Origin of the sequence: Polymorphobacter multimanifer, from assembly GCF_014205635.1 — a bacterium.
Lineage (GTDB): Bacteria > Pseudomonadota > Alphaproteobacteria > Sphingomonadales > Sphingomonadaceae > Sandarakinorhabdus > Sandarakinorhabdus multimanifer.
This window is the reverse complement of the sequence record NZ_JACIIV010000027.1, coordinates 1-47,732: the sequence shown is the minus strand read 5'-3', so window position 1 is coordinate 47,732 and position 47,732 is coordinate 1. Positions and strand designations below refer to the sequence as shown.

Genomic DNA, 47,732 nt, shown 5'->3' with positions numbered 1-47,732 from the left:
TGCATCCGGTGCCGGCCTGAACGACACCGCCCGCGCTCGCACCGCTCACATCGCCCTATCGGCCCGCGAACAACGCTGACTTCTTCAACACAATCCACCCCCTTGCAGACATTCGAGCCGATCACAGCGGACGCTAAGCGGGCTGACCGCTATCGCCCACTTGCGGACATTCCGATCAGGCGCAACCATGGCAAAATGAACGACGTTTCCGCTCTCTCACAGCCGCACGTGCGCCACGAATTGCAGATCTTCCTTTCAGAGCTTCAAGCCGCCGACCCGCGAGCGACATGGCGAGCTGAGCGCGTTAGCGGTTTGGCATCCGGCATCGATCAGGTCTTCCACTTCTTCTTCGATGACAACGACTTCGACGAAGGCGCGGTCGGTGTCAGCCTTCTCAGCGAAGTAGAGGTGCGCGGTGTAGCGGGTGTGAAGCAGGCGCTTGAGCAGGTGTTGGCCGCCGTGGGCGATGCTGACGATGATGCGTTCGTAGGACACCCGCTTTGGGCTGGGGTGAGGCAGGCGGTAGAGGCGGCGGAGCTTCGAACAGTAACCGACCCGAACGTCCGCTAACCATCAGTTCGAGCCATTCGCGCTCTATGGGTTCACGGCCTAGTCCATCTCCGGATCGAGGACGCTGGCGAGGACCTTGTCGACCTTGCGGCCGTCCATGTCGACGATCTCGAACTGCCAGCCGCCGCAGCGGAACAGCTCGCCGGTTTCGGGGATGTGCTGGAGCTGGGCGAGCACGAAGCCGGCGAGGGTTTCGTAGTCGCGGTCGTCATCGAGGTTGAGGCCGAGCCTGTCGGCCATCTCGTCGGCGGGAAGCGAGCCAGCGAGGAGAAGCGAGCCATCCTCGCGCTCGAAAATGGAGGGCTCGTCGGTTGCGTCGGCATCGAAGGCGAAGGCGCCGGCGATGGCGGCGAGCAGATCGGCCGGGGTGACGATGCCTTCGAAATGGCCGTATTCATCATGCACCAGCGCCATGGGGATGGTGGCGGAGCGCAGGCTGCCAAGGGCATCGACAGCATCGATGACATCGGGGATGACCGGGGCGGGGCGCGCCAGGGCGGCAATATCGAGCGGCCGGCCTTCGATGAGCGCCTGTACGATATCGCGCGCCTGCACGACGCCGATGATATCGTCCACCGTGCCGCGCGCCACCGGCAGGCGAGTGTGGGGGGTGTGACGGAGCTTTTCGCGAATCTCGGCCTCGGGGGCATCGGCATCGAGCCAATCGACATCGCCGCGCGGAGTCATGACGCCGCGCACCCGGCGATCGGCGAGGCGCATGATGCCGCTGATCATGGCGCGCTCGTCGGCCTCGATGACGCCGGCGGTTTCGGCATCTTCCATCACCGAGCGCAATTCGGCTTCGGTTACGCGGTTGTCCTCATCGTTGGCGGGGCCGAACAGCCGAAGCACCGCACCGGTGCTGTTCTCCAGCGCCCAGACCGCTGGCGTGGCGAGGCGGGCGACGAAGACCATGATCGGGGCTGCGAGGCAGGCGATCTTCTCGGGTGCGCGCAAGGCGAACTGCTTGGGGACCAACTCGCCGATGATGAGCGAGAGATAGGTGATGAGGACGATGACGACGCCGAAACCGATTTCGTCAGCCAGTATTTCGGGCACGCCGAACCACTGGGTTATGCGCTCACCGACCGGCAGGGCGAGCGTGGCGCCCGAATAGGCGCCGTTGACGACGCCGACGAGCGTGATGCCGATCTGCACGGCCGAGAGGAAGCGGCCGGGGTTTTCGCCAAGGCTGAGGGCAGCATGGGCGCCGCGATAGCCGGTTTCGGCCAGCGCCCGCAGCCGTGGCTTGCGGGCGGACACGATGGCCAGCTCGGACATGGCAAAGAAGCCGTTGAGCAGCACAAGCGCCGCGATGATCGCGACGTCGAACCAGGGAAAGGGCTGCATTGGCTCCGAATGGTGGCGCGACCCTCTGGGAATCGCGCATATTCCCTATGCGATATCGGGCCACGTGCGAAGGGGGCTGTTCATCTTGCATCCAAGTCGTTCGGTGCATGTGCCGCTCCACAACAGGAGATACTCATGATCAAGACCAGATTGATGTTCGCGACAGCTGCTGCCAGCCTTGTGCTTGCCGGCTGTACCACCAACCCCGATACCGGCCAGCGCACCATTGCTCGGCCGGCCGCGACGGCTGCCGCAGGTGCCGGTGCCGGCGCGCTGCTGGGCGCACTGCTCGGCGGCCGCAACAACCGCGCTGAAGTGCTGATCGGCGCCGGCATCGGTGCCATCGCCGGTGGCGCGGTGGGCGGATACATGGACCGGCAGGAGCGCGAGCTGCGCCAGCGGACCGCCGGATCGGGCATCGAGGTGGAGCGCGAGGGTGACGAGATCAACCTCAAGATGCCTGCGGGCGTGACCTTCGACTTCAACTCGTCGACGGTCAAGCCGCAGTTCCGCCCGGCGCTCGACCAGGTGGCGCAGACGCTGGCGAGCTACAACAGCACCTTCATCGATGTGTCGGGACATACCGATTCGGTGGGCACCGATGCCGTCAACCAGCGGCTTTCGGAACAGCGTGCCAATGCGGTGGCGGACTATCTGAGCTACCAGGGCGTGGCGCGGCCACGGATCGCGACGCGTGGCTATGGCAAGCAGTTCCCGATCGCTTCGAACAGCACCGAGGATGGTCGGGGGCAAAACCGCCGCGTGGAGATCAAGCTCTCGCCGGTGACCGAGCAGGACTATCAGAGCGCGCGGCCCGGTCGGACGATGTAAGGAGCGTCAACCGCGAAGCTCGGCTCCGAGCTTCGCGGCGGCGGCGATGACCTTGGCCGAAAGGGCGGCGATGTCCGCATCGGTGAGGGTGCGCTCGGTGGGTTGCAGCACGACTTCGACGGCGAGGCTGACCTTGCCTTCGGAGAGGCTTCCGCCGGCGAAGCAATCGAACAGCCGGACCTGGGTGATGAGGGCCTTGTCGGCGCCAGTGATGGCGCGGACGAGGCTTTCGGCTGCCATCGTCTCATCGACGACGAAGGCGAAATCGCGGGTCAGCGGGTTGAGGGCAGCAGGCGCCCAGGCGCCGGTCTTGCGCTTCGGTGCGGGCGGCAGTGCATCGAGATAGAGTTCGAACGCCGCGACGGGGCCGCGCACATCGAGCGTGGTGAGCGTCGCGGGGTAGAGCAGGCCGAAATCGGCAAGCACCTGCTTGCCCAGCGCGAGGCGGCCGGCGCGGCCGGGGTGCCACCAGCCGTCGGCGGGGGATTGGACGCTCAGCCGATCGGTGGGGACGCCGAGCGCGGCGAGGGCTGCCAGGGCGGCGGCCTTGGCATCGAAGGCATCGAATTTGGTGGACGCGCCGGTGCGCCAGTCCCGCGCGCGGGCATCGCCGGCCATGAGGGCGGCGGCGGTGGGGTGTTCGCCCGATGCGAGATAGCGCTGGCCGAGCTCGAACAGGCGCACGCTCGGCTGGGCGCGATCGAAATTGCGCGCAGCGGCCGCGAGCAGGCCGGGGAGCAAGGACGGACGCATGGCGGCCATGTCGGTGCTGATGGGGTTGCTCAAGCTATGCGCGGCACCGCCGAAGGCTGCTGCATGGGCAGGCGGCAGGAAGCTCCAGGTGATGGCTTCGTTGAACCCGGCGGCGGCCAGCGCGCGGCGCAGGCGGCGCTCGCGCTTCTGCGCAGGCGTGGCGGTGGGGAGGGCAACGCCTTCGCGGCGCGGCAGCGGGGTGGAGGGGACGCGGTCGAGGCCGTGGAGGCGGACGACTTCTTCCACGAGATCGGCTTCGCCGTCGACATCGCGGCGCCAGCTTGGGACGGTGACCGCCCAGCGCTCGCCGAGCGACACGGTGAAGCCGAGGCGGGTGAGGATAGCGGCCTGCTCGTCTTCGGCGACATCGATTCCGGCGAGGCCGGCGACGCGGGCGGGATCGTAGTGGACGACCTTGGGGGTGAGTGGCAGCGTGCCGGCCTGGGTGACGTCCGACGCCTCGCCGCCACAGAGGTCCTGCACCATGCGGGTGGCGAGTTCGAGGCCGGGAGCGACGAAGCCGGGATCGACGCCGCGCTCGAAGCGGGCGCGGGCATCGGAGTTGATTCCCAGCGCGCGGCCGGTGGCGCCGATGCGCTCGGGGGTGAACCAGGCGGCTTCGATGAGGACGGTGGTGGTGGCCGCGGACACGCCCGATTCGATGCCGCCCATGATGCCGCCGATGTCGTGGGCGTGCACATCATCGGCGATGACGGTCATGGTGTCGTCGAGGGTGTAGGTCTTGCCGTTGAGGGCGTTGACCTGCTCGCCGGCGCGGGCGCGGCGGGCGGTGAGGCCGCCGGTGAGCGTGGCGACATCATAGACGTGGAGCGGCCGGCCGTGCGCGATGCTCATGTAGCTGGTGATGTCCACCAGCGCCGAGATGGGGCGCAGGCCGACGGCGGTGAGCCAGCGTTGCAGCCAGGCGGGGCTGGCGCCGTTCTTCACGCCGCGGACGGTGCGGGCGTGGAAGGCGGGGCAGCCTTGCGCGTCGTGGGTGGCGATGGCGACGGGGTTGGGGAAGGTGCCGGGCACCGGCGTGGTGTCGGGCTCGATGAGCGATCCCAAGCCGGCGGCAGCGAGATCGCGGGCGATGCCGTGGATGCCGAGGCACTCCTGCCGGTTGGGGGTGATGGCGATGTCGATGACGGGATCGGAGAGGCCGGCCCATTCGGCATAGGCGGTGCCGACAGGAGCCGAGGGATCGAGTTCGATGATGCCGTCGTGATCGCTGCCCAGCTCGAGCTCGCGGGTGGAGCACATCATGCCGTTCGATTCGACGCCGCGGATGGCGGCGACCTTCAGCGTGATTCCCGCACCCGGGACATGGGCGCCGGGCGGGCCGAAAACGCCCTTCATGCCGGCGCGGGCGTTGGGGGCGCCGCAGACGACCTGGAGCGGGCCGTTGCCTGCATCGATGCTGAGGACCTGCAGCTTGTCGGCTTGCGGGTGGCGCTCGGCCGTCAGCACTTCGGCGATGACGAAGGGGGCGAGCTTGGACGCGGGGTCTTCGACGCCTTCGACTTCGAGGCCGAGGCTGGTGAGCGCTTGCGTGATCTCGGTCAGCGACGCGGACGTGTCGAGGTGCGCCTTGAGCCAGGACAGGGTGAACTTCATGCGGAAACGCCTGCGGAAAGGGTGGGCACGTCGAGGAAGGCGAAGCCGTGTTGGCGGAGCCAGCGCAGATCGCCATCGAAGAAGGCGCGCAGATCGGTGAGGCCGTATTTGAGCATCGCCAGCCGATCGACGCCGGTGCCGAAGGCGAAGCCCTGCCACTCCTGCGGATCGAGCCCGCAGGCGGCGATGACGCGCGGGTGGACCATTCCCGAGCCGAGCACTTCGAGCCATTTGTCGACGTCTGCGGCGGCTGCGGGTTTGCCGGTCTTGGAGGAATAGCCGACATCCACTTCGACCGAAGGCTCGGTGAAGGGGAAGTAGCTGGGGCGGAAGCGCAAGGTTACGTCATCGACTTCGAAAAAGGCCTTGATGAAGGTTTCCAGCGTCCAGCGCAGATGGGCGAGGGTGATGCCCTTGTCGATGACGAGGCCTTCGATCTGGTGGAACATCGGGGTGTGCGTGGCGTCCGAATCCGACCGATAGACGCGGCCGGGGGCGATGATGCGGATAGGGGGCTTGCTCGCCATCATCGTGCGGATCTGCACGGGCGAGGTGTGGGTGCGGAGCACGCGCTTGCGGCCCTCGGCGTCGAGGCCATCGACGTAGAAGGTATCGTGCATGGCGCGCGCCGGGTGGTGTTCGGGGATGTTGAGGGCGGTGAAATTGTGCCAGTCGTCCTCGATCTCGGGGCCTGTTGCCACCGCGAAGCCCATGTCGGCGAAGATTTCCGCCAGTTCGTCCATGACCTGGGAGACGGGGTGGATGCTGCCCTGCGGGGGCAGGCCGACCGGGAGCGTCATGTCCTGGCGTTCGGCCTTGAGCCGGGCATCGAGGGCTGCGGCTTCGAGTTCGGTCTTGCGGGCGGCTAGGGCAGCGGTGACGGCTTCGCGCAGGCCATTGAGGCGCGGCCCTTCGGTCTGGCGTTGCTCGGGGGTCATGCCGCCCAACGACTTCATCAGCGTGGTGACACTGCCCGCCTTGCCCATCGACGCGACGCGCACGGCTTCGAGCGCCTCGGGCGAGGCGGCGGCGGCGATGTGCCCGAGAACTTCGGACTGGAGCTGGTCGGGATCGGTCATGCTGTGCGCCTAGCGAATGGGCCCGCGACAGGCAAAGAAGAAAAAGCAAAGGGCGCGACACCTTAGCGGTGCCGCGCCCTGATGCTGTTCGGTCTTGGCGTAAAGGTTTACGCGGCAACCTTGGCGTCGAGCGCCGACTGCACCTGGGCGACGATGGCCCGGAAGGTGTCAGGCTCGTGCATGGCGATATCGGCCAGCACCTTGCGATCGAGCTCGATGCTGGTGAGCGTCAGGCCGTGCATGAACACGCCATAGGTGAGGCCCTGTTCGCGCACCGCAGCGTTGATGCGCTGGATCCAGATGGCGCGGAACGAGCGCTTGCGGACCTTGCGATCGCGATAAGCGTACTGGCCGGCCTTTTCGACGGCCTGGCGAGCAATGCGGATGGTGTTCTTGCGACGGCCGAAATAGCCCTTGGCGGCTTCGAGAATCCGCTTGTGCTTGGCCTTGGTGGTGACACCGCGTTTGATGCGCATGACTTATGCTCCCTTACTTCAGACCGTACGGCGCCCAGGCGTGAACCCGGGGCGTATCGGCATGGGAAAGCACTTTCGTGCCGCGATTCTGGCGGATGTACTTGGCATTGTGGCTGATCAAACGGTGGCGCTTGCCAACGACGCCGTGCTTGATCTTGCCGGTGGCGGTGATCTTGAAGCGCTTCTTCACACCGCTCTTGGTCTTGAGCTTGGGCATTTTCGTCTCCTGATGGACGCATCATTGAACAGCCACGGCAGCCCATTCAGCCGGGCCGATCGGTCATGCGAGGGACGCGCCATAGGGGAAGCGGGAGATTCGCGCAACCGCAATCGGTTCCCCCCCGATCGGTTCCCCCCCCGCCGGGTCCCCCATCGTTCCACGTCAGGCGCGCCCGGCCGTGGTGGAGAGCTGGCCGACGTTGACGCCGAGCCCGGCAAAGGCGGTGGCCCAGCGGCTGGCGAGCGGGGCCTCGAACAGGATCGCGGCATCACCGGGCGCCTGTTGCCAGCCGTGGCGCGCCATCTCGTCCTCGAGCTGGCCCGGCCCCCAGCCGGTATAGCCGAGCGTGGAGAGCCACCGGGCCGGCCCGCGACCGGCGGCGATGTCCTTCAGCACATCGAGCGTGGACGTGAGGCCCCACAGGTCCCCCACACCTGCTCCTGTCACCATGATCGTGCTCTGGCCTTCATAATCGGGCGAGTGCAGCACGAAGCCGCGCGACGGCTCGACGGGGCCGCCTTCGAGCACGGCGCGATCGGGGGTGTCTCCTGGATCGATCTCGAGCTGGCGCATCAGTTCGGGCACGGTGAGATCGGACAGCGCACGGTTGATGACGAGGCCGAGCGCGCCATTTTCGTCATGGACGCAGATGGCGATGACGACGCGTTCGAAGCGCGGATCGCCGATGCCGGGCATGGACAGCAGAAGCTGCCCGGAGAGGTAGGGCGGCTGGATCATGGCACCCTTTTGGCAGAGGCTTGAGCCGCATGCAAAGGGCTGCGGCCTTGCGGGGCCGGCGCTGGACGCTCTGCCGTGCGGCGGCTAGGGATGCGGACAGCATCTGCAAGGAGTATCTGACATGGCGATCAAGGTTGGTGACCGGGTTCCCGAAGGCACGCTCGTCAAGGCCACCGCCGATGGGCCGGGGCAGGTTTCTGCCGCCGAGCTGTTCAGCAATCGCACCGTGGCGCTGTTCTCGGTGCCGGGTGCCTTCACCCCCACCTGCTCGGCCAAGCATCTGCCGGGCTTCGTGACGCATTCGGCAGCACTCATGGAAAAGGGTGTCGACGAGATCGTCTGCCTGTCGGTGAACGATGCGTTCGTGATGGGCGCCTGGGCCAGGTCTGCCGATGCGATTGGCAAGGTGACGATGCTGGCGGATGGCAATGCCGACTTCACCAAGGCGCTGGGGCTGGAGATGGACGCGAGCAAATATGGCATGGGGGTGCGCGGCCAGCGCTTCTCGATGGTGGTGAAGGACGGCGTCGTTTCACAGCTGTTCGTCGAGGAACCGGGCGCCTTCGGCGTTTCGAGCGCCGAGCACATGCTCGCCCATCTGGGCTGAGCCGAATGGCACTCACCCGTCGGCGGCTGCTGATCGGCACGGGCGTCGGCGCCGGGCTGCTGGTCGGCTGGGCAGCCTGGCCGCGCCGCCACGCGATCAGCTGGGCGGCGGCCGATGACGAGGTGGTGCTCAACGCCTTTCTCAAAGTGGGGCTCGATGGCCGGGTTGTCGTGGCGGTGCCGCAGGCCGAGATGGGCCAGGGCATCTGGTCCGGACTGGCGCAGATCGCCGCCGATGAGCTTGGCGCCGACTGGAAGACGGTGAGCGTGGAGCCGGCGCCACTGGGGGCGGCCTATGCCAACCGCTTCGCGCTGGGCGAGATGACATCGGGACTGCCGGCACCGCTTCGGGGCCCGGCACGCTGGACCACCGACCGTGTGGTCGAATATTTCGAGATGCAGATGACCGGCGGCAGCACCTCGGTGCGGGGGTTCGAAGCGCCGCTGCGCGCAGCGGGGGCAGTGGCGCGCGAGATGCTGTGCCGGGCGGCGGCGAACCGGCTGAGCATCGAATGGACCGAGTGCGGCACCGACAATGGCTTTGTGACGCACAAGGCGAATCGCATCGCCTTTGCCGAGCTGGTGAAGGAAGCCGCGCTCCTCGACCCGCCGCGCACCGCGACGCTGCGCCCGATCCGCACCATTTCGGGCACCAGCGTGCCGAGGATCGACCTGCCGTCCAAGGTGGATGGCAGCGCGCAGTTCGGCGCCGATGTGCGGCTGCCGGGGATGCATTATGCCGCGATCGCGCAGGGGCCGATCGGCGCGAAGCGGACGCGGATCGACAAGGCGAAGCTTCCCGCCGGGTGCCAGCTGGTGGAGCAGCCGGGGTTTGTGGCGGTGGTGGCGCGCGGCTGGTGGCAGGCGAAACAGGGGCTCGATGCGCTGGTGATCAGCTACGATCGTGGCGAGACGCCGGCGGGGCCATGGATGGAAGCAGCCCTCGATGCCGCTCTCGATAGCCAGGACGGGCTGGAGACGGCGCTGGTGCGCGATGATGCCGATGCGGTGGAGCTGCTGGCAGGACCGGTCGAGGGCGTGATCGGCGCCGAATTTGCCCTGCCCTTTCTGGCGCACGCGTGCATGGAGACGATGACCGCGACGGCGCGGATCGAGGACGGCCGCTGCGAGCTGTGGACGCCGACGCAATCGCTCACCATCACCACCTGGGCGGTGGCGCGCGCGCTCGGGATCGCCGACGAGGCGGTGACCGTCTATCCGACCCTGCTGGGCGGCGGTTTCGGGCGCAAGATCGAGACCGATGCCGCGATGCAGGCGGCGCTCATCGCGCGGGCGGTGGGCAAGCCGGTGCAGCTGATCTGGAGCCGCGAGGAGGATTTTGCGCATGATTTCTGGCGCCCGGCGGTGGCGGCGCGGTTGCGTGGCCGGGTGACGGGCGAGGGCGCCGGTGCGCGGATCACCGCGCTTGCGGCTCGGGTGGCGGTGCCCGATGTCGGCGCATCCGCCATCGGGCGCAATCTGCCCAGGCTCGGCGGCAGCCCGAAGGCCGGCGCGCAGGCGCTGGAGGGGATGGTGCGCTTTCCCTATGACGTGCCTTCGGTGGCGCTGGAGCATGTGCTGGTGAATGTGGCGGTGCCGCTCGGCTTCTGGCGGTCGGTCGGCAACAGCTACACGGCGTTCATCACCGAGAGCTTCATCGACGAGCTGGCGGCGAGCGCCGGGGTCGATCCCGGCGGTTTCCGGCTGCAGCACCTGGGCGACAAGCCGCGCCATGCGGCGGTGGTGCGGGCGCTGACCAGTGCCACGGGAGCACTCGGGCGGGAGCGGAACGGCGATGGCAGCACCAGCGGCACCGGCATGGCGCTATGGGAAAGCTTCGGCAGCATCGTGGGCGTGGCGGCCGAGGTGGTGGTGCGCGGCGGCGAGCCGCCGCAGGTGGTGCGACTGATCATGGCGGCGGACTGCGGGCGGGTGATCAACCCCGATTCGGTGCGCGCGCAGCTGGAAGGAGCGGCGATCTTCGGGCTGTCTGCCGCTCTTTCGGGGCGGGCCAGCTTTGCCGATGGCGAGGTGCTGGAGACGAATTTCGATCGCCAGCCGCTCCTCGGGCTGGCTGCGACGCCGGTGATCGAGATCATCCTGATCGAATCGGAGGAGGCGCCGGGCGGCGTGGGCGAAGTGGGGACACCGCCGGTGGCGCCGGCGCTCGCCAATGCAATTTTTGCCGCGAGTGGCATCCGCATGCGGCGGTTGCCGCTCGGCGGGCCGCTGGGCGAACGGCCGCTGCGGACGGGGGCATCCACGGGGGCGATCGATGCGGCAAGCGGGGCAGCAACCGGTGCGGCCTTGGAGACCATCGACTCGGGCGCGGAAATGGCCGAAACGCCGCAGTGACATGTCGGCAACCGCGCCCCCTTCCCTCGCTCCTTCGCTGCTCGGCCGTGCCGACATGGCCGATGCCGACCCTGTGCTGCGGCCCGAAGTGCCGCTGGCCGCAGCCGGCATGACTGCGCCGGCGGTGGGCCCTGCAGCGATTCCGGGCAGTGCCTTGCCGCCCGAGCATCCACAGGTGCAGGTGGGCCGGGTGGGCGTGCTGCTCGTCAATCTCGGATCGCCCGACTCGGCCGAGCCTGGCGATGTGAAGCGTTTTCTGGGCGAGTTCTTGTCCGATCCGCGGGTGATCGAGATTCCGCAGGTCATCTGGCAGCCGATCCTGCGGCTGCTGGTGCTCAACTTGCGGCCGCGCACGACCGCGCAGAATTATGCCAAGATCTGGACGCCGGAAGGCTCGCCGATCACGGCCATCACGCGCGGCCAGGCCGAGGCGCTGAAGGGGCGGTTCGGACCGAAGGTCGTGGTCGATTGGGCGATGCGCTATGGCACGCGCTCGATTCCCGAGCAGCTCAAGGCGCTGATGGACGCCGGTTGCGACCGGATCCTCACCGTGCCGCTCTATCCGCAGTACAGCTCGGCGACGAACGGCACCGTGGTCGATGCGGCCAATGGGGCATTGGCCGGGTGGCGCTGGCAGCCGACGATGCGGACGTTGCCGCCCTATTACGACAACCCCGATCATATCGCCGCACTTGCGGCTTCGGTGCGCGAGGGGCTGGCGGGGCTGGACTTCACGCCGGACCTGATCGTCACCAGCTTCCATGGCATGCCGCAGCGCACGCTCGACAAGGGTGATCCCTATCATTGCCAGTGCCGCAAGACCGGGCGGCTGCTCGCCGAGGAACTGGGGCTGCCGGTGCGGGTGACCTTCCAGTCGCGCTTCGGGCGGGCGGAATGGCTCAAGCCCTATACCGATGCGACGCTCGAAGGGCTGGCGGGCGAGGGCATCAGGAAGATTGCGGTGGTGTGCCCGGGCTTTGCCGCCGATTGCCTCGAGACGCTCGAGGAAGTGGCGATGGAAGGCCGCGAGACTTTCATGGAGCATGGCGGCACGCACTTTGCGTATCTGCCGTGCCTCAACACCAGCGAAACCGGCATTGCTATGCTCGAACGGCTGATTGCGCGCGAGCTTGCCGGATGGGTTTAAGCTGCTAGTTTGACCCCAAGAATTGCTTGGGGAATGATCATGTCGAGAGTTGCAATCGTTACGGGCGGAACGCGCGGGATCGGCGAGGCCATTTCGCTCGCGTTGCAGGCTGCGGGCGTGAAGGTCGCCGCCAACTATGGCGGCGATGATGCCAAGGCTGCCGCCTTTACCGAGCGCACCGGGATTGCGGCGTACAAATGGGATGTGGGCGACCATCAGGCGTGCCTCGATGGCGTGGCCAAGGTGGAGGCCGAGCTGGGCCCGGTCGATATCGTCGTCAACAATGCCGGCATCACCCGCGATGGCACGCTGATGAAGATGAGCTACGCGCAGTGGGACGAAGTGATCCGCGTCAACCTCGGCGGCTGCTTCAACATGGCCAAGGCGACCTTTGCGGGCATGAAATCCCGCGGTTTCGGGCGGATCGTCAATATCGGCTCGATCAATGGCCAGGCCGGGCAATATGGCCAGGTGAACTATGCTGCTGCAAAGTCCGGCATCCATGGCTTCACCAAGGCGCTGGCGCAGGAGGGTGCGCGCTTCGGCATCACCGTCAATGCGATTGCGCCGGGCTATATCGATACCGACATGGTCGCGGCCGTGCCTGCGGATGTGCTCGAGAAGATCGTCGCCAAGATCCCGGCCGGGCGGTTGGGACAGGCGCAGGAGATCGCGCGCGGGGTGGCGTTCCTGTGTGCCGATGATGCCGGGTTCGTGACGGGCTCGACGCTCAGCATCAACGGCGGCCAGCACATGTACTGATGCGGAAACGCTCGGTCACCATCGCCGGCCACGCGACGTCGATCAGCCTCGAGCCGCCATTCTGGGACGCGCTCCACGAAGCTGCAACCGCCGAGGGCAAGCCGCTCGCGGCGCTGGTGGCGGAGATCGACGAGGCGCGCACCACCAACCTCTCCAGCGCGATCCGCGTCTGGCTCTTCCAACGTGCACGGAACCCCTCCCCATGAAGATCCTGCTCCTGGCTGCCCTGCTCGCGGCGCCTGCCCTGGCATCCGATGAAACCGATATCCGTGCCGCGCGCGCCGCTTATGGCGCTGCGATCGATGCGCATGCGCCCGAGCGCTTCGGTGCCGTGCTGCACCGCGACTTCGTGCAGATCGGCAGCGGTGGCAGCACCATCGCGGGTGCTGCAACGGTGGCGGCGAGCTATGCCGCGAACGAATTCAAGGACCCGGCGTTCATCACCTATGAGCGCGTGCCCGAGGCGATCGAAGTGAGCCCCGATGGCAAGCTGGCGATGGAGCGCGGCCATTGGCGCGCAAGGCTGCGCAACCCCGCCGGCGGGATCGAGGGCAATGCCGGCGCCTATCAGGCGGGCTGGGTGCGCGAGGACGGGCGCTGGCAGCTGCGCACCGAAGCCTATGTCAAGCTGACCTGCGCGGCGATCACGCCCTGCTGAACGCGTACCGCCGGCGCCGCAGCGTGGCGCCGACCAGGCCGAAGCCGGCGATGAGCATCGCCCAGGTGCCGGGCTCGGGCACGGTGATGCCGACGGTGCTGGCGACCTGGCGGGCAAGTGCCTCATGGACCTGCGCGGTGGGGTGGATGCCATCGAAGCTGAAATAGCCGGTGCAATCGATGGCGCCATCGATGACCGGGCGGTTGCCGATGCAGTTGCCGGTCTCGGTGAAGGGCTTGACGCCGAAGGCGCGGGGATCGGCGGCGAGGCCGGTGAAGAAATCCTGGTAGGAGAAGCGCAGCAGTTCGGTGGAGCCCAGAAGCGGCTCGACGCTGTCGAGGCGCGCCTGCAGCTGCGCTTCGAGGCCGAAGCCGGTGGCCGAGATATTGGGGATGCCGGTGACGAGGATGCGGCTGGCACCGGTGCCGGCGAGGGCGAACAGGCTGTTCTGCATCGTGTCGAGGAGCGAGCTGACATAAGCGGCGCTGTTCGCAAACGGCCCGATGTTGCCGCTCTCCAGCCCGAACACGTCGTTGCCGCCGAAATTGAGGATGTAGAGCGCGTCGGGATTGGCGACGCCGCCGGTGTTGGCGAAATAGGCGCCGAGTTGCAGGGCCAGATCGGGCACGGCGTCACCATGGTTGACGACACGGGCGCCGCCAAAGGCATAGTTGGTGCCGCCGAGCAGCGAGGGCGTGGTGAAGCTGCCGTAGATATGCTTGCTGATGAGATCGGTATAGTCTGGCCCATTGGTGAAGCGGCCGGGGAAATAGCCGGCGGCGACGGGATTGAAGACATCGCTGCCGAAGGCCGCATTGATGTTGCCGGCATCGACCAGACTGTCTCCGAAAATCACGAGCTGGCTTGGGCGCGGCATGGTGACGGCGGACGCGGATGTTGCCGCAACGGACGCGACCAGAACTGCCAACATTGCTCGTTGCATTGCGTTTCTCCCCAGAACACGCTGTTCATTTACCATATTGGCCGGCGCCGGCAAGAGCGGCAACAAGCAGCAGCAAAGTCTTCAGGCGGTCCGATCCTGCCGGTCCTTGGCGTTGGTGGCCTGGATGGCGCCCTTGATCATGTCCCAATCCGAACGGTCGAGCGCCGACAGGCTGTGGAAGTTGCCGTTGGAGGCCAGCCACTGCCCGCCATCGAGGGCGATGACCTCGCCAGTGAGATAGGCACAGCCGGGCGCCATCAGGAACACCGCGAGGTTGTCGAGCTCCTCATGCTCCCCCATCCGGCCCATCGGAATGCCGGCGGCCCCGGTGCCTGCACCGGTCTTTTCCATCAGCGGCGCCGGCATCAACCGCTCCCAGGCACCCTTGGTGGGGAAAGGCCCCGGCGCGATGGCATTGGCACGGATGCGCTTGGGCCCCCATTCCTGCGCCAGACTCTGCGTCATCGCCGCGACCCCGGCTTTGCTCATGGCGCTCGGCACGGTGAAAGGCCCGCCGGTCCAGACCCAGGTGGTGACGATCGAGAGGATGTTGCCGGGCAGCCCCGCTTCGATCCAGCGTTTGCCGGCCGCGACCGTGGTGTTGAAGGTGCCTGCCGCGACGATGCTGGCGATGGCGTTGAAGGCGTTGGGGCTGAGGTCTTCGGTGGGCGAGATGAAGTTGCCGGCAGCGTTGTTGACGAGGCCGGTGAGCGGGCCGGCATCGAAGATCGCCTGCATCGCCTCGTCGATGGCGCCGCCATTGCGGATGTCGACGGGCATGGCGGTGACGGTGCTGCCGCTGGCTTCGGCGAGTTCGGCCGCGGTGTCGTCGAGCACACCGCCGCGGCGGCCCCAGATGACGACCTCGGCACCCAGCCGGGCAAAGGCGCCGGCCATCGACTTGCCGAGGCCGGTGCCGCCCCCCGTCACAAGGATCTTCTGCCCGCGCATCAGCCCGTCTGCAAACATCGACCGTCTCCTTGCCTGAGGTGCCAGGGTGCGCGTGCGGGGCCGGACTGGCAACTGCCACAAATGCTGTCTAGGCTTGCGGGCCATGGCGCTGATCCTGACCGATATCCTCGCCCCGGACGCGCTTGCGGTGCTGCAATCGGCGCTTGCCGGGGCTGCATGGCAGAACGGCCGCGAGAGTGCGGGTGCCCAGTCCGCCGCGGTCAAGGCCAATGGCCAACTGGCCGGGGACGATCCGATGGCGCGGGAATGGAGCGGGGCTATTACCATTGCGCTGTCCCGGCACCAGGGCTTTCACACTGCAGCACTGCCGCGGCGGATCACCACGCCGCTGTTCAGCCGCTATGGCGTGGGTGAGCATTATGGCGCGCATATCGACAATGCGATCCGCGCCGAGGGGCGGGAGCGGATGCGCACCGACCTTGCCGCGACGTTGTTCCTGAGCCCGCCGGACGATTATGATGGCGGCGACCTTGCGGTGGAGACCAGCTTCGGCCGCCCGCGCTTCAAGCTGCCGGCGGGGCAGATGCTGCTCTATCCGGCCTCGAGCCGCCATGAGGTGCTGCCGGTGACACGCGGCACAAGGCTGGCTGCGGTTCTGTGGGTGCAATCGCTGGTTCGGGATGATGCCGACCGGATGCTGCTGCTCGATCTCGATCGCAGCGTGCAGGCGCTTGCCGCCGACCGGGGGCCGAACGACCCGCATATCCTGGCGCTGACGAGCACCTATCACAACCTGCTGCGGCGCTGGGTCGAAAGCTGAACCTCGGGCCTGGGAGGCCCGGTGGGGTCGTGTGAGCGCCCGTCGTCATCAGGCGCCCGGCTTCGGCATTTTCGCGCCTGCAAACGTGATGATTGAGCGTCAGGCTAATATACTTGAGCGCGCAGCGCGGAATCGGTGTAGAATTGTTGGTCGGGGACGAGTTTCGCGGCAGAAATGCTGTTCGGCGGCGGCTCGCCTGCGTGGACCGTTCCTCGCTGATCGGGAATGACGACATGCAAACGCAAACCGTGGCCGCACAGGTCTGGCCATCGGAGCACCTCAGGCTGGCGATCGATGCGGCGTGCGTTGCGCTCTGGTCGTGGAATGTCGACACCGACCGCTTCACCATGGACGCACGAGCGTTCGATCTGTGGGGCTTGCCATGGGCGGAGGAAGTGCGCTTCGAGGAGCTTTCCGCCCATATCCACCCTGCCGACCGGGACCGGGTGGGCGCCGCCTTCGAAGCCACCCGTGCAGCGGCCGGTGCGTTCGAAACCGATTTTCGCATCATGATCGACGACAATGTCCGCTGGATCTCGGCACGCGGCGAGGGTGCCGATGCCGAGATGGTGAACCGGCGCAAGTTCGGCATCTTCCTCGATGTGACGGGGCGCAAGCAGGCCGAGGAGGGGAATGAACTGCTGGCGGGCGAGATGAGCCACCGGGTGAAGAACCTGCTCGCCGTGGCGACCGGGCTCACCCAGATCACCTATCGCTCGGCGGCCTCGGCGCAGGAGATGGCGGAGGGCCTGACGCAGCGGCTGATGGCGCTGGGCCGTGCGCATGATCTCGTCCGACCGTTACCGGGCACCGAGGGCAAGGCGGCGCTGCTGGGCGATATCCTGTCGGTGCTGCTCTCCCCCTATGATGACAAGGGGGCGTTTGCAGGCCGGATCAGGGTTGCGGTCGTGCGGATCGGGGTGGGCCAGGCGACGGCGACGGCGCTGGCCATGCTCATCCATGAGATGGCCACCAACTCGGTCAAGCACGGGGCCCTGTCGTGCGAGGAGGGGCTGCTCAATGTGACAACGACGGTGGAGGATGATTCGCTGTCGCTGATCTGGGCGGAGAGTGGTGGTCCGCCGATCGAGACGGTGCCGGTTCTGGACGGGTTCGGCAGCCGGATGGTGGAGCGTTGCCTGCGGCAGCAACTTGCTGGCTCGATCGCCTATGAATGGCATGAGGGCGGGCTGGTGGCGACGATGACGATGCGGAAGAGCCGGCTGGCGCACTGAGGGGTTCGCTGCGGTCTAGACCCTATTGCGTTTTGATGTGATCAAAACGCGGGTCTAATTCTTGTTTTCGTGTGTTTTTGTCGCAAGAACCGGTGTCCACTTTTGCGAAACACACTCTAGCGGCGCCGCATTTCGACAAGCAGGAGGTTCGACTGCCAGCGCGGCCAGGGCAGTTCGAGACGCCAATGGTCGGGGCCCAGCGCGCGGAGGACGCCGAGGTGATCGCGATCGGGATCATCGCCATAGGCGCGTTGCCCCGGCTCGCCGGCCAGCGCCAGGGCGCCGAGAAACACCATGCGGTCACCATCGGGCCAAAGTCCGCCGGACAGCTGCTGCGCGCCCTCGCTCATGCCAAGTGCGAAGGGGGCATGCTTGTGGCTTGCACCCACGGCGCAGGCGCCCCAGTCGCCGACCTGCAGCGGCAGCACGCCATCGCGCGGCCAGCCATCGTCGCGGGTGCCCATGCGGATGGTGCGGCACTCATATTCCCCAGGCGGGGGCAGCGTATCGGAGGCCACGACGGTGCGGCGCCCGGGCAGCGGCTCGACGGGGGGAATGGCGACCGGGCCAAGGGCAGCCAGCGCCTCGCGGCCGCCGGCGGCATCGATATCGGCAAGGCTGCGGGTCCAGGCGCGCCAGAGGCCGGCCATGCGCGTGCGGTCCTCGGCCTGGATGCGCCCCTGCCAGCTGGTGGCGGCGGGTTGCGCTGCAACGGGGGATGCCGCTGAAGCTGCCATGAGCAGCAGCAGGGCCGGCAGCGCGCCCGAAAACGCGGAGCGCATCAGCCGCCCTCGCCGAGCATGGCGCGGACGAAATCGGCGAGCCCGAGCTGGCGCTTGCGGCGCAGCCGCTCGGCCTTGAGGATGGCGCGCAGCTCGGCGAGGCAGGTCTCGATGCTCTCGTTGAGGAGCACATAATCATACTCGCCCCAGTGGCGGATTTCGTCACAGGCGCGCGCCATGCGATCGGCGATCACTTCGGGGTGATCGGTATCGCGTGCGATCAGCCGGCGTTCGAGCTCGCCGAGATCGGGGGGCAGGATGAAGATGCGCACCAGGTCCGATGCCGCGTCGGTCTGCTGCAGCTGCTGGGTGCCCTGCCAGTCGATGTCGAACAGCACGTCGCTGCCGCTGGCCAGCGCGGCCTCGACGGGGGCGCGCGGCGTGCCGTAGCGATTGCCGAAGACGGTAGCCCATTCGAGCAGCTCATGATCCTTGACCATCGTCTGGAAGCGCTCGGGGCTGACGAAATAATAATCCTTGCCGTCGGTTTCGTCATGGCGCGGCGGCCGGGTGGTGGCCGAGACGGACAGGGTGATGCCGGGATCTTCGCGCAGAAGACGGCGGCTGAGCGTGGTCTTGCCTGCTCCCGAAGGCGAGGACATGACGAACATCAGCCCGCGCCGTGCCGGCGTGGCCGAGCCTGGGGTGGCGAAGGCGGTCACTTGCGGCGGAAGCGATCGAGCGCCACGACATTGCCACCGGGATCTTCGGTCGGCGGCTCCGGGCTGGGCTCGGGCGGCGGCGGCGCAGTGTCGGCGGGGGCCGCGAACTGCAGCGCGAAATTGACCGCGGGATCGACGAAGCCGGTGATGGCGCTGAACGGGATGTGGAGTTTTGCCGGCACCTGGTTGAAGCTGAGGCCGATCTCGAAACTGTCGTGATGGACCGCGAGCTCCCAATAGCGGTGCTGGATGACGATGGTCATTTCGTCGGGATAGCGTTCGATAAGGTGACGCGGAATGTTGACCCCGGCGGCGCGGGTGCGAAAGGCGATGTAGAAATGATGGCTGCCAGGGAGCCCGCCATCGGCATCGATGCGCATCAGCACGCGCTGCACCACGCCGCGCAGAGCATCCTGGACGATATCGTCGTAGGGGATCAGGCTGTCGGGCGGGGTTTCGGTCACGGCTGCTCCGGGTGGTCGGCCTCGCCTTTGGTGGCGAAGCCGTGCCGCTCGGTCAAGCACTCGCGGCGACGTGTCAACCCGCCAACGCGGCGAGCAGCACGATGAAAGCGGCAATGGCCGCCCATCCCTCGGGTCGCGCCGGCGTCCAGCCCCAGCCGATCCGCTTGGGTTTGAACCATGTGTTGACGGGAGCGATGCGCATGGAGCCTCTCCTCGAGCAAAGGTGGGGAGCTTCTGTTGCTCGGTGCTCCCCGTACCGCCGGTGTCCGATTCTGTTGCCCGGCTCGGCCCAGCCGCGCTTTCGGCCAGTGTAACTAAGTCCGTGAGGACCTTGTGTTACGCTGCGATTGCGAATGCCTCGTTGTCGTTGGCATTTATGGTGTTTTGAACGGTTTAACGGCGCATTCAGGCCGGGCAAAGATGATCGTCTTTGAACACACGTCGATCCTGGTTCGGCCCCAGACATCCCCGCGACAACCGGGGGGAATGATGGTGGAGCCGCCGGGTACTGCCCCCGGGTCCGCTGCGTCTATTTCACGCCATCCTGTATTGCCATAGCCCGGTTTCCCGAGCCCCCTCGATATAGGGATTGCGGCGACCAGGTGCAAGCAGGTGCCTATCCGGCGGCGGCAGGCGGTGCGTGCGCGGCGATGATTTCCAGATACCGGGCAAGCACGGCGCCGTTGATGGCATCCCAATCATAGGCCATGGCGGCTTCGAGTCCGGCGGCACCTGCCGCGTGGCGGGCATCATGATCGACAAGATAATGTTCGAGCGCATCGGCGAAGCCCGTCACATCGGCATGCGGCACCAGCCGGCCGGTGACGCCATCCTCGATGATGCAGCTGCTGCCCGAGGCGATGGCGGCGACGACGGGGATTCCGCTCGCCAGCGCCTCGATGTTGATGTTGCCGAAGGTCTCGGTGATCGAGGGGTTGATGAGCAGATCGGCACTGGCAAAGGCGGTGGCGAGCATCGTGCCATCAAGAAAGCCGGTGAAAATGGCATCGGGGACCTGCGCCTCGAACTTTGCGCGCGCGGGGCCTTCCCCCACCACCAGCAGCTTGTGCGGCACGCCGCGGCGCTTGAGCTCGGCCACCGCCGCGGCGACCATGTCGAGGCCCTTTTCCAGCACCAGGCGGCCGACGAAGCCGATGACGACATCGTCGTCGCAGATCCCAAGGCTGCGCCGCCACTCGGGCGCGCGCCGTGCCGGCGAGAAGCGCTCCTTGTCGACACCGCGGCTCCAGGTGGCGGCGTGCTCGATCAGCCCCTGGTCGCGCAGCATCTCGCCGAAGCCGGGCGAGGTGACGAACACCTCGTCGAGGCCATGGTAGAAGCGCTTGAGAATGGCTTCTCCGGCCGGGCGGGCCCAGCCGAAGCCGTAATATTCGAAATAGGTCTCGAAGCGGGTGTGCACCGAGGCGACGACGGGTGCCCCCAGGCTCTTGGCCAGCTTCTTGGCGCTGTGACCGAGCGGATCGGGTGCGGACAGGTGGAAGAGGTGCGGTTCCCACTCGGCGATCTCGCGGCGCAGCTTGCCCGGCAGCCCGCGCGCGATCCGATATTCGGCGCGGCCGGGGATGCTCACCGATGGCACCGACACCAGCGTGCCTGCCGGCTCGAATGCCGGGTGATCGCTGGTGGGGGAATAGATGCGGGCAGTGGCGCCCTTGCTTTCGAGATAGGCGACGAGGCGGTTGAGCGCCTGATTGGCGCCGTCCCGCACATAATTGTAGTTGCCCGAGAACAGCACGATGCGAAGGCCCTCGGCGGTCAGACCGCCAGGCCGGTTGGCGGGAGGCCCGCTGCCCGGATGAAACTCCTCGTACATCATGGACTGTATTACGCGCATATTATGGCGCGGTTGCGGCAGCGCGCCGCATCCATGAAAAAGCCCCGCCGGCTTGCACCGACGGGGCTCGTTTCAGGGCCGTGCCCGATCAGGCGTCGGCAGGTGCTTCCAGCGAGGCATCGGCCTTGGTGGCGTTGGCGGCACGGATGGCGGCGTCGCGGCTGTTCGCCGCCACGCGCAGCCGGGCCATGCCGGCACCGGTGCCGGCAGGGATGAGCCGGCCGACGATGACATTCTCCTTGAGCCCCTGGAGCGTATCGACCTTGCCCTGCACGGCAGCTTCGGTGAGCACCCGGGTCGTCTCCTGGAAGGAGGCGGCCGAGATGAAGCTCTTGGTCTGCAGCGAGGCCTTGGTGATGCCGAGCAGCACGGGCTTGCCCTGAGCAGGCGTGCCCTTCTTGTCGAGCTTGCTGTTCTCGGAATCCATTTCCTCGCGGTCGCACTGTTCCCCGACCAGCAGCGTGGTGTCGCCCGAGACGGTGATCTCGACCTTCTGCAGCATCTGACGGACAATCACTTCGATGTGCTTGTCGTTGATGCGCACACCCTGGAGGCGATAGACCTCCTGGATTTCGGTGCAGAGATATTCCGCCAGCTTCTCGACGCCGAGCACGTCGAGGATGTCGTGCGGGTTGGCGGGGCCATCGATGATGTAATCACCCTTGCGGACCATGTCGCCTTCCTGGACCGTGATGTGGCGGCCCTTGGCGAGAAGATAGACGATCGGCTCGCCGCCCTCCTCGGGGTGCAGTTCGACGCGGCGCTTGGCCTTGTAGTCCTTGCCGAACGCCACGCGCCCATCGACCTTGGCGATGACGCCATTGTCCTTGGGGATACGGGCTTCGAACAGCTCGGCCACGCGTGGCAGACCGCCGGTGATATCGCGCGTCTTGGCGGCTTCACGCGGGATGCGGGCGATGACGTCGCCGGCCGACACATCCTGGCCATCGGCGACCGAAAGCACGGCATCGACTGCCAGCATGTAGCGCGCCGCCTCGCCCGACTCATCGTCGAGCAGGGTGATGCGCGGCCGCAGATCGTCCTTCTTGCTGACCGACTTCCAGTCGGTGACGACCTTGTTGGCGATGCCGGTGGCCTCATCGACCTCCTCGCGCATCGAAACGCCCTCGACGAGATCCTGATACTTCACCTTGCCCGACTTTTCGGTGATGACCGGCAGGGTATAGGGATCCCATTCCGCCAGGCGATCGCCCTTCTTGACGCTGACGCCATCGAGCTGCGCCACATTGGCACCATAGGTGATGCGGTGCACCGAACGCTCGCGGCCATCGGGATCGCGCAGCACCAGCTCGCCGTTGCGAGTCATGGCGATGTGCCGCCCGCGGCTGTCGGTGATGGTGGTGAGGCCACGGAACTCGATGGTGCCATCGACCGGTGCATCGAGCGTGGACTGCTCGCTGACCTGTGCGGCACCACCGATGTGGAAGGTGCGCATGGTGAGCTGCGTGCCCGGCTCGCCGATCGACTGGGCGGCGATGACGCCCACGGCTTCGCCGGCATTGACCGGGGTGCCGCGCGCCAGATCGCGCCCGTAGCAGGAGCCGCACACACCACCCTTGGTTTCGCAGAGCAGCGGCGAGCGGATCTTCACTTCGGCCACGGCCGCCGCTTCGATCACGGTAATGTCCGACTCGGTGAGCAAGTGGCCCGCCGGAGCAATGACTTCACCGGTCTTGGCATCGACGATCGCCTCGAGGACGGTGCGACCGAGGATTCGTTCGCCAAGGGAGACGATGGTGTTGCCGCCATCGACGATGGCCTTCATCACCAAGCCCATCTCGGTGCCGCAATCCTGCTCGATGACAACGCAATCCTGGCTGACATCGACGAGACGGCGCGTCAGATAGCCCGAGTTGGCGGTCTTGAGCGCCGTATCGGCGAGGCCCTTGCGGGCGCCATGGGTCGAGTTGAAATACTCGAGGACGGTCAGGCCTTCCTTGAAGTTCGAGATGATCGGCGTCTCGATGATCTCGCCCGACGGCTTGGCCATGAGGCCGCGCATGCCGGCAAGCTGCTTCATCTGCGCCTGCGAACCACGGGCACCCGAGTGCGCCATCATGTAGATGGAGTTGATCTGGCGCTCGCGGCCGTCCTCGTCCTTCCGCTTGGCGCTGATCTCCTTCATCATCTCGTTGGCGACCTGGTCACCGCACTTGGCCCAGGCATCGACCACCTTGTTGTACTTCTCGCCCTGGGTGATGAGACCATCCTGATACTGCTGCTCGAAATCCTTCACTTCGAGCTTGGTCTTGTCGACGAGCACGGCCTTGGCGGCGGGGATGACCATGTCGTCCTTGCCGAAGCTGATGCCGGCCTGGAAGGCGTGGCGGAAGCCCAAGGTCATGATCGCATCGGCGAACAGCACGGTCTCCTTCTGCCCGGTGTGGCGATAGACGGTGTCGATGACGTCGCCGATCTCCTTCTTGGTGAGGAGGCGGTTGATCGTCTCGTAGGGCACCTTGTGGCTCTTGGGCAGGCACTCGCCGAGCAGCATGCGGCCCGGCGTCGTCTCCACGCGGCGCAGCACCTGCTCGCCGGCTTCGTTGGTCGTCGCCACGCGCGCACGGATCTTCGAGTGCAGCGTCACCACCTTGTTGTGGAGCGCCTGGTGCACTTCGGCCATGTCGACAAAGGCCATGCCTTCGCCGGGCTCGGCCTCGCGCTCCATCGACAGATAATAGAGCCCGAGCACCATGTCCTGCGACGGCACGATGATCGGCTTGCCGTTGGCGGGGCTGAGGATGTTGTTGGTCGACATCATCAGCACGCGCGCTTCCAGCTGGGCCTCGAGGCTCAGCGGAACGTGGACGGCCATCTGGTCACCATCGAAATCGGCGTTGAAGGCCGAGCAGACGAGCGGGTGCAGCTGAATGGCCTTGCCCTCGATCAGCACCGGCTCGAACGCCTGGATGCCGAGGCGGTGGAGCGTGGGCGCGCGGTTGAGGAGCACGGGATGCTCGCGAATGACCTCGTCGAGGATGTCCCAGACTTCCTTGCGCTCCTTCTCGACCCACTTCTTCGCCTGCTTGAGGGTCATCGACAGACCCTTGGCGTCGAGGCGCGAGTAGATGAACGGCTTGAAGAGCTCGAGCGCCATCTTCTTGGGCAGGCCGCACTGGTGCAGCTTCAATTCCGGACCCGTTACGATGACCGAGCGGCCCGAATAATCGACGCGCTTGCCGAGAAGGTTCTGGCGGAAGCGGCCCTGCTTGCCCTTGAGCATGTCGGACAGCGACTTCAAGGGACGCTTGTTGGCACCGGTGATGGTGCGGCCACGGCGGCCGTTGTCGAACAGCGCATCGACGGCTTCCTGCAGCATGCGCTTTTCGTTGCGGACGATGATGTCAGGTGCCCGCAGCTCGATGAGGCGCTTCAGGCGGTTGTTGCGGTTGATGACGCGGCGATAGAGATCGTTGAGATCCGACGTCGCGAAGCGGCCGCCATCGAGCGGCACCAGCGGGCGCAGCTCGGGCGGGATGACCGGAACGACGGTCATGATCATCCACTCGGGCTTGTTGCCGCTCTCGATGAAGGACTCGACGACCTTCATCCGCTTGATGATCTTCTTGGGCTTCAGCTCGGACTTGGTGGTGGCGAGCTCCTCGCGCAGCGTCTCCATTTCGCCGTGCAGGTCCATGTCCTGCAGCAGCGTGCGGATCGCTTCGGCGCCGATGCCGGCGGTGAAGCCGTCTTCGCCATATTCATCCTGTGCTGCGAGCAGCTCGTCCTCGGTGAGGAGGTCGAACTTCTTGAGTGGGGTCATTCCCGGCTCGATGACGACATACTGCTCGAAATACAGCACGCGCTCGAGGTTCTTGAGCTGCATGTCGAGCAGCATGCCGATGCGCGACGGCAGCGACTTCAGGAACCAGATGTGCGCCACCGGGGCGGCGAGCTCGATATGCCCCATGCGCTCGCGGCGGACCTTGGTGACGGTCACTTCCACGCCGCACTTTTCGCAAACGATGCCCTTGTACTTCATGCGCTTGTACTTGCCGCAGAGGCACTCGTAATCCTTGATCGGCCCGAAGATGCGCGCGCAGAACAGCCCATCACGCTCCGGCTTGAAGGTGCGGTAGTTGATCGTCTCGGGCTTCTTGATCTCGCCGAAGGACCAGCTGCGGATCTGATCGGGCGATGCCAGCGAGATCTGGATCTTGTCGAAGGTCTCGGGCTTGGCGGCCGGCGAGAAGAAATTCATCACTTCGGTGTTCATGGGGATTCCTTTCAGGACGAGAAGGGGAGAGCGCGGCGCAGGGCCGGTGCGCTATTCCACCTTGTCGTCGCTCTGCAGCTCGACATTGAGGCCGAGCGACCGCATTTCCTTGACGAGCACGTTGAAGCTTTCAGGGATGCCGGCCTCGAAGGTGTCGTCGCCCTTGACGATCGCCTCATAGACCTTGGTGCGGCCGACAACATCGTCGGACTTCACCGTGAGCATTTCCTGCAATGTGTAGGCGGCACCATAAGCCTGCAAGGCCCACACTTCCATTTCCCCGAAGCGCTGGCCACCGAACTGGGCCTTGCCGCCCAGCGGCTGCTGGGTGACGAGGCTGTACGGCCCGATCGAACGCGCGTGGATCTTGTCGTCCACGAGATGGTGCAGCTTGAGCATGTAGATATAGCCCACGGTCACCTTGCGGTCGAACATGTCCCCGGTGCGGCCATCGAACAGCTCGACCTGGCCCGAGGTGTCGAGGCCGGCCAATTCGAGCATGTGGCTCACATCGGCTTCGCGCGCACCATCGAACACCGGCGTTGCCATCGGCACGCCGCCGACGAGGTTGGAGGCCAGCTCCATGACATTCTCATCGGCCATGCCGGCGATGTCGCTGTCGTACTGGCCGCCGTAGATGGCCTTGAGCTTGGCGCGGACTTCGTCGGTGTCGCCGCTTGCCAGGTCACGCCCACGCGCGTGGATGTCTTCCAGCATCGCGCCGATCTGCTTGCCGAGGCCGCGTGCGGCCCAGCCCAGATGCGTCTCGAAGATCTGGCCGACGTTCATGCGCGACGGCACGCCGAGCGGGTTGAGCACGATATCGACCGGCGTCCCGTCGGCGAGGAACGGCATGTCCTCCTGCGGCAGGATGCGGCTGATGACGCCCTTGTTGCCATGGCGGCCGGCCATCTTGTCACCCGGCTGCAGCTTGCGCTTCACCGCGACGAACACCTTGACCATCTTGAGCACGCCCGGCGGCAGTTCATCGCCCGACTGGAGCTTGCCCTTCTTGTCCTCGAGGCGGGCGTTGATGCTCGCCTGGGCATCGTCCCACTGCTGCTTCAGCGCCTCGAGATCGGCCTGGGCGGCATCGTCGGCGACACCGAACTTCCACCATTCACGGCGCGGATGCTCTTCGAGCAGGTCGGCGTCGATGACGGCGCCCTTCCTCACGCCCTTGGGGGCGGCCGCGGCGGTCTGGCCGATCAGCGCATTGCTGAGGCGCGAGTAGGTGGCACGATCGAGGATGGCGCGCTCATCGTCGGCATCCTTGTCGAGCCGTTCGATCTCGTCGCGTTCAATCTGCAGCGCGCGCTCGTCCTTGTCGATGCCGTGGCGGTTGAACACCCGGACTTCGACGACGGTGCCCGCAACGCCCGGCGGCAGCTTGAGCGATGTGTCGCGCACATCGCTGGCCTTTTCACCGAAGATGGCGCGGAGCAGCTTTTCTTCCGGCGTCATCGGGCTCTCGCCCTTCGGCGTGATCTTGCCGACCAGGATATCGCCCGGCTCGACCTCGGCGCCGATGTAGACGATGCCGGCTTCGTCGAGGTTGCGCAGCGCTTCCTCGCCCACATTGGGAATGTCGCGGGTGATGTCTTCCGGCCCGAGCTTGGTGTCGCGCGCCATCACTTCGAATTCCTCGATGTGGATCGAGGTGAAGACGTCTTCCTTGACGATCTTCTCGTTGATGAGGATCGAATCCTCATAATTGTAGCCGTTCCAGGGCATGAACGCGACGAGGGCGTTGCGACCCAGCGCCAGTTCGCCATCCTCGGTGGAGGGACCATCGGCAATGATGTCGCCCTTCATCACCATGTCGCCTACCTTCACCAGCGGGCGCTGGTTGATGCAGGTGTTCTGGTTGGAGCGCTGGAACTTCATCAGCGTGTAGATGTCCACGCCCGACTTGCCGGGCTGGATATCCTCGGTGGCGCGGATGACGATACGCGTGGCATCGACCTGATCGATGATGCCCGAACGGCGGGCGCCGATGGCGGCCCCCGAATCGCGCGCAACAGTGCCTTCCATGCCGGTGCCGACGAACGGCGACTCGGCCTTGACGAGCGGCACCGCCTGGCGCTGCATGTTCGAGCCCATCAGTGCGCGGTTGGCGTCATCGTTTTCCAGGAAGGGAATGAGCGACGCGGCGACCGAGACCAGCTGCTTGGGGCTGACGTCCATCAGCGTGATCTGGTTGCGCGGCGCCATCAGGAATTCGCCGGCTTCACGCGCCGAAACGAGCTCCTCGGTGAAGGCACGATCGGCGCCGGTGTCGGCATTGGCCTGGGCGATGGTGTGGCGGGCTTCCTCCATGGCGGAGAGATAGACCACCTCATCGGTGAGCTTGTTGTCGATCACCTTGCGATACGGCGTCTCGATGAAGCCGTATTTGTTGATGCGGCTGAACGTGGCGAGGCTGTTGATCAGGCCGATGTTCGGGCCTTCCGGCGTCTCGATCGGGCAGATGCGGCCGTAATGCGTCGGGTGAACGTCGCGGACTTCGAAGCCCGCGCGCTCGCGGGTGAGACCACCTGGCCCGAGCGCCGAAACGCGGCGCTTGTGGGTGACTTCCGACAGCGGGTTGGTCTGATCCATGAACTGGCTGAGCTGCGACGAGCCGAAGAACTCGCGCACCGCGGCCACAGCCGGCTTGGCGTTGATCAGATCGTTGGGCATGACGGTGTCGATGTCGACCGAGCTCATCCGCTCCTTGACCGCACGCTCCATGCGCAGCAGCCCGACGCGATACTGGTTTTCCAGCAGCTCGCCGACCGACCGCACGCGGCGGTTGCCGAGGTTGTCGATGTCGTCGATCTCGCCCTTGCCGTCCTTGAGGTTGACCAGCGTCTTGATGACTTCGAAAATGTCTTCGCGGCGCAGCACGGTCATGTCGTCGGGCGCGTCGAGATCGAGGCGCATGTTCATCTTCACCCGGCCGACGGCCGAGAGATCGTAGCGATCGGCATCGAAGAACAGGCCGTAGAACAGTGCTTCGGCGGTCTCGCGGGTCGGCGGCTCGCCGGGGCGCATGACGCGATAGATTTCGGACAGCGCATGATCGCGCTCCTCCACCTTGTCGGCCATCAGCGTGTTGCGGATCCAGGGGCCGACCGACACATGATCGATGTCGAGCAGCTCGATCGAAGTCTGGCCGGACTTGTCGATCTTCTCGAGATTCTCGGCGGTCAGCTCGTCACCGGCCTCGATGTAGATTTCGCCGGTTTGCTCGTTGATGATGTCGAAGGCGCTGTAGCGGCCGAAGATTTCCTCGGTGGGGATCAGCAGCGTCTTCAAGCCGTCGCTCGCGGCCTTGCGGACGACGCGCGGCGTGATCTTGGTGCCGAGCGGGAAGACGACTTTGCCGGTCTCGGCGTTGACGATGTCGAAGCTCGGCTTGAGGTTCCGGTAGTTGGCCTCGACGAACGGCACGACCCATCCGGCCTCGTTCTTGGAGCCAAAACCGCGCTCCCAGATGACACGCTTGTAGAAGAGGTTGAGGATCTCTTCGGAATTCCAGTTGAGCGCATAGAGCAGCGAGGTGACCGGCAGCTTGCGCTTGCGATCGATGCGGACGTTGACGATGTCCTTGGCGTCGAACTCGAAATCGAGCCACGAACCGCGATAGGGGATGACGCGGGCGGCGAAGAGATACTTGCCGCTGGCGTGGGTCTTGCCGCGATCGTGATCGAAGAACACGCCGGGCGAACGGTGCATCTGGCTGACGATGACACGCTCGGTGCCATTGATGATGAAGGTGCCGTTGTGCGTCATGAGCGGCATGTCGCCCATGTAGACATCCTGCTCCTTGATATCGAGCACCGACCGGGTTTCGGTGTCGGCATCGACTTCGAACACGATCAGCCGCAGCGTGACGCGCATCGGAGCGGCATAGGTGATGTCGCGCTGGCGGCACTCGTCGATGTCGTACTTGGGATCCTCGAGCTCGTAATGCACGAAATCAAGCTCGGCGGTGCCGGCGAAATCGCGGATCGGGAACACCGAGCGCAGGGTCTTTTCCAGCCCCGAGATATAGCCATCGGCAGGGCGCGAGCGCAGGAAAAGCTCGTAGCTTTCGCGCTGCACCTCGATCAGGTTCGGCATCTGCACCACTTCGCCGATCTTGCCGAAATCCTTGCGGATGCGGCGGCGGGCGTTGAACGCCTTCGGGGCAGCGGGGGGCTTCATCTGGGTGGCCATGGAAATCGGTCGCCTCTCGTTGGTGTCCGGCGCCCTTGCAACCGCTGGGGGATTGCAAAGACAACAAAAGCCGCGGGGCCTCCATCGCAATGCTGCGACCGGATGCCACACGGCACTGGCGATTGATCCCTGTGTCCTCCCATGCGTCGCGGCCAAACTCGCTCGAAAAGGCCGTGTCCCGGAGAATTCAGGAAAGCGAGCCCCGAAAGGGCCGCCTTGTGGAACTCATATAGGGCCATGCAGTCCGCAGGGGAAGAGGGTTTCGCCGGCGGCGTCAGCGCGGACGGTGCTGCGTGTCCAGCCCCGGGGTGATGAAGATGGCGGCGGCCGGCCGGTCAAGGTCCGCCGTGTGCCAGCAGCCGCGCGGGTTGATGGCGTGGTCGCCGGCCTGCAGCACGATGCGCGCGGTGCGTCCATCGGCAAGCTCCTGCAGAAGGATCATCGAGCCCGAGGTGCAGATGACGACCTCATCGCCGACCGGATGCATCTCCCACATCGCCCAGCTTTCGGTGAACTCGAACATGCTGAGCAATCGGCCGTCGCTGCCATCGGCATCATGGCGCGCGGCATAATGCTCATACCAGTCCATTCCCGAAAACGGCGGCTGCTCGACCGCGCTGCCGGCAGGGCCGAGGTGGACGAAGGACCGGAGGAGTGAAACCGCCATGGCATCATGATAGGCGCGATGCCTTCCTGCACAAGCGGGAGTCGCACCAGATTGCACTGTAGCAAAAATGCAACAGTGCACAGACTTCGAAATCTGGCTGGAACCATGGCCAAGGGGGCCACTTGTGCACTCATGCCGCTTTAAAACAGCGGTAGTTCTCGTGGCTTTGCGTTAAGGATATGCAATGAAGATGCTTTTTTCGGCAGGCGCGCTTGCGCTCGCACTCGGTCTCTCCGCTCCCGTGGTGGCGCAGGATGCCGTTGGAACCACCGCAACCAGCCCCGATGGTTCGCGGCCGTTCGGCTTCGAGCCCTATTTCGGCATCATGGGCGGCTACCATCTCTATGATCGCAAGCCCGATTTCCAGAGCACGACCGGCGCACGCTACGATGGTGCAGTGATCGAAGGTGTTCTCGGCGCCAATGTGCCGCTCGGCCCCTTGTTCATCGGCGTGGAAGGTCATGGTGCCAAGGGCTTCGGCAACATCGATTGGGAGTATGGCGTTCGCGGCCGCGCCGGCTTTCGCGCAGGTGAAACCGGCATGATCTACGGCAGCGTCGGCCACATGTGGTACGAAGTGCAGTCGGACCAGAACTTCATCGCCCGGGGCGCAACCGGCCAGGGCTTCAACGATCGAAAGGGCTGGGTCTATGGTCTCGGCGTCGAAGTCGGCCCGCGCGAGATTGGCTTGGGTGGCCTGACCGGCCAGTCCGGCGCGCGCTTGCGCCTTTCGGTCGAGACCTTTGAAGGCAAGAGCATCCGGCCGATGGGCGGTCTGATCTTCCACTTCTAGGCTTTGCACTGAACTGCGTGGCCGGCCGCGGGCATTGCCCGCGAGTCCGGCTGGGCTTTCGAAGTTCAGAAAAAAGATAGAGCGCGGCAAAGCCGCGCCGTCGGACATGAAAAAAGGGCGGGGAGTGATCCCCGCCCTTTCTCATGCCGGCCGGCCTCCGGCGAGTCCGGTGGCTTCGCCCGATCGCTGCGCAATCGGCCTCCAGCCAACGGCCGCCGTTCGGGTGAGCGCGGCAAAGCCGCGCCGTCGGACACGAAAAAAGGGCGGGGAGTGCTCCCCGCCCTTTCTCATGCCGGCTGGCGTTCGGCGAGTTCGGCTTACTTCAGTTCGACAGTCGCACCAGCGGCTTCGAGCTGTGCCTTCATCTGCTCGGCGTCGGCCTTGGAGATGCCTTCCTTGATCGGCTTCGGCGCCGATTCAACGAGGGTCTTGGCTTCGGTCAGGCCCAGGCCGGTGATGGCGCGGACTTCCTTGATGACGTTGATCTTCTTGCCACCGTCGCCGGTGAGGATCACGTCGAACTCGGTCTGCTCTTCGACGACAGCGGCGGGTGCACCAGCGGCCGGGCCGGCAACGGCGACGGCAGCAGCGGCGGACACGCCCCACTTTTCTTCGAGCATCTTGGCGAGGTCAGCGGCTTCCAGCACGGTGAGGGCGGAAAGCTGTTCAACGATTGCGTTCAGGTCAGCCATGGGTAATCTCCAATTCTAAAGGGTTGAAAAGCTTATGCCGCATCCTTGTCGGCATAGGCCTGGAACACGCGGGCGAGCTTGGCGGCCGGTGCGGTCGAAAGCTGGGCGATCTTCGTGGCCGGTGCGAGCACCAGGCCAATCAGCTTCGCGCGCAACTCATCGAGCGACGGCAGTTCTGCGAGCGCCTTTACGCCGTTCACATCGAGCAGCTGCGCGCCGATGGCGCCGCCGACGATCTCGAACTTGTCGGTGGTCTTGGCAAAGTCCACCGCGGCCTTGGCAGCGGCCACCGGATCGGTGGACGTGGCGAAGCCGGTCGGGCCGGTGAGCAGATCGCCCAACGGCTGGTACGGCGTGCCCTCGATGGCGATCCGCGCGAGGCGGTTCTTCGTCACCTTGAAGCTGGCACCGGCCTTGCGCATCCGGTTGCGAAGGTCATTGACCTGCGCAACGGTGAGCCCGTGGTTGCGGGTGACCACAACCACCGAGGTTTCGGCCAGCGTCGAAGCGAGGCCTGAAATGGTATCGGCTTTCTGGGTGCGATCCATGGTCTCTCCTTCATGTCGCTCCGGATCGCTCCGGAGCAGGCTGGGTATGATGCAGGCATGCGCCTGCACCGGCGGAGCCAGGGCTGCCCGGTGGAGACCCCCACGAAAAGGGGCATCAACGGGCTGCCATGGCCCGTCCAACGATGAACGAAAGTGGCCGCACGGCGTGCGCACGGCTGAAATCGGTCAATCGTCTCATGCAGGCTCACCGGGTTTCCGGCAATTTAGGAGGCGAACCTCACCGACAGTCTCGGACGGTTGGGTGCAGACGAAGCTGCAACCGAGCGGCGGCTATAGACGAAATGGCGCAAAGATCAAGCCAGTCAGACGCAAGAAGGGCCGGGGGGATTTCGCCCCCGGCCCTTCATGGTTTCAACGGATCGAAACTCAGATGCTGTGGCCGACCGTGTCGGTGTTGACGCGCACACCGGCACCCATCGACGACGACAGCGCCACCTTCTGCAGATACTTGCCCTTGGCGCCCGACGGCTTGGCGCGGACGACCGCGTTCAGCAGCGCGTCGAAGTTGGCGCGCAGGTCTTCCTGGGCGAAGCTCGCCTTGCCGAGCAGGCCATGGATGATCCCGGCCTTTTCGACGCGATATTCGACCTGGCCGCCCTTGGCTGCCTTCACGGCTTCACCGACGTTCATCGTCACGGTGCCGAGCTTGGGGTTGGGCATCAGGCCCTTGGGGCCCAGCACCTTGCCGAGACGGCCGACGAGACCCATCATGTCGGGCGTGGCGATGCAGCGATCGAAATCGATGGTGCCGCCCTGGACGAGCTCGAGCAGGTCTTCCGCACCGACGACTTCGGCGCCGGCTGCCCGGGCTTCATCGGCCTTGGCGCCGCGGGCGAACACGCCAACGCGGACCGACTTGCCAGTGCCCTTGGGCAGGGTGACAACGCCGCGGACCATCTGGTCGGCGTGGCGCGGATCTACATTGAGGTTGATGGCGACTTCGATCGTCTCGTCGAACTTGGCGGTGGCGTTGGCCTTCACCATCGCGAGCGCGGTATCGAGATCGTAAAGCGTGTCGCGATCGACAGCGGCGGCGAGCGCCTTGGCTTTCTTGCTCTGTGCCATGATATCAGCCCTCCACCACTTCGAGGCCCATCGAACGGGCACTGCCCTCGATGGTCCGCATGGCCATTTCAACGGTGTTTGCATTGAGATCGGCCATCTTGGTCTCGGCGATCTCGCGGATCTGCGACTGCTTCACCGCGCCGGCGAAGGCGCCCTTGCCGGTGGTTGCACCACCCGACTTGAGGCCGGCGGCCTGCTTGAGCAGATAGGATGCCGGCGGCGTCTTGGTCTCGAAGCTGAACGAGCGATCGGCGAACACGGTGATGACGGTGGGGATGGGGGTGCCCTTCTCCAGCTTCTCCGTGCGCGCGTTGAACGCCTTGCAGAATTCCATGATGTTGACACCGCGCTGGCCCAGCGCAGGCCCGATCGGCGGGGAGGGATTGGCGCTGCCGGCTTTCACCTGCAGCTTGATATAGCCTGTGATCTTCTTTGCCATGATTGGCACTCCTGTTTGTGGTGCAAGCGGCGGTGAAGCCTCCCACGGTGAATGGTCGGAAGCGGAAGGTTACTTCTGCTTTTCGACCTGCTCGAAGCCCAGTTCGACGGGGGTTGCCCGGCCGAAGATGGACACCGAAACTTTGACCCGGCCGTGATCGAAATCGATCTCCTCGACAAGGCCGTTGAAGCTGGCGAACGGGCCATCGAGAACGCGGACCTGGTCGCCGATCTCGAAATTGGCCTTGCGCTTGATCTTGGCGGCAGGCGTTTCCTCGGTCTTGGTGTTGAGCATCCGCGCCGCTTCGGTTTCCGAAATCGGCTGCGGCTTGTTCTGCTGGCCGAGGAAGCCGGTGACCTTGGGGGTGTTCTTGACGAGGTGATAGATGTCGTCGGTCATGTCGAGCTTGGCGAGCACATAGCCCGGCATCGACTTGCGCTCGACGGCGCGCTTCTTGCCCTTCACCACCTCGGTGACGGTTTCGGCCGGCACTTCGACCGATTCGATGAACACGTCGAGACCCTTGCGGGTGGCCTCGGCGAGGATCGCCTCGCGGACCTTGTTCTCGAAGCCCGAGTAAGCGTGAATGATGTACCAGCGCGCCATCTTTATCCCTTAGCCCCTCAGCCAGCGAGCCCGAGCAGAAATTTGACAATGGCGCCGAGCAACTGGTCGACGCCGAGGAAGAAGATCGACAGCAGCGCGGTCATGATCAGCACCAGGATGGTGGTGGTGATCGTCTCCCGCCGTGTCGGCCATTTGATCTTGGCGGTTTCGGCGCGCACCTGCCGCACGAACTCGCCAACGCTGACGCGCTGCGATTTTTCGGCCTTGGCACTCGGTGCGGATTTTGCGTCGCTCACCATTGGATCCAGATCAGAGAAATTCAGTCGATTCGAAAGACCCCGATAGTCGACCCGCCGCTCTCTTGCAAAGAGCGGCGGGACAACTGGCAGGAGTGGAGGGATTCGAACCCCCGGCCCTCGGTTTTGGAGACCGATGCTCTACCAGCTGAGCTACACTCCTAGGGTCGGGCTGCGGGCTATACCGGCGGGGGGGACGGAGCGCAAGTGCGGTTGCTGAACGCGGTTGAAACGGCGAGGTGGTGCGGGTAAGCGGGGGGCGTCGCGGGTATAGCTCAATGGTAGAGCACTAGCCTTCCAAGCTAGTGATGCGGGTTCGATCCCCGCTACCCGCTCCAGCGCAGCGCCTTGCCGCGGCCCCTGCCCCTGCCCCTGCCCTGCCAGGCAAAGCCTAAACGCCACCCCACTCGTGCCGTATTCCTTCGCACAACCGAACGGGGAGATGCGCGATGACGATGGCTAGCGGACTGCTGGTGGCTGCCGAGGAAGCATCGGCAAGCACCGCCGCACTCGCCTGGTTCGACCAGGTCCGTGCGCATTGCGTGATGCATGACCTGCCCCCCGAGCCGCCGGTCTATGACCTGCTCTGGCGCTATGTGCGCGACGAAAACCATGATCTGTCGCTGGCCGTGGACCGTGCCATTGCCGCGGGCGGCTTCGACCTGCCGGCGCTGATGGACATGCGCGTCAAGCACATCGATGGCATCACCACCGGCGAAGTCGCCTCGCTTGTCGAGGTGGTGCACGACCAGGCCAGGGCGCTGACCGAGACGATCGAAGTGGGGCAGACAAACCTTGCCAAATACGACCGGGCGCTGGGGGAGGGGTCGTCGGCATTGTCCACGCCACTGGAGGCGGCAGCACTTGCCGAGCTGCTCGAGAATCTGGGCCAGGCCACCAACACCATGCAGGAGGCCAATGCGCGGCTGGCAGCCGATCTGGCGGTGGCGGTGACCGAGGCGCGCACGCTTTCGGTGAAGCTGGGCGCTGCTCAGCGGGCGGCAGTGACCGACCAGCTGACCGGGCTGCTCAACCGGCGCGGCACCTTCCAGCTGATCGAGCAGCACCAGCGCGAGGCGCGCCGGTCAGGACAGCCAGTGTCGCTGGCGCTGATCGACATCGACAATTTCAAGCGGGTGAACGATCGCTTCGGCCATGCGCTCGGCGACGATGTGCTGCGCTTCGTGGCGCAGCATCTGGCGGACCATGCCGAGCTGTTCGGCGGCAGTGTCGGGCGGCTTGGGGGCGAGGAGTTCGTCACGATAATCCCGGGCAAGCCCGTGCAGCTGGCGGCGAGCATGGTCGACCAGGTTCGCGCCAAGCTGGCCTCGCAAGTGATCCGCAACGCCGTCGATGGCTCGAGCCTGGGGCGGGTGAGCTTCTCTGCGGGCGTGGCGGCGGACAAGGCCGATGACACCGCCTCCACGCTGCTCGAGCGCGCCGACAAGGCGCTCTACACCGCCAAGCGCATGGGCCGGGACCGGGTGGTGCCCGACCGCAACTAGTATTGGGGATAAGCCTCATTGCAAACTTAGGTTGACAAGCGCGGGCGCAATTCGCCACTAGCGCCGCTTCGCAGGCGGCGGCGTGCATCCGGAGGGGTGGCCGAGCGGTCAATGGCAGCAGACTGTAAATCTGCCGGGTTTTCCCTACGTTGGTTCAAATCCAACCCCCTCCACCACCGCCGCCTGCGCTTCTTTTTATGTCCGAACCGGCCCGATCGGGCGCCTCCGGCAACGATAACAGGCGAAAGGCTGCGACATTCTGTCATGAATGGGGCCGGTTCGGTCTTTTCCTGAACAGACTGTCGTCAGCTGGCAACGCTCTGTCGCTAGGCGGGGATCCATTCGCGAATTTGCCGATAGTTTTTGGTTGGCACGCACTCGTGCTGGCATAGCGAAGGAATTCAACCATGCGTCGGATCGCAGCTTTTCTGATTGCCACAGCAGCTCTTTCGGCGCCGGCGATGGCGCAAATCGCCGTTGGTGCCACCGTCAAGGACACCACCGGCGGCACAGTCGGCACCGTGACCGCCTCGGAGGGCGGCAACGTCACCGTGGATACCGGCAAGAACAAGGTCGCGATTCCCGAGACGTCGTTTGCACAGACGCCCGAAGGCCCGCTTCTGGGCATGACCAAGGACCAGCTCGACAGCGCTGTGGAGACTGCAGCGGCCGAGAACAAGGCGAAGCTGATGGCGGCACTGGTGCCCGGGGCCGATGTGCGCGGCACCGCCGGCGTCGTGATCGGCAAGGTGGAAAAGGTCGACGGCGAGCTGGTGACGCTCACGTCGGAGGCCGGCAGTGCCAATGTGCCGGTGTCAGGCCTTGCGCTGCAGCCCGATGGCCTGCACTTCGGCATGACCGCCGAGGAGTTCACCGCTGCCGTCGAGGCGGCCAAGGCGGCCACAAGCGGGCAATAACGATCGTCAGGGCAGGGCCACTGGCCCTGCCCGCACGTTTCAGGCTATGGCCCTCGCATGGGCCGCAGACCTCACCCCAAATCGCAACAAGGCCAGAAGAGCGCGTTCCCGCGGCTGTATGGCAGGCATGCCGTGTTCGCGGCGCTCGACAATCCCGAGCGGGCGTTGCGCAAGCTGATCGTCACCCATGCGTCCGCGCAGACGATCGTCATCCCGCCGGGCCTCACGGTACAATATGGCGATGACCATGATCTTGGCCGGCTGGTGCCCACCGACGCACCGCACCAGGGGTTTGTGCTCGAAGTGGAGCCGCTCGAATCGCCCTGGCTCGGCGATCTCCTCGCCGATGCGGTGGCGGACAATGACAAGCGCCCGCTGATGGTGCTCGACCAGGTGACCGACCCGCACAATGTCGGGGCGATCATGCGCTCGGCACTGGCGTTCGGCGCCCGCGCGCTGGTGACGCAGGACCGGCATTCGCCGCAGGAGAATGGTGCGCTGGCCCGCGCGGCCTCCGGGGCGCTCGAAGCACTGCCCTGGTGCCGCGTCGTGAATTTGGCGCGCGCTCTCGACGAGATCGGCGAAGCGGGCTTCTGGCGGATCGGGCTTGATGGCAGTGCCGAAGCCGATCTCGAATCGGCCCTCGGCGACACACGGCCGGCGCTGGTGATGGGCGCCGAAGGCGAAGGCTTGCGCGCGCTGACGATCGAGCGTTGCGACCAGATGGCCAGGCTGCCGATTTCGGCGGCGATGGAGAGCCTGAATGTGTCGAATGCGGCCGCGATCGCGCTTTATGCGGCGGCGCGCCGCGGCTAGTAGCTTTCGGTTTCGTAGATGAAGTCGGTGCTGCCTGCATAGAGCGCCAGCAGCCGGTCCGCCGTCGTCATCCCGCTCTCGGCGATTTCGCGAAGCGGGCTGAGGAAGCCCTGTTCGGTGTCGCCCATGCGGTTGAGGCGCGCGCGGCGAGCGAGGCCGGCATCGGCGATGGCGAGCACCGCCTTGGCAAGGTCCTGCAGTGTGCCGCCGTTCGGGCTGCCGGCCTGCAGCGCGAGGCGCGGGACCTCGGCGCGCAGCCGGGCATGGTCTTGCGGCGTCCAGTGCTTGACGAGATCCCAGGCGGCATCGAGCGAAACCTGGTCGTAAAGCAGGCCGACCCAGAGGGCGGGCAGCGCGCAGATCCGGTCCCAGCGCCCGCCGTCGGCACCGCGCATTTCGAGATAGCCCTTCATCCGCACTTCGGGGAAGGCGGTGGAGAGATGGTCTTTCCAGTCCCCGAGCTTCGGCTTTTCGCCCGGCAGCACGGCAAGCTTGCCCGCCAGGAAATCCCGGAAGCTGTGGCCGGCGGCATCGATGTATTTGCCGTCGCGGTAGACGAAGTACATCGGCACATCGAGGGCATAGTCGGCGTAGCGCTCATATCCGAAGCCATCCTCGAACACGAACGGCAGCGTGCCGGTGCGCGCCGGGTCGGTGTCGGTCCAGATATGGCTTCGGAAGCTCTTGAAGCCGTTGGGCTTGCCTTCGGTGAAGGGGGAATTGGCGAACAGGGCGGTGGCCAGCGGCTGCAGCGCCATCGACACGCGGAACTTCAGCGCCATGTCGGCTTCCGACGCATAATCGAGGTTGGTCTGGATCGTGCAGGTGCGCAGCATCATGTCGAGCCCGAGCGACCCCACGCGCGGCATGTGCGCGCGCATGATGCCGTAGCGGCCCTTGGGCATGACCGGCAGCTGGCTCCGAGTCTTGTCCGGCCAGAAGCCGAGGCCGAGGAAGCCGAGGCCAAGCTCGTCGCCAACTTCGCGGCACTGGGCGAGGTGGCGGTTCGATTCGGCGCATGTCTGGTGGATGGTCTCCAGCGGGGCGCCGGACAGCTCGAACTGGCCGGCGGGTTCGAGGCTGACGGCGCCATCGTCGCCCTTGAGCGCAATGACATGGCCGCCTTCGATCACCGGCTCCCAGCCGAAGCGCTCCATGCCCTTGAGCAAGTCCCGGATGCCGCCGGGCTCGTCGTACGAAGGGGCGCGCTTGTCGGCGAGGCGATAGACGAATTTTTCGTGCTCGGTGCCGATCCGCCAGTCCGCCGCCGGCTTGGCGCCATGTTCGAAGACGCTGATCAGCTGATCGCGCGATTCGATGATCGCGTCGTCGCCGGACTGGTTCTGCTGGTTGCTCATACGGCGCGCTTAGCCGCCCCACACGACCTTCGCAATCGCGCCCGACTCAATTCGCCTCCAGGCTGTAGCGGAGGATGTAATCATGGCGGCCGCCGCCGACATCGAGCGTCATCGCGCCGCGGATGCCGGCGAGGTCGCCGGTGCCGCTGCCGGGCACGATGGCGACGCGCAGATCGGGGGCACCCTTGTCCATCAGCCCCAGATGCGCGAGCGCAAAGCTGCCGGCGCGTCCATCGAGCGTGCCCTCCACGCGCTCGATCAGGACATAGGCTGCCGAGCCCTGCTCCGGGGTGATGCCGCTCAGCATGGTGCCGCTGCCCTTGCCGACCAGACTGCCACTGAAATCCTTGGTCACCGCGATGCGGCCCTGGGTGAGGCCTTCACCCTTGGCTTCCGCCTCCGGCGCCATTTTCACCGTGAAGCTGCCCTGCGCCACAAACTCTGCTGCCATTGCCTCGCTCCCGATGAAAAGGGCCGCTGCCCAGAGGATGTTCTTCATGTGTTCACCCTACTATTGCCAGTGCCCGCGTCAATCCGCGCATGATAGGCTTTGCGCATCAATCGGGAGAAGCGCCATGCATGATCTGGTCATCCGCGGGGGAACCATTGTCGACGGCTCGGGCGCTCCGGCGTTTCGCGGCGACATCGCCATCGACGGCGAGCGCATCACGGCTGTCGGCACCATCTCCGCTTCCGGCCGCCGCGAGATCGATGCCAGCGGGCTGCATGTGACGCCGGGCTTTGTCGATATCCACACGCACTATGACGGCCAGGCGACCTGGGACGCCGAGATGGCGCCTTCGAGCTGGCATGGCGTGACCACGGTCGTGATGGGCAATTGCGGGGTGGGCTTTGCCCCTGCCCGGCCAGATCGGCATCAATGGCTGATCGGGCTGATGGAAGGCGTGGAGGATATTCCGGGTACCGCCCTTGCCGAAGGCATGCGCTGGAACTGGGAGAGCTTTCCCGAATATCTCGATGCGCTGGCCGAACTGCCGCGCACGGTCGATGTCGGCACCCATGTGCCGCATGGGGCCGTGCGCGCCTATGTGATGGGGGAGCGCGGCGCCAACAACGAAGCGCCGACCGCCGACGACATTGCCGCGATGAGTGCCATTGTCGAGGATGGCCTGCGCGCCGGCGCCCTGGGCTTTTCCACCTCGCGCACCGTGCTCCACAAGTCGATCGATGGCGTGCTGGTGCCGGGCACCACCGCCACGCGCGAGGAGCTGATCGGCATCGGCCGGGCGATGGGCCGGGTTGGGCACGGGGTCTTCGAAATGGCGTCGGACCTGAAGCGCGAGTGGAACGAATTCAGCTGGATGGGCGATCTCAGCCGCGAGACCGGGCTTCCGGTGACCTACGCGATGCTGCAATCGATCGCCAAGGAGATGAGCTGGCAGGAGCAGATGGCCGCCACCGAAGCGCAGAACGCGCAAGGGGCGCACATCGTGGCGCAGATTGCGCTGCGCGGCACCGGCATTTTGATGGCGTGGCAAGGCACCGTGCACCCGTTCAAGTTCCGCGAGAGCTGGGTGGCCATCGAGGGTCTGCCGTGGGCGAAGCAGCTGGCGCACCTCAACGATCCGGCATTCAAGGCGCGGTTGCTTGCCGAGCCGAGCATCATTCCCGAATCGGACATCCAGGCGGTGCTGATGGTCGTGGCGCATGGCTTCGGGCTGCAATATGCGATGCCTGAAGGCTTCGATTACGAGCCGGGCCGCGATCTCGCGATCGAGACGCTGGCGCGCGCTGCCGGCGTGTCTCCGGCCGAATATGCCTATGACATGCTGACGGCGAATGACGGCACCGGCTTCATCTACCTGCCGCTGCTCAACTATGCCGATGGCAATCTGGATTTCGTCGCCGGGCTGCTCGAACACCCCGACACGGTGATCTCGCTTTCGGACGGCGGCGCGCATTGCGGCACCATCTGCGATGCCGCCTCGCCCACCTTCCTGCTCCAGCACTGGGTGCGTGACCGGGTGCGGGGCCGGGTGAGCATCGAGAATGCGATTCGGCGCCAGTGCCGCGATACCGCGCTTCTCTATGGCCTCGAGGACCGGGGGCTGCTTGCACCCGGGCATCTGGCGGACATCAACCTGATTGACATGGGCACGCTCAAGCTCGGCAAGCCCTGGCTGGCGTTCGACCTTCCCGCCGGCGGCAAGCGGCTGCTGCAAACGGCGGACGGCTATGTGGCGACGATCAAACGCGGAGCGGTGACCTTCGAGCACGGCGTGCCGACGGGTGCTGTGCCCGGACAGCTCATCCGCGGCCCACAGCAGGCACCGGAAGCTGCCCTCACGATCGCGGCCGAATAGCCGCAGGACGGGTGTGCGGAAGCCGGCGCGGCGGGCGACGCATCGGTCGGTCGCGCTGCGCGTGATCAAGGAATTTTAAGCACTTGCCAGCCGGCCCCCCGGCTTTCAATCTGCGCCGGGGAGAAGAATATGCAGCTCATGGTCCGCACGGCACTTGCAGCATTCTGTGCGACTTCGGCACTGGCGCAGACGCCGCCGCCGCCGCTGCCGCCGGGTGCGCTCCTCGAAAGCCGCAGCCTTGCCGGGCTGAGCGCGCCCGGCGAGATTGCCATCGACCGCTGGGGCATTTCGCACATCAAGGCCGCCACCCCGGAGGATGCCTTCTTCCTGCAGGGCTATGCCACGGCGCGCGACCGGCTCTGGCAGATCGACCTGTGGCGCAAACGCGGGCTGGGTCGGCTCGCTGCCAGCTTCGGCGCGGCGTTCGTCGAGCAGGATCGCGCCAGCCGGCTGTTTCTCTACCGGAGTGACATGGCGGCGGAATGGGCTGCCTATCCGGCGGCAGCCAAAGGCTGGACCCAGGCCTTTGCAGCCGGGATCAACGCCTATGTGAGCGAGGTCGAGGCGGGACGCGCGGCGATGCCCGAGGAATTCGCTGCCACCGGCTCGCGGCCCGAGCGCTGGACCGCCGATGACATCGTCCGCATCCGCAGCAATGCGCTGGTGAGCAACCTGCCCTCCGAAGTGGCGCGGGCGCGCGCCATCTGCGCCGCCGGCGTGGCACTGGAGCCGCTGCGCCGCGAACTGTCCCCGGCGCACAGCATCGACCTCGCCGCCGCCGCCGACCCCTGCACCATCCCGGCCGATGTGCTGAAGGACTTCCAGCTCGGCACCGGCGGGGTGAGTTTTACCGCCGGCAAGATCATCCTGCAGGACACGCCGTCAGCCATTGCATACGCCGACCCCGATCTGCGCGAGGGCTCGAACAACTGGGTTGTGGGGCCATCGCGCACCAGCACCGGCCGCCCGATCCTGGCGGGGGACCCGCACCGCGCGCACGGGGTGCCGTCGCTCCGCTATGTCGTGCACATGGAGGCACCGGGGCTGCACATTGCGGGTGCGGGCGAGCCGGCGCTGCCGGGCATCAGCTTCGGCCATAACGAGGACATCGGCTGGGCGCTGACCATCTTCGCGGTCGACCAGCAGGATCTGGTGGTCAACCCGCCCAGGACGAGCCTCCGCACCGTCACCGAGACAATCGAGGTGAAGGGCGAGGCGCCGCGCACGGTGGAACTGCGCTTCACCGCCGATGGCCCGGTCATCCACACCGACCCGGCGACCGGCCGCAGCTTCAGCCTGCGCGCCACCTGGGACCGGCCGGGGGCGTCGGCCTATTTCAATGCCAGCTGGCTCTGGCAGGCGAAGGACTGGGCCGGCTTCAAGGCTGGCAGCGACAAATGGGGCGGGCCGCCGCTCAACCTGCTCTTTGCCGGCAAGGACGGGGACATCGGCTGGGCGGCTGCGGGTTTCCTGCCGAGGCGCAGCCGTGGCGACGGACTGCTGCCGGTGATCGCCGATGGCCGCAGCGGGTGGCAGGGGCTGCGCCCGGCCTCCGACCTGCCATCGGTGCGCAACCCGGCGAAAGGCTGGTTTGCCACCGCCAACGAGATGAATGTGCCGTCCGATTTCCCGAACCAGGCGATCAGCTTCGAATGGGGGGATCGCTCGCGCATCGACCGGATTGCCGAAGTGATCGGCACCAACCCGCGTTTCAGCCTGACCGACGCCATGGCGCTGCAGGCCGATGCCGTGAGCCCGCTCGCGCGGCGCGGCGTGGCGCTGCTCGCCGCTGTCACTCCCTCGCCGGAAACGCGCGAGATGCTCGGCTTCATGGCGGGCTGGGACGGGCATGAGCATGAGGCCAGCCCGCAAGCCGCACTTTTCGAGGTCTGGACCAAGCGCCATCTGGCCCAGGCTGCGGTGGCGGCACTGGTGCCCGAGGCGGCGCGGCCGGCGTTCGGTAACTCCTCGCTGCCGGCGCTGATGACGCTGCTCGAAAAGCAGGACCCGCTGCTCGGGCCCGATCCGGCGGCAATGCGCGACCGCATTCTGGCAACCTCGCTGCAATCGGCCTGGGCCGAGACGGTGAAACTGCTCGGTGCCGATCCGGCGCGGTGGCGCTGGGGGTCGATCCACAAGGCCATGTTCGTGCCCGATCTCGCGATTCCCGGCCGCGAGGATGCGCGGCAGATCGGCCCGCTGCCGATTGGCGGCTCGGCCTCGACGCCGATGGCCTCGGGCAGCCCGCGCAACGATTTCATCGTCCGCCACGGCGCTTCGGTGCGGATGGTGCTCGATGTGGGGGCGTGGGACAACAGCCTCATCATCAACAGCCCTGGCCAGTCGGGGGATGCCGGCAGCCCGCACTACCGCGACCTGTTTCCACGCTGGGCGGCAGGGCAGATGGTGCCGTTCCGCTGGAGCCGGGCGGCGGTGATGGCCGATGCCGAGCGCGTGATCAGCGTCACCCCGGCGCGCTGACGGTCAGGACACCAGCCGCGGCAGGCCGTCCCCGAGGCGGCCGCCGCGCGGGCACCGCATGACGATGGCGATGTCGTCGTAATCGCGGTCGGTCCAGGCCGGATCGAGCCAGGTGGACGACACGCCGGACTGGCCCGGCGGCCGATCCTCCCAGCCGAAGTACATGAACTTGCCGGGCTCGCAGCCCTGGCCGGTCGCGAGCGGAGTGCGGTTCTTGCCGCGCGGGATCACATTGCCCGAGACATCGGGGTTGCATTTGGCGAGCGTGTCGCAGCGTACCGTCTCGACCGTGCGCAACAGCGCGAAGGTCTCCTTGCCAGCGGTGATGACGGTATCGGTGTACAGCTCCTTCACCGGCCGGCCAGGCTGGCGATTTTCGACCGTGGCATTGGGGTTCGACCACAGCACGGGGTGCGACTTCACATGGCGCGTGTTGGTGAGGCGGAAGCTCAGGCTTTGCCCCTCCTGCTCGCAGCGCGGCCAGACCAGATCTTCGGGTGACGGCGGGTTGATCCTGACGCGGTTGCCGCTGATCGTCGCGATATTCGAGCCCACTGGAAGATTGTTGGATACGAGGGTCATCTGCGACCGGCGGCTCGCGGCAGTGCCCGAGCCGGCATGGTCGAAACAATAGGCATAGAGCTGGTTGAAATCCCCGGCTTCGGAATCGAGCAGCGTCAGCTCGGGCGGTTGGTACGAGACATTCGCCGGGCGGGCCGCAACGGCCTGCACGATGATCGAGGGTTGATCGACATTGAGGATGCGCGAAAAATACTGGGGAACGGGGTTGCCACGCTGGTCGGTCCGTCGGGCGATGACCCGCACGGCGTTGGCATCCAAGCCGGCGCCCGGCACGAAGCCGGTGTCGGATGCATAGCTGCCGACCTCGACATCTGCGGCGGTGGTGGCAAGACCATAGTCTGCGGGGAGATTGCGCGAGACGTAGGAGACTGCTGCGGTCGACGCATTGCCGCCGTCCGCCAGCGTCTGCACGCCTGCAAGCGCCGCAGCGTCTGCTGCAGATTGCATGCGATTGAAGACGATCCGCTGGACCGCGACGTCGATGCTGACCGCCAACCCACCCAGGAGAACCGGCACCATCATCGCCACGATGACGGCAACAGCACCTTGCTGCGCTCCGAAAAGGCGCGCGACCAACCGGTCAGCCATCGAAGGGCACCTCCTGCTTAGCGGTTGCCGTGGCCCGGATCGTCCAGGGCAAGACGCGCGAGAAGAACACGATCAGTGACGCATCGTCGGCAGCGGCCGAAAGCTGCACGGTGATGAAGTTCAGGCGGGGCTGTTCGATGTCGGTATGCGCGACGGTGTAGGAGACATGGGTCCGCAGCCATGGCGGCAGGTTGTGCTGGATCTGGCCCGCTATCTCGCCCGGCGTGATGGTGTTCACTGCGAGCCGCCGCGCCAGCACCATGGCCTCATGCTGCATCAGGTTCATCGAAAACGCGATCGACGCCGCCTCGAACGCGCCGAAGATCAGCGAAAAGAGCAACGGCACGACGAGGGCGAATTCGGCTGCGACCGATCCGCACGCATCAAGCACAGTCCTGCTGCAGGTCTTCTTCACGCATTTCGCCAATCATCAGGGTAAACGCCATAAAAAGCGACCAAACTTCCTTGCTCTTAATAGCACCGCATGACCGGGATCAATGAACAATTGCATCAATAAATGGCAAACAATTGCAAACTTTTCAGTTGCGACAGGCGTTTGGGCTGATCGAGCACGGTGCGGCTTAACAGATCGGACTGATCATCCAGGCGTCGTGGCTGCGGCTCACGCGCTGACCCCAATAAAGGACAGTCTCATGACCGATCCGTGCAGCACCAATGGCGGGGGCGCGCCCCTGCCCCATTACCTGTCTCCTCTCGACCTCGAGACCTGGTTCCGCATTCCCCGCGGCACGTCGGCCAAGTGGCGGACGAATGGGTCAGGGCCCCCCTTCGCGAAGCTTGGCGCAAAGGTGCTCTACCAGACCGCCGATTTTGTGCAGTGGATCAACGAGCGCCGGTCCGTCTGCGCGACCAATGGTAGCGTGCTGAACTAGTATGGCCCGACGTCTCTCGTCATCGCTGTGTGTCGCCACGCGCTCCCCATCATCGCCCCACGCATAACATACGAAACATTCCAGATTTTGCTCATTCCTGAAAACACGCAGAAACCGAGCAAAGGCAGATAGATAGCGATCGTTGACGCAGGTGCCGAGGCGCATCGCCCATAGTAGGTTGGAGATACACTTGAACTTGGAGCGATAGAGCGGCAACGAACAAGGCTGCACGGACGTCCGATGCGCTCAAGCTGGATGATGTGGAATTCGTTCTGTCAGCTATTCTGAAGGCTAAAGCGATCGAGATGCCGCTGAACTGGTGGGTGACGATCAACTGGGCCACTGCGGGAGCCGGGGATCGCGCGTTGAAAGCGACGGGCAGGTTCTTCAAACTCGCGAATGACTGGCTGCGCTCGAAGGGATATGCATTGGCCTATGTGTGGGTTCGGGAGACCGGACCGTACAAGGGTGAGCATGTTCACATCGCCATGCATGTTCCTCCCCACGTGGGGCGGGCTTTTGGTCATCGCCAGCGTGCATGGATCAAGAGGGCTGGAGAGACCGGACCCTACCGCAGACGGACGGTGAAAACCGATGCCATCGGACTGCGGCTGGATCATGCCCTCAAAGGCCGGATGTACGGCGAGTTTCATGCGGACGATCTCGCCCGTGTCGTGGCATACATGCTTAAGGGCGCCGATGACGATGCGGCAGCGCTCTTCGGCATCGTGAAGCGTGAATTTGGCGGCGAGATCATAGGCAAGCGCTGCGGAACATGCCTGATCCTGGGCCGGGCAGCCCAACGAAAAACCCTGTCTCGTGTTCCCATCACCCCATGCCACGATGCAGGGCCACAGCGCGTTACTCCACCTCCCATGTATCACATCGAGGGGCACCAGCGGGATCACTCGAAGTATCCCGCGAGCACTGCCGCCGTCAGCAAGGCAAGGCAAGATCAGACAGTTAGGCGCAAGCTTCCCGCGCGCGCGTGACTATTACCGCCGGGCACCAATGGAATCTGACGGTGGCCATGGCATGCCATTAGAACCGCCGTGACGATGAACCATGAATGCTCGTGTGGCGTCGGAGCCGTCCACAGCCCGCCTCCCCGGGACCTCACCCCATGAAGGCGCCTGCCTACCACCATCGCAACAGGAGGGAAGTTTAGTGGCAAACTGTACACCGAGCGAAGCGCGTGTCGACGCGACGCAGGAAGCCGGCCGCCAGCACCAATACAGGCTACCGTTCCTGCTCGACGCGATAGCGGCGCCTTCTTGCACCCAACCGAGCCGGAAAGTGCCACGCGAGTATCATCCGCTCCCAGAGGGCTGGACCCCTTCGCGTCCTCTTTCGGCTGCGCTCGCCGTGTCCTGCCGCAATGTGGACGATGGATGGCTGGAGGGGCAGCTGGAGTCGTTCCACCGTTGGGTGTGCAACGCCGCCGATCGGAACGGCAAGGGCCTCAAGAAGGACTGGGACGCTGAATCGCGCCGGGTTTGCCGGAGGCTCCAACTCTTGAGAAGGTGGAGCGACTATGAGCAAGGCAACGAACAAGTATGCGCCCGAGGTGCGGGAACGCGCGGTGCGGATGGTGCTGGAACACGAACTGGATCACGGTTCGCGCTGGACGGCGGTGGTTTCGGTATCGGCCAAGATCGGCTGTGCAGCGCAGACGCTGCATGAGTGGGTGAAGAAGGCCGAGGTTGATGCTGGCGGCCGAGCTGGCGTTCCGACCGAGGTTGCCGCGATGCTGAAGGCACCGGAACGCGAGAACCGGGAGCTGCGCCAGGCCAACGAGATCCTCAGGAAAGCATCGGCGTATTTTGCGATGGCGGAGCTCGACCGCCCGTTCAAAAGATGATCGCGTTCATCGATGATCACCGCGCCGTCCATGGGGTCGAGCCG

General features: G+C 65.7%; 44 protein-coding genes, 3 tRNA genes, 1 other RNA gene, 1 pseudogene and 1 other annotated feature. Of the genes and pseudogenes, 21 read left to right on the top strand and 28 right to left on the bottom strand.

Going from position 1 to position 47,732, the window contains the following annotated elements:
- Nucleotides 1-195: 195 nt before the first annotated feature.
- Complete coding sequence (locus FHS79_RS15475) at nucleotides 196-570, top strand: SCO4402 family protein (RefSeq protein ID WP_184202178.1); 375 nt, start codon at nucleotides 196-198, stop codon at nucleotides 568-570.
- A 39-nt stretch (nucleotides 571-609) separates the two neighbouring features.
- On the opposite strand, the gene FHS79_RS15470 is transcribed toward FHS79_RS15475, so the two are convergent.
- A complete protein-coding gene (locus tag FHS79_RS15470) occupies nucleotides 610-1,920 on the bottom strand; it encodes a hemolysin family protein (protein ID WP_184202175.1) in 1,311 nt (436 codons plus the stop codon).
- Nucleotides 1,921-2,055: 135 nt separating this feature from the next.
- On the opposite strand from FHS79_RS15470, the gene FHS79_RS15465 reads away from it, so the two are divergent.
- Entirely contained in the window at nucleotides 2,056-2,751 is a 696-nt protein-coding gene (locus tag FHS79_RS15465; RefSeq protein ID WP_184202172.1) for a YiaD family glycine zipper/OmpA-like lipoprotein, read from the top strand.
- A 6-nt stretch (nucleotides 2,752-2,757) separates the two neighbouring features.
- Here FHS79_RS15465 and pheT read toward each other — a convergent pair whose 3' ends face one another.
- The 5 genes from pheT to FHS79_RS15440 all read right to left on the bottom strand — a co-directional run bounded on the left by pheT (nucleotide 2,758) and on the right by FHS79_RS15440 (nucleotide 7,634).
- Nucleotides 2,758-5,121: a phenylalanine--tRNA ligase subunit beta gene (gene pheT / locus FHS79_RS15460; protein WP_184202170.1), complete on the bottom strand. Its 2,364-nt coding sequence runs from the start codon at nucleotides 5,119-5,121 to the stop codon at nucleotides 2,758-2,760.
- The gene (gene pheS, locus FHS79_RS15455; protein ID WP_184202167.1) at nucleotides 5,118-6,200 is read right to left on the bottom strand and encodes a phenylalanine--tRNA ligase subunit alpha; all 1,083 of its coding nucleotides are present in this window, start codon (nucleotides 6,198-6,200) and stop codon (nucleotides 5,118-5,120) included. The genes pheT and pheS overlap by 4 nt, the downstream gene beginning before the upstream one ends.
- A gap of 107 nt (nucleotides 6,201-6,307) precedes the next feature.
- Nucleotides 6,308-6,676 (bottom strand): 50S ribosomal protein L20, encoded by a 369-nt coding sequence (rplT, locus tag FHS79_RS15450; protein ID WP_184202164.1) that lies wholly within the window; start codon nucleotides 6,674-6,676, stop codon nucleotides 6,308-6,310.
- A gap of 13 nt (nucleotides 6,677-6,689) precedes the next feature.
- Nucleotides 6,690-6,893 carry a 50S ribosomal protein L35 gene (gene rpmI, locus FHS79_RS15445; protein ID WP_184202161.1) on the bottom strand — a complete coding sequence of 68 codons (204 nt, stop codon included), beginning with the start codon at nucleotides 6,891-6,893 and terminating at the stop codon, nucleotides 6,690-6,692.
- A 165-nt stretch (nucleotides 6,894-7,058) separates the two neighbouring features.
- Nucleotides 7,059-7,634: a YqgE/AlgH family protein gene (locus tag FHS79_RS15440; protein ID WP_184202158.1), complete on the bottom strand. Its 576-nt coding sequence runs from the start codon at nucleotides 7,632-7,634 to the stop codon at nucleotides 7,059-7,061.
- A 121-nt stretch (nucleotides 7,635-7,755) separates the two neighbouring features.
- Between FHS79_RS15440 and FHS79_RS15435 the strand changes: the two genes are divergently transcribed.
- The 6 genes from FHS79_RS15435 to FHS79_RS15410 all read left to right on the top strand — a co-directional run bounded on the left by FHS79_RS15435 (nucleotide 7,756) and on the right by FHS79_RS15410 (nucleotide 13,162).
- A complete protein-coding gene (locus tag FHS79_RS15435; protein WP_184202155.1) occupies nucleotides 7,756-8,241 on the top strand; it encodes a peroxiredoxin in 486 nt (161 codons plus the stop codon).
- A 5-nt stretch (nucleotides 8,242-8,246) separates the two neighbouring features.
- Nucleotides 8,247-10,595, top strand: coding sequence for a xanthine dehydrogenase family protein molybdopterin-binding subunit (locus FHS79_RS15430; protein WP_184202152.1), 2,349 nt, complete (start codon nucleotides 8,247-8,249; stop codon nucleotides 10,593-10,595).
- A gap of 109 nt (nucleotides 10,596-10,704) precedes the next feature.
- On the top strand, nucleotides 10,705-11,742 hold the full coding sequence (hemH, locus tag FHS79_RS15425) for a ferrochelatase (protein ID WP_184202200.1): 1,038 nt from the start codon (nucleotides 10,705-10,707) through the stop codon (nucleotides 11,740-11,742).
- A gap of 39 nt (nucleotides 11,743-11,781) precedes the next feature.
- Complete coding sequence (phbB, locus tag FHS79_RS15420; protein ID WP_184202149.1) at nucleotides 11,782-12,504, top strand: acetoacetyl-CoA reductase; 723 nt, start codon at nucleotides 11,782-11,784, stop codon at nucleotides 12,502-12,504.
- Nucleotides 12,504-12,710: a ribbon-helix-helix domain-containing protein gene (locus tag FHS79_RS15415; RefSeq protein WP_184202146.1), complete on the top strand. Its 207-nt coding sequence runs from the start codon at nucleotides 12,504-12,506 to the stop codon at nucleotides 12,708-12,710. The genes phbB and FHS79_RS15415 overlap by 1 nt, the downstream gene beginning before the upstream one ends.
- Nucleotides 12,707-13,162, top strand: coding sequence for a nuclear transport factor 2 family protein (locus FHS79_RS15410; protein WP_184202143.1), 456 nt, complete (start codon nucleotides 12,707-12,709; stop codon nucleotides 13,160-13,162). Before FHS79_RS15415 ends, FHS79_RS15410 begins: the two co-directional genes overlap by 4 nt.
- Here FHS79_RS15410 and FHS79_RS18990 read toward each other — a convergent pair.
- Together FHS79_RS18990 and FHS79_RS15400 are read right to left on the bottom strand one after the other, a co-directional pair.
- Entirely contained in the window at nucleotides 13,149-14,093 is a 945-nt protein-coding gene (locus tag FHS79_RS18990) for an SGNH/GDSL hydrolase family protein (protein WP_243452937.1), read from the bottom strand. The genes FHS79_RS15410 and FHS79_RS18990 overlap by 14 nt on opposite strands.
- A gap of 93 nt (nucleotides 14,094-14,186) precedes the next feature.
- Complete coding sequence (locus FHS79_RS15400; RefSeq protein ID WP_184202137.1) at nucleotides 14,187-15,074, bottom strand: SDR family oxidoreductase; 888 nt, start codon at nucleotides 15,072-15,074, stop codon at nucleotides 14,187-14,189.
- An 85-nt stretch (nucleotides 15,075-15,159) separates the two neighbouring features.
- Between FHS79_RS15400 and FHS79_RS15395 the strand changes: the two genes are divergently transcribed.
- Nucleotides 15,160-15,837 carry a Fe2+-dependent dioxygenase gene (locus tag FHS79_RS15395; RefSeq protein WP_184202134.1) on the top strand — a complete coding sequence of 226 codons (678 nt, stop codon included), beginning with the start codon at nucleotides 15,160-15,162 and terminating at the stop codon, nucleotides 15,835-15,837.
- Between the two features lie 233 nt (nucleotides 15,838-16,070).
- Nucleotides 16,071-17,072, top strand: a complete 1,002-nt coding sequence (locus FHS79_RS15390; RefSeq protein WP_184202131.1) for a sensor histidine kinase — start codon at nucleotides 16,071-16,073, stop codon at nucleotides 17,070-17,072.
- 116 nt (nucleotides 17,073-17,188) lie between these two features.
- On the opposite strand, the gene FHS79_RS15385 is transcribed toward FHS79_RS15390, so the two are convergent.
- From FHS79_RS15385 to FHS79_RS15350, 9 genes are all read right to left on the bottom strand, one after another.
- The gene (locus tag FHS79_RS15385; protein ID WP_184202129.1) at nucleotides 17,189-17,854 is read right to left on the bottom strand and encodes a DUF4893 domain-containing protein; all 666 of its coding nucleotides are present in this window, start codon (nucleotides 17,852-17,854) and stop codon (nucleotides 17,189-17,191) included.
- Entirely contained in the window at nucleotides 17,854-18,465 is a 612-nt protein-coding gene (gene gmk, locus FHS79_RS15380; protein ID WP_184202198.1) for a guanylate kinase, read from the bottom strand. Before gmk ends, FHS79_RS15385 begins: the two co-directional genes overlap by 1 nt.
- Nucleotides 18,466-18,512: 47 nt before the next feature.
- Nucleotides 18,513-18,980 (bottom strand): SspB family protein, encoded by a 468-nt coding sequence (locus FHS79_RS15375; RefSeq protein WP_184202126.1) that lies wholly within the window; start codon nucleotides 18,978-18,980, stop codon nucleotides 18,513-18,515.
- A 73-nt stretch (nucleotides 18,981-19,053) separates the two neighbouring features.
- Entirely contained in the window at nucleotides 19,054-19,182 is a 129-nt protein-coding gene (locus tag FHS79_RS19220; protein WP_274603700.1) for a hypothetical protein, read from the bottom strand.
- Nucleotides 19,183-19,241: 59 nt separating this feature from the next.
- Nucleotides 19,242-19,592: a transfer-messenger RNA gene (gene ssrA, locus FHS79_RS15370) on the bottom strand.
- Nucleotides 19,593-19,596: 4 nt separating this feature from the next.
- Nucleotides 19,597-20,760, bottom strand: coding sequence for a glycosyltransferase family 4 protein (locus tag FHS79_RS15365; RefSeq protein ID WP_184202195.1), 1,164 nt, complete (start codon nucleotides 20,758-20,760; stop codon nucleotides 19,597-19,599).
- 163 nt (nucleotides 20,761-20,923) lie between these two features.
- Nucleotides 20,924-25,072, bottom strand: a complete 4,149-nt coding sequence (gene rpoC, locus FHS79_RS15360; protein ID WP_184202123.1) for a DNA-directed RNA polymerase subunit beta' — start codon at nucleotides 25,070-25,072, stop codon at nucleotides 20,924-20,926.
- Nucleotides 25,073-25,123: 51 nt separating this feature from the next.
- The gene (gene rpoB, locus FHS79_RS15355) at nucleotides 25,124-29,275 is read right to left on the bottom strand and encodes a DNA-directed RNA polymerase subunit beta (RefSeq protein ID WP_184202120.1); all 4,152 of its coding nucleotides are present in this window, start codon (nucleotides 29,273-29,275) and stop codon (nucleotides 25,124-25,126) included.
- Between the two features lie 274 nt (nucleotides 29,276-29,549).
- Nucleotides 29,550-29,942, bottom strand: a complete 393-nt coding sequence (locus FHS79_RS15350) for a cupin domain-containing protein (protein WP_184202117.1) — start codon at nucleotides 29,940-29,942, stop codon at nucleotides 29,550-29,552.
- Between the two features lie 184 nt (nucleotides 29,943-30,126).
- On the opposite strand from FHS79_RS15350, the gene FHS79_RS15345 reads away from it, so the two are divergent.
- On the top strand, nucleotides 30,127-30,735 hold the full coding sequence (locus FHS79_RS15345) for an outer membrane protein (RefSeq protein WP_184202114.1): 609 nt from the start codon (nucleotides 30,127-30,129) through the stop codon (nucleotides 30,733-30,735).
- Between the two features lie 317 nt (nucleotides 30,736-31,052).
- Here FHS79_RS15345 and rplL read toward each other — a convergent pair whose 3' ends face one another.
- The 7 genes from rplL to FHS79_RS15310 form a co-directional block, all read right to left on the bottom strand.
- Nucleotides 31,053-31,427 (bottom strand): 50S ribosomal protein L7/L12, encoded by a 375-nt coding sequence (gene rplL, locus FHS79_RS15340; protein ID WP_184202111.1) that lies wholly within the window; start codon nucleotides 31,425-31,427, stop codon nucleotides 31,053-31,055.
- 32 nt (nucleotides 31,428-31,459) lie between these two features.
- Nucleotides 31,460-31,975 carry a 50S ribosomal protein L10 gene (rplJ, locus tag FHS79_RS15335; RefSeq protein ID WP_184202109.1) on the bottom strand — a complete coding sequence of 172 codons (516 nt, stop codon included), beginning with the start codon at nucleotides 31,973-31,975 and terminating at the stop codon, nucleotides 31,460-31,462.
- Between the two features lie 387 nt (nucleotides 31,976-32,362).
- On the bottom strand, nucleotides 32,363-33,061 hold the full coding sequence (rplA, locus tag FHS79_RS15330) for a 50S ribosomal protein L1 (RefSeq protein ID WP_184202106.1): 699 nt from the start codon (nucleotides 33,059-33,061) through the stop codon (nucleotides 32,363-32,365).
- Between the two features lie 4 nt (nucleotides 33,062-33,065).
- Complete coding sequence (gene rplK / locus FHS79_RS15325) at nucleotides 33,066-33,500, bottom strand: 50S ribosomal protein L11 (protein ID WP_184202103.1); 435 nt, start codon at nucleotides 33,498-33,500, stop codon at nucleotides 33,066-33,068.
- Nucleotides 33,501-33,569: 69 nt separating this feature from the next.
- Nucleotides 33,570-34,106 (bottom strand): transcription termination/antitermination protein NusG, encoded by a 537-nt coding sequence (gene nusG, locus FHS79_RS15320; protein WP_184202100.1) that lies wholly within the window; start codon nucleotides 34,104-34,106, stop codon nucleotides 33,570-33,572.
- Between the two features lie 17 nt (nucleotides 34,107-34,123).
- Nucleotides 34,124-34,366, bottom strand: coding sequence for a preprotein translocase subunit SecE (gene secE / locus FHS79_RS15315; protein WP_184202097.1), 243 nt, complete (start codon nucleotides 34,364-34,366; stop codon nucleotides 34,124-34,126).
- Between the two features lie 84 nt (nucleotides 34,367-34,450).
- A tRNA-Trp gene (locus FHS79_RS15310) sits at nucleotides 34,451-34,526 on the bottom strand.
- 101 nt (nucleotides 34,527-34,627) lie between these two features.
- Here FHS79_RS15310 and FHS79_RS15305 point away from each other — a divergent pair.
- From FHS79_RS15305 to rlmB, 5 genes are all read left to right on the top strand, one after another.
- Nucleotides 34,628-34,701: transfer RNA gene (locus FHS79_RS15305), tRNA-Gly, on the top strand.
- 111 nt (nucleotides 34,702-34,812) lie between these two features.
- Nucleotides 34,813-35,868: a GGDEF domain-containing protein gene (locus FHS79_RS15300; protein ID WP_184202094.1), complete on the top strand. Its 1,056-nt coding sequence runs from the start codon at nucleotides 34,813-34,815 to the stop codon at nucleotides 35,866-35,868.
- 90 nt (nucleotides 35,869-35,958) lie between these two features.
- A tRNA-Tyr gene (locus tag FHS79_RS15295) sits at nucleotides 35,959-36,044 on the top strand.
- Nucleotides 36,045-36,275: 231 nt separating this feature from the next.
- On the top strand, nucleotides 36,276-36,785 hold the full coding sequence (locus tag FHS79_RS15290) for a hypothetical protein (protein ID WP_184202091.1): 510 nt from the start codon (nucleotides 36,276-36,278) through the stop codon (nucleotides 36,783-36,785).
- 57 nt (nucleotides 36,786-36,842) lie between these two features.
- On the top strand, nucleotides 36,843-37,601 hold the full coding sequence (gene rlmB / locus FHS79_RS15285; protein ID WP_184202088.1) for a 23S rRNA (guanosine(2251)-2'-O)-methyltransferase RlmB: 759 nt from the start codon (nucleotides 36,843-36,845) through the stop codon (nucleotides 37,599-37,601).
- Here the strand turns inward: rlmB and FHS79_RS15280 are convergent.
- Nucleotides 37,598-38,959, bottom strand: a complete 1,362-nt coding sequence (locus FHS79_RS15280; RefSeq protein ID WP_184202085.1) for a glutamate--cysteine ligase — start codon at nucleotides 38,957-38,959, stop codon at nucleotides 37,598-37,600. The genes rlmB and FHS79_RS15280 overlap by 4 nt on opposite strands.
- Before the next feature lie 46 nt (nucleotides 38,960-39,005).
- The gene (locus tag FHS79_RS15275; RefSeq protein ID WP_207792384.1) at nucleotides 39,006-39,458 is read right to left on the bottom strand and encodes a DUF3224 domain-containing protein; all 453 of its coding nucleotides are present in this window, start codon (nucleotides 39,456-39,458) and stop codon (nucleotides 39,006-39,008) included.
- A gap of 76 nt (nucleotides 39,459-39,534) precedes the next feature.
- Here FHS79_RS15275 and FHS79_RS15270 point away from each other — a divergent pair, with 76 nt between their 5' ends.
- Nucleotides 39,535-41,283 (top strand): N-acyl-D-amino-acid deacylase family protein, encoded by a 1,749-nt coding sequence (locus tag FHS79_RS15270; RefSeq protein WP_184202082.1) that lies wholly within the window; start codon nucleotides 39,535-39,537, stop codon nucleotides 41,281-41,283.
- A 129-nt stretch (nucleotides 41,284-41,412) separates the two neighbouring features.
- Complete coding sequence (locus FHS79_RS15265) at nucleotides 41,413-43,764, top strand: penicillin acylase family protein (RefSeq protein WP_184202079.1); 2,352 nt, start codon at nucleotides 41,413-41,415, stop codon at nucleotides 43,762-43,764.
- Between the two features lie 3 nt (nucleotides 43,765-43,767).
- Here the strand turns inward: FHS79_RS15265 and FHS79_RS15260 are convergent, their stop codons facing one another.
- Nucleotides 43,768-44,934 carry a pilus assembly protein TadG-related protein gene (locus FHS79_RS15260; protein WP_184202076.1) on the bottom strand — a complete coding sequence of 389 codons (1,167 nt, stop codon included), beginning with the start codon at nucleotides 44,932-44,934 and terminating at the stop codon, nucleotides 43,768-43,770.
- Nucleotides 44,927-45,349: a TadE/TadG family type IV pilus assembly protein gene (locus FHS79_RS15255; RefSeq protein WP_184202074.1), complete on the bottom strand. Its 423-nt coding sequence runs from the start codon at nucleotides 45,347-45,349 to the stop codon at nucleotides 44,927-44,929. The genes FHS79_RS15260 and FHS79_RS15255 overlap by 8 nt, the downstream gene beginning before the upstream one ends.
- A 238-nt stretch (nucleotides 45,350-45,587) precedes the next feature.
- On the opposite strand from FHS79_RS15255, the gene FHS79_RS15250 reads away from it, so the two are divergent.
- The 3 genes and pseudogenes from FHS79_RS15250 to FHS79_RS15240 all read left to right on the top strand — a co-directional run.
- Complete coding sequence (locus FHS79_RS15250) at nucleotides 45,588-45,827, top strand: MerR family transcriptional regulator (RefSeq protein WP_184202071.1); 240 nt, start codon at nucleotides 45,588-45,590, stop codon at nucleotides 45,825-45,827.
- Nucleotides 45,828-46,087: 260 nt separating this feature from the next.
- Nucleotides 46,088-46,819 (top strand): rolling circle replication-associated protein, encoded by a 732-nt coding sequence (locus FHS79_RS15245; RefSeq protein WP_184202068.1) that lies wholly within the window; start codon nucleotides 46,088-46,090, stop codon nucleotides 46,817-46,819.
- A 542-nt stretch (nucleotides 46,820-47,361) separates the two neighbouring features.
- Nucleotides 47,362-47,732, top strand: a pseudogene (locus tag FHS79_RS15240) (transposase); the annotation flags it as partial.
- Nucleotides 47,643-47,732: a sequence feature (AL1L pseudoknot), on the top strand. This feature is flagged as partial in the annotation. It overlaps the preceding pseudogene by 90 nt.

What these genes read in the sequence shown, in the direction of transcription:
- FHS79_RS15475 (WP_184202178.1), top strand. Translation starts at nt 196, where the DNA reads ATGAACGACGTTTCCGCTCTCTCACAGCCGCACGTGCGCCACGAATTG.
- FHS79_RS15470 (WP_184202175.1), bottom strand. Translation starts at nt 1,920, where the DNA reads ATGCAGCCCTTTCCCTGGTTCGACGTCGCGATCATCGCGGCGCTTGTG.
- FHS79_RS15465 (WP_184202172.1), top strand. Translation starts at nt 2,056, where the DNA reads ATGATCAAGACCAGATTGATGTTCGCGACAGCTGCTGCCAGCCTTGTG.
- pheT (WP_184202170.1), bottom strand. Translation starts at nt 5,121, where the DNA reads ATGAAGTTCACCCTGTCCTGGCTCAAGGCGCACCTCGACACGTCCGCG.
- pheS (WP_184202167.1), bottom strand. Translation starts at nt 6,200, where the DNA reads ATGACCGATCCCGACCAGCTCCAGTCCGAAGTTCTCGGGCACATCGCC.
- rplT (WP_184202164.1), bottom strand. Translation starts at nt 6,676, where the DNA reads ATGCGCATCAAACGCGGTGTCACCACCAAGGCCAAGCACAAGCGGATT.
- rpmI (WP_184202161.1), bottom strand. Translation starts at nt 6,893, where the DNA reads ATGCCCAAGCTCAAGACCAAGAGCGGTGTGAAGAAGCGCTTCAAGATC.
- FHS79_RS15440 (WP_184202158.1), bottom strand. Translation starts at nt 7,634, where the DNA reads ATGATCCAGCCGCCCTACCTCTCCGGGCAGCTTCTGCTGTCCATGCCC.
- FHS79_RS15435 (WP_184202155.1), top strand. Translation starts at nt 7,756, where the DNA reads ATGGCGATCAAGGTTGGTGACCGGGTTCCCGAAGGCACGCTCGTCAAG.
- FHS79_RS15430 (WP_184202152.1), top strand. Translation starts at nt 8,247, where the DNA reads ATGGCACTCACCCGTCGGCGGCTGCTGATCGGCACGGGCGTCGGCGCC.
- hemH (WP_184202200.1), top strand. Translation starts at nt 10,705, where the DNA reads ATGACTGCGCCGGCGGTGGGCCCTGCAGCGATTCCGGGCAGTGCCTTG.
- phbB (WP_184202149.1), top strand. Translation starts at nt 11,782, where the DNA reads ATGTCGAGAGTTGCAATCGTTACGGGCGGAACGCGCGGGATCGGCGAG.
- FHS79_RS15415 (WP_184202146.1), top strand. Translation starts at nt 12,504, where the DNA reads ATGCGGAAACGCTCGGTCACCATCGCCGGCCACGCGACGTCGATCAGC.
- FHS79_RS15410 (WP_184202143.1), top strand. Translation starts at nt 12,707, where the DNA reads ATGAAGATCCTGCTCCTGGCTGCCCTGCTCGCGGCGCCTGCCCTGGCA.
- FHS79_RS18990 (WP_243452937.1), bottom strand. Translation starts at nt 14,093, where the DNA reads ATGTTGGCAGTTCTGGTCGCGTCCGTTGCGGCAACATCCGCGTCCGCC.
- FHS79_RS15400 (WP_184202137.1), bottom strand. Translation starts at nt 15,074, where the DNA reads ATGTTTGCAGACGGGCTGATGCGCGGGCAGAAGATCCTTGTGACGGGG.
- FHS79_RS15395 (WP_184202134.1), top strand. Translation starts at nt 15,160, where the DNA reads ATGGCGCTGATCCTGACCGATATCCTCGCCCCGGACGCGCTTGCGGTG.
- FHS79_RS15390 (WP_184202131.1), top strand. Translation starts at nt 16,071, where the DNA reads ATGCAAACGCAAACCGTGGCCGCACAGGTCTGGCCATCGGAGCACCTC.
- FHS79_RS15385 (WP_184202129.1), bottom strand. Translation starts at nt 17,854, where the DNA reads ATGCGCTCCGCGTTTTCGGGCGCGCTGCCGGCCCTGCTGCTGCTCATG.
- gmk (WP_184202198.1), bottom strand. Translation starts at nt 18,465, where the DNA reads ATGTTCGTCATGTCCTCGCCTTCGGGAGCAGGCAAGACCACGCTCAGC.
- FHS79_RS19220 (WP_274603700.1), bottom strand. Translation starts at nt 19,182, where the DNA reads ATGCGCATCGCTCCCGTCAACACATGGTTCAAACCCAAGCGGATCGGC.
- rpoC (WP_184202123.1), bottom strand. Translation starts at nt 25,072, where the DNA reads ATGAACACCGAAGTGATGAATTTCTTCTCGCCGGCCGCCAAGCCCGAG.
- rpoB (WP_184202120.1), bottom strand. Translation starts at nt 29,275, where the DNA reads ATGGCCACCCAGATGAAGCCCCCCGCTGCCCCGAAGGCGTTCAACGCC.
- FHS79_RS15350 (WP_184202117.1), bottom strand. Translation starts at nt 29,942, where the DNA reads ATGGCGGTTTCACTCCTCCGGTCCTTCGTCCACCTCGGCCCTGCCGGC.
- FHS79_RS15345 (WP_184202114.1), top strand. Translation starts at nt 30,127, where the DNA reads ATGAAGATGCTTTTTTCGGCAGGCGCGCTTGCGCTCGCACTCGGTCTC.
- rplL (WP_184202111.1), bottom strand. Translation starts at nt 31,427, where the DNA reads ATGGCTGACCTGAACGCAATCGTTGAACAGCTTTCCGCCCTCACCGTG.
- rplJ (WP_184202109.1), bottom strand. Translation starts at nt 31,975, where the DNA reads ATGGATCGCACCCAGAAAGCCGATACCATTTCAGGCCTCGCTTCGACG.
- rplA (WP_184202106.1), bottom strand. Translation starts at nt 33,061, where the DNA reads ATGGCACAGAGCAAGAAAGCCAAGGCGCTCGCCGCCGCTGTCGATCGC.
- rplK (WP_184202103.1), bottom strand. Translation starts at nt 33,500, where the DNA reads ATGGCAAAGAAGATCACAGGCTATATCAAGCTGCAGGTGAAAGCCGGC.
- nusG (WP_184202100.1), bottom strand. Translation starts at nt 34,106, where the DNA reads ATGGCGCGCTGGTACATCATTCACGCTTACTCGGGCTTCGAGAACAAG.
- secE (WP_184202097.1), bottom strand. Translation starts at nt 34,366, where the DNA reads ATGGTGAGCGACGCAAAATCCGCACCGAGTGCCAAGGCCGAAAAATCG.
- FHS79_RS15300 (WP_184202094.1), top strand. Translation starts at nt 34,813, where the DNA reads ATGACGATGGCTAGCGGACTGCTGGTGGCTGCCGAGGAAGCATCGGCA.
- FHS79_RS15290 (WP_184202091.1), top strand. Translation starts at nt 36,276, where the DNA reads ATGCGTCGGATCGCAGCTTTTCTGATTGCCACAGCAGCTCTTTCGGCG.
- rlmB (WP_184202088.1), top strand. Translation starts at nt 36,843, where the DNA reads ATGGGCCGCAGACCTCACCCCAAATCGCAACAAGGCCAGAAGAGCGCG.
- FHS79_RS15280 (WP_184202085.1), bottom strand. Translation starts at nt 38,959, where the DNA reads ATGAGCAACCAGCAGAACCAGTCCGGCGACGACGCGATCATCGAATCG.
- FHS79_RS15275 (WP_207792384.1), bottom strand. Translation starts at nt 39,458, where the DNA reads ATGAAGAACATCCTCTGGGCAGCGGCCCTTTTCATCGGGAGCGAGGCA.
- FHS79_RS15270 (WP_184202082.1), top strand. Translation starts at nt 39,535, where the DNA reads ATGCATGATCTGGTCATCCGCGGGGGAACCATTGTCGACGGCTCGGGC.
- FHS79_RS15265 (WP_184202079.1), top strand. Translation starts at nt 41,413, where the DNA reads ATGCAGCTCATGGTCCGCACGGCACTTGCAGCATTCTGTGCGACTTCG.
- FHS79_RS15260 (WP_184202076.1), bottom strand. Translation starts at nt 44,934, where the DNA reads ATGGCTGACCGGTTGGTCGCGCGCCTTTTCGGAGCGCAGCAAGGTGCT.
- FHS79_RS15250 (WP_184202071.1), top strand. Translation starts at nt 45,588, where the DNA reads ATGACCGATCCGTGCAGCACCAATGGCGGGGGCGCGCCCCTGCCCCAT.